Source organism: Pseudomonas quasicaspiana, from assembly GCF_021147825.1.
Lineage (GTDB): Bacteria > Pseudomonadota > Gammaproteobacteria > Pseudomonadales > Pseudomonadaceae > Aquipseudomonas > Aquipseudomonas quasicaspiana.
In genome coordinates this window covers 1-53,206 of the sequence record NZ_JAGTPI010000041.1, presented here as the reverse complement: position 1 = coordinate 53,206, position 53,206 = coordinate 1, and the positions used below count along the sequence as shown (strand labels likewise).

Genomic DNA, 53,206 nt, shown 5'->3' with positions numbered 1-53,206 from the left:
AGACTCCACAGCTACAACAACTACTTGTCGCCAATAGCTATGGAGCAGCAGGCGGCTTGATCACCGTAATCGGTGTCCGGAAAAACTTGACCAGAACAGCTCTGCTCCCACAAGTATGCATTCAGTCACAAAAAGGAGCTCAAGCCTCCCGCAACCGGTAGCCCACACCCGCCTCTGTCACGATAAACCTCGGTGCAGTTGGGTCATCCGCCAGCTTCTGGCGCAGGTGACCGACCACAATTCGCAGGTAATGGCTGTCTTCGGTGTGGGTCGGGCCCCAGATATCCTTGAGCAGTTGCTGCTGGGTGATGACCCGCCCGGGATGCCGCGCCAGTTGGGCCAACACCGCGTACTCCTTGCGGGTCAAGGCCACTTCTACTCCATCCAGCAGCACCCGGCGATACGCCAGATCCACGGTGAGCGGACCGAACACCAATGCCGCGCCCTGCTGTTCGCCCGAGGGAGCCTGACGCAACAAGGCGCGAATACGAGCCAGAAATTCCTGAATACCGAACGGTTTGGTCACGTAGTCATTGGCACCACCATCCAGCGCCTCGACCTTCTGTGCTTCGCTGGCCCGCACCGAAAGCACCAGCACGGGCACGCTGGACCACTCGCGAAAATCGCGTAGCACTTGCTGGCCATCCATGTCCGGCAAGCCCAGGTCCAGCACCAGTAAGTCGGGTTTGTTCAGCGCGGCCTGATTCAAGCCTTCAGCTCCGGTCCCGGCCTCCAGCACCTTGTAACCCTGAGACGCGAGGCTGATGCGCAGAAACTTGCGAATCTGCGGCTCATCATCGATCACCAGAATGGTTGCGGTCTGACTCATGATCACCCTTATTCTTTAACGTAAAGCGGACTTAAGACAGCAGTTCCGCTTCGCTTTCGCCTTGAGGCTGGGCCTGCAACGGTAAATATAAAGTGATGCATGTGCCATGGCCATCAATCCCCTGACCAACACTGATCCGGCCACCATGCGCGCCTACCATGCCCTGACAGATGGCTAACCCCAATCCCGTGCCCTGCCCGCCGCGATCACCTCGTGCTGCGGTATAAAACATGTCGAAAATCTTTGCCCGCTCTTCTTCCGGGATGCCCGGTCCTTCATCACTGACGGCGAAAAACAACTCGCCATCGATGGCCCCGGCTTCCAGTTCAAGCCGCCCATTCACGGGCGAAAAGCGCGCCGCGTTTTCCAGCACGTTGACCAATGCCTGCTCGATCAACGCGGCGTGCACGTAGAGCAGCGGCAGTTCGCCGGGCAGCAAGGTCTGGACTTGCAGCGGCGCCATCACCGCACGCAGCCGGTTCAGCGCACTGCCGACGATATCACCCGGCGAGACCCAGTCCCGCGCCAGTTTCAGCGCGCCGTGACCAAGGCGAGTCATGTCCAGCAGGTTCTGAATGTAGCGATCCAGACGCTCGGCTTCGTCGCGAGTGCCTTCGAGCAGTTCCCGCCGATCTTCAAGGGGAATGGCTTCGCCCAGTGCCAATAGACTGTCGATGCTGCCGCGCATGGCGGTCAGCGGCGTGCGCAGATCATGGGACACAGACGCCAGCAACGCACTGCGCAGCTGTTCAGTTTCACCATGTAAACGCGCCGCTTCCAAGTCATCCGCCAGTTGCGCACGGGCCAGTGCCTGAGCCAGCGGCTGGCTCAGCGCAATCAATAACCGACGTCGCTGCGCAGTGAAATCCTGCCCCGTACGCGCACTGACCCCCAGCAACGCCAACGGCCCTTCTTCGCCGGACAAGGGGTACCACCACCAGCGACTGGACGGCAGCGTGCCAGTGCCGTGACCCGCTGGCTGATCATGTTGCCAGGCCCAGTCGGCCGCAGCGCGTTCAGGCTCGGAGAGCTGAGCGATACCACTCTGCACCTTCCAGCCATTGGGGCCATCACGGTCAAGCAAGCAAATTTCCAGCTCCTGCCAGCCGCTCAAATGCTGCCCGGCAGCACTGATCACTGCTTGCCGATCGGTGGCCGCAGTCAGCTTGCGCGAAAGATCGAGCAACTCGCTGGTTTCTTCCTGTGTTTCGCGCAGGGCCTGCATCTGTCGCCGCTGACGAGCCGCGAGGTTGCCGGTCAACGCAGACATCAGCAGGAAAAAGAGTAAGGTCAGCACGTCTTCTTCGCGCTGGATACTCAGGGAAAAGCTCGGTGTTATGAACAAAAAGTCATAAGCCAGAAACGACAGAATCGAACAGGCCAGCGCCGGTCCCATGCTGGTCCGCACGGCGACCAGCAGCACGGCGGCCAGAAACACCAGCGAAATGTTCGGTAGATCCAGCGCGCTGGACACCACCCAGGCCAGAGCACTGGCCAATACCGTGGCAACCACCGCCAGCAGATAGTCCTGCCAACGGGCAGGATGCGAAGAACGCACCCGGGGTTGATCCGGCAACGGCTCGCTGTCCAGCACACTGATTTCAAGACCGTGGGCTTCGCGCAGCAGTCGTTCCGCCACCCCGCCGCCCAACCAGCGACGGCGCATTCGCGGCTGTGACTGGCCGACCAGCAAGACACTGGCGCGGCGTTCACCCGCGTGCTGGATCAAGGTTCTCGCCACTTCCCCGGCCCGCAACAGCACCACTTCACCGCCCAGCCGCTCGGCCAGTTGCTGCGCACTCTGCAGGCGAGCGCGATTTTGCTCATCGAACGGCCGACCATTGTCGACATGCACCAGGCTCCACGGCAGATGCCGCCGTTGAGCGACACGGCTGGCGTGACGTACCAGACGATCGGCGTGCGCATCGCCATCGACGGCCACCAACAGGCGACCGCGAACGGCCGGTGCAGCCTGCCCCAACTGGCGATATCCCTGAGCCAGATCGTCGTCGACCTGGGCCGCAGCGGTCTGCATCGCCAGCTCACGCAAGGCGGTCAGGTTGGTCTGGGTGAAGAAAGCATCGATAGCCGCGCGCGCCTGCTCCGGCACGTACACCTTGCCGTCGCGCAGACGTTCCAGCAGCTCCCGTGGCGGCAGGTCGATCAGCACCAGTTCATAGGCTTCCTGCAACACCCAGTCCGGCAAGGTTTCCCGGACCTGCACGCCGGTGATGCCCCGCACCTGATCGTTTAGGCTTTCCAGATGCTGGACGTTGACCGTGGTGTACACGTCGATGCCAGCGGCCAACAGTTCCTGAATATCCTGCCAGCGTTTGGCATGGCGACTGCCGGGGGCGTTGCTGTGAGCAAGCTCGTCCACCAGCACCAGTTTCGGCTTGAGCCTGAGCAGACCGTCGAGGTCCATTTCTTCCAGGGTCACACCGCGATATTCCGAGCGAACCAACGGCTGCTGCGGCAAACCACTCAGCAACGCTTCGGTCTCGGCCCGGCCGTGGGTTTCGACGACCCCAGAGATCAGCGCCACCCCCTGGCGCAATTGAGTGTGAGCAGCCTGCAACATGGCGTAGGTCTTGCCCACACCCGGCGCAGCGCCGAGGAACACCTTGAGCCGACCGCGCCCGTCTCCGGGCATCTCGGCTAGTAACGCATCGGCACGGCCGGAATCACTCATATTGCTCACTCAAAGCTGTGCTTGTTGTTGCGCAGACGTTAACTCATTCAGGCTGCGATTCAAGTTCAAAACGTTAACCACTGGCGGGCCAATCAACGGCCGCGAGGTATTGGCCTCGATCAAACCCTGGACTTTCTCCAGAGGCAGCTTGCGCGCAGCAGCAACCCTTGCAGTCTGGTATGCAACGGCCTCGGGTGAAAGGTGCGGATCAAGACCGCTGCCGGAAGTCGTCAGCAGCGCCAGCGGCACCGGGCCCTGACCTGGCACGACTTCTTTCGCAGCGTCTTCGCTGATCCGCGCAGCGAGCGCCGGATTGCTCGGAGAAAGGTTGCTGGCACCACTGGCGACCGTGGCAAAAGCGCCTGCAGAAGGACGCGAGTGGAACCACTCGTCTCCCGTGAAGGGCTGGGCGATCAGCTGCGAGCCGCGAACCTTGCCGTCGGCATCATGAATCAGACTGCCATTGGCCTGATCAGGGAAAGCGACCTGAGCAACGCCGGTCACGACCAGCGGATAAGCGACGCCGGTGATGAGGGTCATCAAGACCAGGAGACTCAGGGCGGGACGGATGATGGTGGACATGGTGAGAATCCTCATGAATCGAATTTGAAATGCAACCTCTTGTGGGAGCAGAGCTTGCTCGCGATCGGGTTCACAAATAATCGCGGGCAAGCCCAGCTCCCACAGGTCAGTTTTCCTTCAGTTAAACCAACCCCAAGCTAACCAGAATCATGTCAATCAACTTGATCCCCACGAACGGCACGATAATCCCGCCCAGCCCGTAGATCAGCAGGTTACGACGCAGCAACTGCGCAGCATTGGCCGCCTGGACACGCACACCGCGCAGGGCCAGCGGGATCAGCACCACGATGATCAAGGCGTTGAAAACGATGGCCGAAAGGATCGCGCTCTGCGGGCTGGCCAGTTGCATGATGTTCAGCACGCCCAGTTGCGGATAAATCGCGGCGAACAGCGCAGGCAATATCGCGAAGTACTTGGCAATGTCGTTGGCGATGGAAAAGGTCGTCAGCGCACCACGGGTCACCAGCAACTCCTTGCCGATCTGCACCACGTCCAGCAACTTGGTAGGGTCACTGTCGAGGTCGACCATGTTGGCCGCTTCCCGGGCAGCTTGCGTGCCGTCATTCATCGCCATGCCGACGTCGGCCTGAGCCAGTGCCGGCGCGTCGTTGGCACCGTCACCACACATCGCCACCAGACGGCCGTCGTTCTGCTCGGCACGAATGCGCTCAAGCTTCTTCTCCGGCGTGGCTTCAGCCAGCACATCATCAACCCCGGCCTCAGCGGCAATCGCCGCAGCAGTCAGCGGGTTGTCGCCGGTCACCATCACAGTACGAATGCCCAGCTTGCGCAACTCGGCAAAGCGTTCGCGAATGCCTGGCTTGACTACGTCCTTGAGGTGAATCGCGCCGATCAACTTCTTGTCTACACACACCAGCAGCGGCGTACCGCCAGTCTTGGCGATGCCGTCGATTTCCCGTGCCAGCGACGCGGGCAAGTCACTGCGTTGCATGTCGACAAAAGCCAACAGCGAATCCACTGCGCCTTTGCGATACACACGGTTCTGATAGTCCACGCCCGACAGACGGGTTTCAGCACTGAACGGCACACCGGTAACGTCGGCAGGTTTTGGCTCAACCATCGGGTGCAGATTGCGCAGGTACTCGACGATGGATTTACCTTCCGCCGTATCATCGGCCAGGGAAGCCAGCAGCGCGGCTTCGCTGAGTTCTTTCGGGGTGACGCCCGGAGCGGCATACAGCGCACTGCAACGACGGTTGCCGAAGGTGATGGTGCCGGTCTTGTCCAGCAGCAACACATGCACGTCCCCCGCCGCCTCAACGGCACGCCCGGATTTGGCGATCACGTTAAGCCGCACCAGACGATCCATCCCGGCAATACCGATGGCCGACAGCAGGCCGCCAATCGTCGTCGGAATCAACGTAACCAGTAGCGCCACCAGAAACACCAAAGGCAAGCTCCCGCCCGCAAAATGGGCGAACGGCTGCAGGGTTACCACCACCAGCAGGAAGATCAGCGTCAAGCCGATCAGCAAGATATCCAGCGCCACTTCGTTGGGGGTTTTCTGCCGTTTGGCGCCTTCCACCAGAGCGATCATCCGGTCCAGCGTCGATTCGCCGGGGTTACTGCTGATGCGCACCAGCAACCAGTCCGAGACCAGCCGGGTATTGCCGGTTACCGCCGAGCGATCACCACCCGACTCACGAATCACTGGCGCGGATTCTCCGGTAATCGCCGCTTCGTTAACCGCGGCAATACCTTCGATGACCTCGCCATCGCCGGGAATCATTTCCCCGGCCTCGACCCGCACCACATCACCTTTACGAAGGGCGTTGGCATTGACTTCGCTGAAACGCCCCGACTCATCACGACGGCGCGCTTTCAGGCCTTCGCTGCCCGCTTTGAGGCTATCGGCTCGCGCCTTGCCGCGACCTTCTGCCAAGGCTTCGGCGAAGTTGGCGAACAGCACGGTGAACCACAACCACAATGCGATTTGTACCGCTACGCCAGTGGAAACAGCCGGATCGGGGATCAGGCACAACACTGTGGTGAGAATCGCGGTCAGTTCCACCACCAGCATGACGGGCGAGCGTGCCAACTGCCGAGGGTTCAGTTTGACGAACGCCTGAATCAGCGCCGGGCGCCACAAGGCGGAGAAACCGGTTTTCACCGTCTCGGGGGCTGGCTGTGCTTGCACAGGCTTTGGTTCGGGCGATGCAGGTTTAGCGATAGGCATATTCATGGTCGGCTCCTCAGAAACCCAGACTCAAATGTTCGGCAATCGGTCCCAGTGCCAGGGTTGGCAGGAACGTGAGGCCACCGACAATCAGGATCGTCATGGTCAGCAGGGTGACAAACAGCGGGCCGTGGGTCGGGAAGCTGTTCAGGCCCAGTGGCGCGCTCTTCTTCATCGCCAGGCTGCCAGCCAGTGCCAGCACCGGCAGGATGTAGCCGAAGCGGCCGATGAACATCGCAAGACTGAGCATCAGGTTATGAAACACGGTGTTGGCGCTGAAGCCACCAAATGCCGAGCCGTTATTCGCCGTCGCCGAGGTATAGGCGTACAGCAACTGGCTGAAACCGTGCGGGCCGGGATTACTGACCGACGCTATCGAGGCAGGCAAACTTGCCGCGATGGCACCCAGCACCAATACGCCGACCGGCATCACCAGCAACGTAGCCACCAGCAACTTGACCTCATTGGCCTGCAGTTTTTTACCGAGGTATTCGGGGGTACGGCCGATCATCAATCCGGCGAGAAACACGGCGATCAGCACGTTGAGCAGCATGCCGTTCAGACCAACACCGACACCACCGAAGATCACTTCGCCGACCATCATGTTGGCCAGCGCCACCATCCCGCTCAGCGGGTTGAGGCTGTCATGCATGCCATTCACAGAACCGTTGGACGCGGCCGTAGTTGCGGTCGCCCACAACACGGTGCCGGTGGTACCGAAACGACTTTCCTTGCCTTCCAGCGGAGCGGTCTGTTCCACATTGGCGACATTCAGTGTCGGATTAGGCTGATATTCGGCCCACATCGACACCGCACCGCCAATGATCAGCAAGGTCAGCATGCAGGCCATGATTGCCCGGCTCTGACGCATGTCTTTAACGTAATGGCCGAAGGTGAATACAAGAGCCGCCGGAATCAACAGAATCGACGCCAGCTGAAACAGGTTGCTCCACGCGGTCGGGTTCTCGAACGGGTGCGCCGAGTTGACACCGAAGAAGCCGCCACCGTTGGTGCCCAGTTGCTTGATCGCGATCTGGCTGGCAGCCGGACCCATGGGCAGGCTTTGATCAGCGCCTTGCAGGGTCAGCGCATCAATGTAGTGAGCGAAGCTTTGCGGCACGCCCTGCCAGACCAGCAACAACGCCAGCACGATGCACAATGGCAGCAAGCCATAAAGCGTGACGCGGGTCATGTCGGTCCAGAAGTTACCGAGGTTCTGTGTCGAGCGACGGCTGATGCCACGGCAGAGCACCAACAGCACGGCGATACCAGTCGCGGCGCTGACGAAGTTCTGCACGGTCAGGCCGACCATCTGGCTCAGGTAACTGAGCGACGCTTCACCGCTGTAGGCCTGCCAGTTGGTGTTGGTGACGAAGCTCATGGCGGTGTTGAACGCGAGTGACCATTCCATGCCCGGTAATTGTTGCGGGTTAAGCGGCAGAGCGCCCTGCCCCAGAAGCATCGCGAACAGCAGGACGAAACCGGCGAGGTTGAATGCCAGCAAGGCCCAGAGGTAGGTTTTCCAGTTCTGCTCGACAGCCGGGTCAACGCCCGACAGGCGATAGCAGAGGTTTTCCACCGGTCGCAGAACCGGCGTCAGCCAGGTGCGTTCACCTTCCACCACTCGGTAGTAGAAACGCCCTAACAATGGCGCGGGCAGCAGCACCAGTACGAGGAAGGCCAGAATCAATAGATAGTCATAGCTGTGCATGGCGACTCCGCTCCTAGTTCTGGCCAGCGCGTAACAGCGCAACCAGCAAGTAGATGAACAACCCTGCGGCCAATAACAGTGATACCCCGTCTACAGCGCTCATCGAATTACTCCGTCTCTACGGCGATTGCCGTGTGTGGAGTAATTGTCGTGAGAGTGGGTGTAAAGGAACGAGAGCGAGGGGTGGGGAGCGGCGTAAAGATGGCGTAAAGAAGAAGGATTGGAACCGCCGGGAGCGGACTTGCACATATCCATTACCGCGGTCTTGCTGATATTGGTTGCGCTTTTACAGCGCCTCACTTTTGAAAGGAGCCCAAAAGTAAGCAAAAGGCTCATGCCCCACCACTCGTTCCCTCGCCTAGGCTCGGGATGCCCGTCCGCAGATCTGAAACCGTGGGCCGCCGCAAAGGGCCATCCATGGCCCAATGCGGCTAACCCGGCGTCCTGCCGGGTTACCCACGGCTTCAGATCTGCGTTCGGCCAGCGTGGTTTAACGGGGCGCCTAAGATCAAAATCAAAAGCGCGGCGGCCTGACAGCCGTCCTGATTTGTGAACTTTCCGGGCTTCTGTAGGAGCTGCCGAAGGCTGCGATGCGGTGTGTCAGACGACGAATGTGTTGGTTGTGGTGACGTCTCGCGAACAAGTTCGCTCCTACCGGTCGGGGCGATCCCGCCGTTTTCGTTCTGCTTTTGATCTGCTTTTGATTTTGATCTCAGGCGCCCCGTTAAACCACGCCGGCCGGAATTCGATATTGCTGCGTGGGGCAAACCGGCAGGGATGCCGGTTTAGCCGCATCAGGCCATGGATGGCCGGTGGCGGCGGCCCCACGCAGCAATGTCGAATTACGGGTATGCCGAGCCTAGGCGAGGCACCCAGTGGTGGGGCAAGAGCGCCTTGGTTACTTTCGCGCTCTTCGAAAGTGACGCGCTGTAAAAGCGCAACCAATATCAGCCGCTACCTCGAAAATGGATATGTACACAAAATACTTTTACCGCGAAAAACTACATCCCCCAACCATCCGCAACCACTCAAAAAAAACACATCCAGATACATCTTTTAAATATGTAATGAGAATTAACACTGGGAGTATTTGATTCTCATCCGTCCTAGTAATATGCAGCAGTCCCGATGGCAACAGCCATAACTGCTTTTTATCGACACCCCTAGCCCGAAAGATAATCGGGCTGCTCCACACCGTGAAGCGAGACCGTTACTCCATGTCCAAGAAGTCCCGTTCAAAAATCTGGTTTCTAGTCCACAGCTGGCTGGCCCTGCCCATCTGGTTCTTCGTCCTGATCGTCTGCTTCACCGGGACGCTGGCAGTGGTGAGCAAGGAAATCATGTGGCTGGTCAACCCGGAAATGCGCGCAAACCCGCCGTCCGCCGATGCCCCGCGCCTGAGCTTCGAAGCAGTCAAAGCGACCATAGAGCGTAACGACCCGCAGATAAAAGTCGGCAGGATCTCGGAACCCGATGGTGACTACTTCGCCTTGAACGTTCGCGCCACTTATCCAGGTGGGCGCGCCGTTGTCGCATATGCGAACCCTTACACCGGGGTGCTTCAGGGGGTTGCGCCGTCGTTCGACTTCCCGGCGTTTACCCGTGCCCTGCATGGCTGGTGGCTGGTGCCCTTCACCAACGGCTTCTCCTGGGGCTGGTACATGGTGTCGCTGTTGAGTATTCCGCTGTTGGCCTCATTAGTGACCGGCCTGGTGGTCTACAAGAAATTCTGGAAGGGCTTTTTCAAACCCACCCTGCGCATCAGCCAGGGCGCGCGGATTTTCTGGGGTGACTTCCACCGTCTCAGCGGAATCTGGTCGATCTGGTTCATTGCTGTCATTTCCATCACGGGTATGTGGTTCCTGATTCAGGCCATCCTGTTCGATAACCAGATCAGTATTTCCAGCCAGTCGCCCATCGCCTCGGTCATTCCCCATGCCAGCGTGCCGCTGACCGCAGACGGCAGCCCGGCGCCGATGATCAGTCTCGATAAGGCCGTCGAGATTACCCGCGAGAAGATTCCCGGCCTTGAACCCAGTTCCATCAGCATGCCGCTCAACGCCTACAGCAACATCAGCGTGGCGGGCCGCAGTTGGTATCCGCTGATGTTCCAGACCGCGGAAATCAACCCCTATAGCGGTGAAATCGCTACCTCGCACCTGTTGTCGGATCGCTCGGCTCTGGAGTTCGTCACCGAATCCATGCGTCCTCTGCACACCGGAGATTTCGGCGGTATCTGGATCAAGCTGATCTGGACCTTCTTCGCGCTGATCCTGAGCATGATGGTCCTCAGCGGCCTGCTGATCTGGACCAAACGTACTGCTCAGGCCACCGTCAACGCCCTCAAACGAAGTGAAAAACTCGAACGTGCCAGCCCCCGGCAACAAACGCTCGGACCCGTGGCCACCAGGATTCCGGAGAACACCCTGTGAGCAAGGCTACCGTGGCAACACAACCGTCGACCCTGGGCCGTTTCTGGCACAAATGGCGTTTTCACATAAACATCTTGCTGGTGCTGATCCCGTTGGGATTCATGCCCAAGTACTTCACCGAAATGGCCCTGTTCCGCGGTGACAGCGGCCTTGGCCAGCGCGAGATCGGCGAGGTTCAGGTCGGTCCGTGGAGCATCCGCATGGCGGAGTTCTTCGATGAAGCGCCGCGCCTGGAAGGTGCCTCCGGTTACACCAAAACGTTTAACGCCGCGCTCTGCGCCGAATGTGCGAACAAGGTCAAGGCGACCTATCTGCGCATCGGCAAGCCACGCAGCCTGCGTGCCGCCGGGGTGATTTTCTTTGGTTCGCCCTATCGCATGAGCGCCTTTATGCAGATTCCTGAACGCACCGACCCCGACGCTGACCTGTGGATCACCATGGAGGGCTGGGACGGTTCGATGCATCAGGCGTCCATTCCGTTATCACAGGCGTCCCCCGCGACCGTCGCCTGGCTGAAAAAACAAGGAGTCAAACCATGATCGGCAGACCTTATCTGCGCTGGCTGGGTGTCAACGCACTGCCCTTGATGACAATGGGGCTGATCGGCCTGGGTCTGAGCAGCAATGCGCTGGCCCATAACCCGATGTGCGAGTGCAAACAGATCGATAACGAACAGATTCGCTGCACCGGCGGCTTTTCGGATGGCAGCGGCGCGCCGGGCGTGACCCTTGACGTGATCGGCTACGACGAAACCATTCTGGTGCCCGGCAAGCTGGGTGAAGACTCGACAGTCACCTTCAAAAAACCCGCTTCCGAGTTTTATGTCCTGTTCGACGCGGGCCCTGGTCACGTGGTGGAAATCGACCAAGCGGATATCGAAGCCCCATGAGTACGCCGACCCATCAAGTCGTCCGTCCGGCAGGGGCCGGTCACGAAACGCTTTATGTATTGGCGTTGTGCCTGATCATTCTGCTGGTTGCCGGGACGGTCATAGGCTGGCACGGGGAACGCCAGGACGTGCAAAGCGTGGCAGCCCATGAGCTGGATGCCCGGCGAGACCTGACGGCGTCCGAACAAGGTATCTATGCCGACCTGCGCGTCACGCTGGACGAAATTCGCCTGTTGGCCCCCGAGCAAGTCACGCCGGTGACGCCGCAGCAACTCAGCGAGGAAGGTCTCGCCCCGTTTGTCGAGGACGCGAGTTCGGTCAGCCGTGGCGGTCATGCCTGGCGAATGATCGACAAGTCTTACCTCGGAGTGAGCCAGAACCCCACCGTTGCAGGATCTTTTCTGTTGCGTATCGGAGCGACTGACGATGCTCAAGCTGACATCTGGATCAATCGCAGTCCTTCGCTGAGTCAGGACATTACCGATGTCGGCGACAAGGCCCTGATCGGTTCGGGCTGGAAGCAAGTCGTCGCCCATTTCGATGCAGGCGTGACTCGCCAGCACAAACACTGATCCCTTCGCACTCATTTGAAAGAAGACTGCTTGCCCATGCCTATTTCTCTGAAACGCCGCCCACTGCTGCGCGTGGTACTGGTCGGCCTGCTGGCCACCCTCCTCTCGCCACTGGCCCATGCCGACGCGAAGCGCTTGCGGATTGGTATCACCCTTCATCCTTATTACAGCTATGTCGCCAATATCGTGGGTGACAAGGCCGAGGTCGTGCCATTGATTCCGGCAGGCTTCAACCCACACGCTTACGAACCACGTGCCGACGACATCAAGCGCATCGGTTCGCTCGACGTGGTGGTGCTCAACGGCGTAGGTCACGATGATTTCGCCGACCGCATGATCGCTGCCAGCGAAAAACCGGATATCCCGGTGATCGAAGCCAACGCCGACGTGCCGTTGCTGGCCGCAACCGGCGTGGCTGCTCGGGGCGCCGGCAAAGTGGTCAACCCGCACACCTTCCTGTCCATCAGTGCGTCCATCGCGCAGGTCAACAATATTGCCCGGGAGCTGGGCAAGCTTGACCCCGACAACGCCAAGACCTACACCACCAACGCCCGCGCCTACGGCAAACGCCTGCGCCAGATGCGCGCTGATGCGCTGGCCAAACTGACCAAAGCACCCAACGCCGATTTGCGGGTGGCTACCGTGCATGCCGCTTACGACTACCTGCTGCGTGAGTTCGGTCTGGAAGTGACTGCGGTGGTCGAGCCCGCTCACGGCATCGAGCCGAGCCCGAGCCAGTTGAAGAAAACCATCGATCAATTGCGGGAGCTGGACGTGAAGGTGATTTTCTCGGAGATGGACTTTCCGTCCACCTACGTCGAAACCATCCAGCGCGAATCCGGTGTAAAGCTCTATCCGCTTTCGCACATTTCCTACGGTGAATACACCGCCGACAAGTATGAGAAGGAAATGGCAGGCAATCTGAATACCGTTGTGCGCGCCATTCAGGAGTCCGGAGCATGACCGCGGCTGAAAAGATCACGCTCACAGGCAACGGACCGGGCGTGGAATTCGCCGATGTCAGCCTGACCCTGGGCCGCACCGCGATTCTCGATCGCGTCAGTTTCAAAGTCAGCCCTGGCAGCATTCATGCTCTGGTTGGCCCGAACGGCGGAGGCAAAAGCTCGCTGATCAAGACCATGCTCGGCCAGATGCCTCATCAGGGCCAGTTGAGCCTGCAATGGCCGGGTTCGCCGGGACTCATCGGCTATGTGCCTCAGGCGCTGGAGTTCGACCGTGGCCTGCCGATCACCGTTGATGATTTCATGGCCGCCATGTGTCAGCGTCGTCCGGCGTTTCTCGGTCTGTCGAAACATTACGCTGCGGCCATCGGTGAGGCGCTGGAGCGAGTCGGCATGCAGGATAAACGCAAGCGGCGCATGGGCGCGTTGTCCGGTGGTGAACGCCAGCGCGTGCTGCTGGCTCAGGGCTTGATCCCGGCGCCACAACTTCTGGTGCTCGATGAACCCATGTCAGCTCTGGATGAAGCAGGCATTCAAGTGTTCGAACGTCTGCTGGGTGACTGGCGCAAGGCAGGTATCACTGTGCTCTGGATCGAGCACGATCTGGAAGCGGTGAAAAGGCTGGCGGATAAAGTCACCGGCCTGAATCGCCGGGTGCTGTTCGACGAACCGGCAAACACCGCACTGACCCCGGATCGCCTGCTGACCTTGTTCTCTGCCCATCCTCGCGCTGTTGATACCGACAAAGGGAGCGCTGCCTGATGGACTACGAGCAGTTTCGCCTTTTCATTCAAGGGTTGGCGTCGTCCGGTTATCTGCCGGAAGCATTGGCCTACGGCTTCGTGGTCAACGCATTGCTGGCCGGGTTGCTGATCGGCCCGGTCCTCGGTGGTCTGGGTACTCTGGTGGTGGTCAAGCGCTTCGCGTTTTTCTCCGAAGCCGTGGGCCATGCTGCGCTGACCGGTGTCGCCGTCGGCATCCTGCTGGGTGAACCCTACACCAGTCCGTACGGCGCGCTATTTGGCTATTGCCTGTTGTTCGGCATCGTCCTCAATTACTTGCGTAATCGCACGGGTCTGGCACCGGATACACTGATCGGCGTGTTCCTCTCGGTATCGCTGGCCTTCGGCGCCAGCCTGCTGTTGATTCTGGCAGGCAAGATCAACATCCATATTCTGGAGAACGTGCTGTTCGGCTCGGTACTGACCGTCAACGGCGGCGATCTTCTGGTGCTGGCGGTGGTGGGTTCAATGGTCATGGGCCTGAGCCTGCCGCTGTACAACCGGATCATGCTGGCCAGCTTCAACCCGCAGCTCGCGGCTGTGCGCGGCGTTGCGGTCAAAACGCTGGACTACCTGTTCGTGATTCTGGTGACGCTGATTACCGTCGCCTCAGTGAAGGTAATCGGCGCAATTCTGGTGGGCGCACTGCTGGTGATCCCGGCCGCTGCCGCCCGCCTGCTCAGTCAGTCGCTGAAAGGGTTCTTCTGGATATCGGTGGCCATTGCTACCGTCAGCACATTGTGCGGCATTCTGTTGCCGATCGTTTTCGACCTGCCTGTACCGTCCGGCGCGGCGATCATTCTGGTTGCAGGTATGGCGTTCGCCCTGGCCGCCATCGCTCGCGGCACCGTACCGAGCCTCAAAGGGAATATTGGATAAATGTTGCGTAAATTGACCCTTGCACTTGCTATTACCGGCCTGTTTGCCGCCAACGCTCACGCCGCAGCCACTGCGCCTGAGAATCAGAAACCTGTGCGCGTGCTGGCCAGCCTGCCGATCACCTTTGGCCTTGGGCAAATCCTGCTCAAGGACAGCGGCGTGGTGCTGGAGCGCGCCGCAGCAGCCAACCTGCCCGGTTCACGCCAGACCGCGTACTTCACCGGTCGCGGTGTCGACGCATTGCGTAAATTGTCGGTGGATGCCGATGCAGTCATCGGTCTGCGCTCCATCTGGGCCGATGATCCGCTGTATCCCAATGCACGACGCAGCAATATCCGCATCGTCGAAATCGACGCCGCACGTCCAGTGGACGGCAGCTTGCCAGGTATTGCCGTGCAGCCGGGCCAGGGCGTGGATGGCCTGAACAGCCAACCGTGGCTTTCCAGCAACAATATGGGGCGCATGGCGGATGTCATGGCTGCCGATCTGGTGCGCCTCGCCCCCGCCGCCAAACCGCGCATCGAAGCCAATCTGTCGACCCTGAAACAGCAACTGCTGAAACTGACTGCCGACAGCGAAACGGGCCTGGCCAGCGCCGACAACCTCAGCGTGGTCAGCCTCTCCGACCATTTGAGCTACTTGATCAGCGGCCTGAACCTGGAACTGGTGGGCACGCAAGTACTGTCCGACGATCAATGGACGCCCGAAGCCCTGAAAAAGCTGACCGACACCCTCAAGGAAAACGATGTGGCATTGGTCCTGGATCATCGCCAGCCGCCGGAGCCGGTGAAAGCTGCAATTACAGCGGCAGGCAGCAAGTTGTTGGTCCTGGCACTGGATAGTGAAGACCCACTGGCCGAGTTGCAGGGCAATATCGGGCAGGTGACACAGGCGTTGGCCGGGAAAAAATAACGGTTCGAGCCTTTGTGGGAGCAGAGCTTGCTCGCGATAAGGTTGGACGCGATCTGAAGTGAACCGCGCCCGGCCTTATCGCGAGCAAGCTCTGCTCCCACAGAAATTCTTTGGCGTCACCTGCAGGATCGCGATCCTGCAGAACTCATTCATGCTACTCAAACGTTTCCAGCCGCCCCAAAGCCGGGCATCCCGCACCAGTCGATGCCACCTTCGGTGACAGGCACGCCGCAGCCCACCAATACAAATCCTCTACAGTCCAACAAAACCGGGAACATATTTGCTTGGCCCGGCTTTTGCCTTATCTTGTATATACAGGATGATATAACTCACGTACTCGACCTCGTGGATAATCCCCGGGCCGGTTCGGCAAAAACTACAACTCAAGCAGGAAAGCGCACCATGCCAGCAGCACTTCTACTCAAGCCAGGTCAGTTCAATCTCGATCAGTTGCGCGCCATTTATCAGCAGCAAAGCCCTTTCGAGCTTGATCCATCTGCCCGTGAAGTGGTCGACGCCAGCACCCGCACTGTGAACGAAATCATTGCCAACCAACGCACCGTGTATGGCATTAACACGGGCTTTGGCCTGCTGGCACGCACGTCGATCCCCACCGAATCATTGGCCAGACTGCAACGTAATCTGCTGCTTTCACACTGCACCGGCACCGGCCCGCTGCTCGATGACGCCAGCGTTGCGCTGATCATGGCGCTGAAAGTCGGCTCCCTCGCCCGAGGCTTCTCCGGGATTCGCTGGGAAGTCATCCAGGCGTTGAGCGCGCTTTACGCTGCCAGGGTTTATCCATGCATCCCGTCGCAAGGCTCAGTGGGTGCCTCAGGGGATCTGGCACCGCTGGCGCACATGTCAGCCGTGCTGATCGGGGTGGGTCGGGTACGCCATCAGGGTCGCGAAATGGACGCGGTCGAAGGTCTCGCGCTGGCCGGCCTTGAGCCCATGGTACTGGGCCCGAAAGAAGGTCTGGCGTTGATCAATGGCACCCAGGTCTCCACCGCTCTGGCCCTGCGTGGTCTGTTTGTCACGGAAAAGCTTTTCACCGCAGCCGTGGTCGCCGGTAGCCTGAGTGTCGAAGCCTTAAAAGGCTCCGACGTACCGTTCGACCCACGTATTCAGGCGGTACGCGGTCAACCCGGCCAAATCGACGTGGCAGTCTTGTATCGTGAACTGTTGGCTACCAGCGAGATACGCAAGTCGCACGTGGATTGCGGCCGCGTACAAGACCCGTATTCCCTGCGCTGCCAGCCACAAGTCATGGGCGCATGCCTTGATCACATGCGTTTCGCTGCGGGAGTTTTCCTGCGCGAAGCCAATGCGGTGTCCGATAACCCGCTGGTATTCAGCGCTGATGGCGACGTGTTGTCAGGCGGTAACTTCCATGCGGAACCGGTCGCCATGGCCTCCGATGTGCTGGCCCTGGCGATTTCGGAAATAGGAGCACTTTCGGAGCGCCGCATCGCACAGCTGGTAGACCCGGCGTTGTCCGGCTTGCCTGCGTTTCTGGTCAAGGAAGGCGGTCTGAATTCGGGCTTCATGATTGCGCAGGTTACGGCAGCAGCTTTGGCATCCGAGAACAAGACCCTGGCCCACCCTGCGTCGGTCGATAGCTTGCCCACATCAGCCAATCAGGAAGACCACGTATCCATGGCAACGTTTGCTGCGCGGCGCTTGCTGGATATGGCGGGTAACAGCAGCGCGGTGGTAGCGATTGAACTGCTGGGAGCGGCGCAAGGCGTAGACCTGCACGCACCGCTGCGCACCTCGGAAAAACTCAGCGAAGTGCTGGAGATGATCCGTAGTGAAGTCGCCCACTACGATGAAGATCGCTATTTCGCCCCGGACATCGCGGCGGCACGTGCCTGGGTGGAAGAAGGTGCATTTGCACGCTGGTTGCCGTTCGAGCGTCTCTACGGCTGACTCCGATTGAGTTGTTAACTGAGCGCCATCCGCAAGAATGGTGCTCATTCATAACGAATCAGTTGCCGGTCGTCATATTGATCGAACGACCCCGTAACGACGTCCTCAGATTTTTGTAAGCCATCGCAGCTGAACAATAATCAGAGGTGAACAATGAGCGATCAAAATCAGGATCCAGTCGACCGCAACGACCCGGCAATCAAACCGGACAATGCCCCCGATACACCGACCCAGGAGCAACAGACTCAAGGGTACGACTCTCAATCCCAAGGCAGGCCGCAGGGTCAGCCTGACACCCAGTTCGAGCAGAATCAGGACTCAGGTGGCAACACGTACACGCCTGATTACGAGCCTGAAGAAAAACCTGAAAAAGTCCCCAACAACCTGCATCCAACGCAAGGCAAGGACGCAGATATTGATACTGACGGAGGCTAGATCAGCGATGCCTGTGTCGAGGACGGCATCCACCCTGACATATTGACGTGGAACCGGCTTTAACCGGGAAGGCGGCTTTTTTTACCGATACAGATGCGTCATCTGTATCGGCCTGTTTCAGGCTAAAGCCGGCCCCACGTCGAACTTCATATGTCACGTCCTGCAAACCCGCATACCGTTGCAATCGCTACCCTCTCCCACCGAAACATCTGCACACACTCCATCAAAAATCTGATGTTGTACGACGTCTGACGTTATGTTCGACTTGCATCCGTCTCACTAAAAATAACAAATGGGGATACTCCTATGACGAGCACCAGCTCAGTCGATAAAAAAGCTACTGCTGCGCGTGAATCGGTCTTTGCCAAAGTCACCAAGCTTCTTGGCCCCGGCATTATCGCGGTGCTGTCATGGCTGGGGGCCGGTGATCTGATCACCTCTTCAGTGGCAGGCGCCAACTACGGCTACGCCATGATGTGGGTGCTGGCGGTTTCGCTGCTCCTCAGATTCCTCATCGTCAACATTATTGCCCGCTTCCAGCTCTGCAATAACAAGGGCATGAGCATCCTCGAAGGCTACGCCCAGCTCCATCCCGTCTTTGCCTGGTTCATGCTCGGCTACGCCTTGCTCATGGGGCATTTGATCAATGCTTATATGATCAAAGGCGCAGGCGAAGCACTGGCCATGTTGCTGCATATCAACCAACCGTTGCTGTGCTCTTTCGCGGTCGTGATAGCGGTCTGGTTGTTGGTGGGACGCAACATCTACACCATGATTGAAGGCGTCATGAAGGGCTTGCTGGCGCTGATGACCCTGGCGTTTCTGGCACTGGCAATCATGTCCAAGCCGGATATGGTCGGCATTCTCAAAGGCACCATAGGTTTCAGCATTCCACCGGATGAAGGTGTACACGGCGCACTGCTGGTGGCGGTTTCGGTGATTGGGGCAGTTGCCGGCTCCATCGCCAACTTCGTACACCCGTATGTAATGCGCGAAAAAGGCTGGATCGGCCCTGAACACAAGCGCATGCAGCGTAATGATCTGCTGTTTGCGGTATTCGTCGGCATTATCATCAACCTGGCTATCTGGGTTGTGGGTGCAGAAATTCTGCGTCCGAACGGCATTCAGGTGACTAACTTGCAGGACTTGGGCAAAGCCCTGGAAATGTTCTTCGGCTCGGCGGGCTGGTACATCTTCTTTGTTGGCGTGTTCGCAACGCTATTCGCCAGCATCGCGGGCAAGACAACGGCCTTCCCGATGCTGATCACCGATGCGTTCCAGCACATCCTCCCGAAACGTCGCGAGAAATTCGGGAAGGAGTTCCACAAAGACCCGATGCACAAATGGTTCATGCTGTTCATTCTAGTCACTCCACTGGTGTGGTCGCTGCCGGGCATGCCGGACTTCGTGACCCTGACCATCGGCGTGAATGCACTGAACATCATTGGTCTGCCAATCATTTCTCTGGGCCTGCTGATCATGTCCAACCAGAAAAAGCTGCTCGACAAGCAATACCGCAACAACCTGTTCGAGAACATTGCTCTGGTATTCGCGACAGGTCTGGCGTTGTGGGTAGCATTCCAGTTGGGGACTGATTTGCTGAGCTGAGGGACGAAATGGCTCTTCTGATCTGAACCCATTCCTCCAGGAGTGGCCGGGGCGGCGATCGCGGTTTACCTGACAAACTGCATCGCAGCCTTCGGCAGCTCCTACAGCTCATGTGCCTTTAGCGTTGAAAACATTTTGCAACAAACCGTTGCGCAGCAGCCGTGTAAAACAGCAGGATCACTCTAGCGTCTGCATAGCGCAGGCATCCCTGCTCGAATATACGGAGCCCTGCTGGTAATGGATCAAGCCTCTTCACCCACCCGGCTGACATCTCGTGAGTTTCGCGGGATGGTCGCCATTCTCCTGTCTATTGCCCTCGCCACGCTGGATACGGCCATCGCCAATACAGCATTGCCCAGCATCGCAGCTGACTTGAATGCATCGCCTGCCGCTTCGGTATGGGTTATCAACGCCTACCAGCTCGCCGCTGTGGCGACTTTGCTGCCATTTGCCGCGCTAGGCGGCGTCATCGGCCATCGCAAGGTTTATCTGGGCGGACTGATTCTTTTCGTGTTGTCTTCGGCGCTGTGTACCTTTGCCTGGTCGCTGCCGTCCCTGACCATCGCCCGAGTCATGCAGGGGCTGGGAGCGAGCGCCATCATGGCGGTCAATGCGGCGCTGATCAGTTCGATCTTTTCTCACGAACGCCTGGGCCGAGGGCTCGGCATGAACGCGCTGGTGGTGGGCACTTCATTTGCAGCCGGTCCCACCATCGCCTCTTTAGTATTGTCGGTCACCAACTGGCCCTGGCTGTTTGCAATCAACCTGCCGCTCGGGATCTTCGCCCTGGTATTCGCCTGGAACTCTTTACCCGCCAGTAAGCCGGGCACCCTGACTTTCGATCGTCTGACCGCTGTGCTCAACGTGATTACTTTCGGCGCACTGATATACGCTCTGGGTGAAGCGGCCCAATTGGGCTCAAAAACCAGTGTGTTGATCGCTCTGGCAGCCTTTCTGATCGCGGGCGCATTGATGTTGCGCCGCGAAGCCGGTCACCCGGCGCCGATGTTCCCGCTGGATTTGCTCAAGCGGCCGATGTTCGCCCTCTCCGCCCTCACCGCTTTCTGTTCATTTGCCACCCAGGGGCTGGCCTTTGTCTCGCTGCCGTTCTTTTTCGAAACCGTTCTGGGCCGCGACCCGATCCAGACCGGATTTCTGATGACTCCATGGTCGGTGGTCGTGGCTATGATCGCGCCCATTGCCGGACGCCTGTCAGACCGCTATGCGCCAGGGATGCTGGGCGGTATCGGGTTGGCGATTTTATGCGCGGGGATGATTTCGCTGACGATGATTCCCGCCGACGCCAGTGCGTGGGAAATCGGTATTCGCATGATCATCTGCGGGCTCGGTTTCGGGTTCTTCCAGGCGCCAAACCAAAAGGCTCTGATGACCAGCGCTCCAAAAGAGCGAGCCAGCGGTGCCAGTGGCACGATCGCCACCGCACGCCTGATCGGGCAAGCGACAGGCGCAGCACTGGTCGCATTGAGCTTCGGTATCAGCGGCGAACATGGACCGGTTCTGGCGCTTGCCATTGGTGCCGGTTTTGCGGCTGTTGGCAGCATTTCCAGCGCATTGCGGCTGGTTACAGGCAAATCCCCCGCTGCCGCAAGCTGAACGAACCTCACATAAAGTGAAAATAGTGCCGTTCGTAGGAAACCTTCTGCAGAGTAAGCCGTCCCAGCTATGATGGCACAAGGCCTCTCAATACCGAGACCACTCTGCGGCTGTCCGGAACGTCTATGCAATTATCATTACAAGCCGAAAAACAACGTCTCGCGGCGATCCGCGCCATCCAGTGGCTGGAAACCGCCGCTGACGAGAACTTTGATCGCATCTGCCGACTGGCTTCAGCCTATTTCAACGTACCCACCGTGTTGGTGTCGCTGGTAGAGAAGGATCGTCAGTGGTTCGCGGGCAGAGTCGGCTTTCCGAAGCCGCAAACCCCTATTCATCAGTCTTTCTGCGCGCACACGATAAAGCAGGAAGGCGTCATGCAGGTCGTTGATGCCTGCGCTGATCCACGCTTCATGGATAATGAGCTGGTGACGGTTGATGGCGGCATCCGTTTCTACGCCGGAGCCCCCCTGATCACGCGTGACGGGCATGCAATAGGCAGCCTGTGCCTCATCGACAAATTTCCTCATCAACTCAGCCATGCCGAAACACTGGTCCTTCAGGATCTGGCCGAGATGGTGATTTCGCAGATCGAACAGCGACAACAGACCAGCATGTGCAATGCCACAAGCGGTCTGCCCAATCTGCGCCAGTTTCTGACCGACAACGCAGGTCCATGGCTGGATGCTGAGGCTTCAACACGGGTACTGATGGTTGTCGAGATTCTTGAAAGCCAGTGGGCTCATGGCTTTGCGCTTGAACAAGACTCCGGACTCATTGATGCAAAGGCGAAGGACATCACCGCTCGCCTTAGCCAGGCGCTGGGTGAAGAGCTGACGGCTTACCATATCAGCGAGCGCCACTTGTGCCTGTTGATTCCTGCCAGACCTCAGGATCAAAGCGAGTTGATCCTTACCCTCAGCACAATGGTTTGCGAACCCTGCGCCGAAGATTCGATATCCACCTTGCCCGGTCTTCGCATAGGCATTGCTGTATGCGGAGATGGAAAACAATCAATCGGTGATCTGCTGCGCAAGGCCCGCTCCGCAGCGGACTTAGCCGCCCGGGATGGAATTGACTGGGCTGTCTGGGATGAAAACCCGAATTGCGCGTCTCGTCGCTCCGACGCCCTGATTCACGATGTCGCTGGCGCGCTTTCCAGAGGCGATATTTCGCTGGTATTCCAGCCACGCTTCAGACTTGAGGATGGCCGTCAGGTCAGCGCCGAAGCATTGCTTCGATGGAATCACCCAGTTTTCGGACCGGTATCCCCCGCTGAGTTCATCCCGCTGATTGAACGTTCCGGGCAAATCAGCATTGTGACTCGCTGGGTTATCGACAATGCCCTGGCTGCCGCTGCTGGCTGGACCGACAGCGAGGCCAAGGTCTCGCTCAATCTTTCAGCCCTGGACTTTCAGCACATCGATATCGCAAAGGCGTTGAAAGCGGACTGCGAAAAACACAACATCGGCCCGCATCGGGTCGAGGTTGAGATAACCGAAGGTGAATGGATAAGGGCCAGCAACAATGTGCTGGCCCAATTGGCGGAGATTCGCGCGCTTGGCGTGGATGTCGCCATCGACGACTTTGGTACAGGCTACAGCAACTTCGCTTACCTGCATGAAATCCCGGCAAACGTGATCAAGCTGGACAAGTCGATCATTACCGATCTGGAAAACAAACCACGCAACCGCATCATTGCTCAATCTGTTTTTCAGCTGGCGCATCAGTTGGGCTATCGAACCGTTGCAGAGGGAATCGAAACCTTCAAGTGCATGGATCTGGTCAGGGGCTACGGTTGCCATGAGGCACAGGGCTTCTTTCTAAGCCGACCGCTTTCAGCCGAACAGATCATGCTGACAATGATGGGCAGCCCTTTCCTTTTGAGCGCCTGACCTTCGCTAACTCGTGTGTGCGAGAGTTACTCGCCGCTCTTATAGGGCGGGTACTTGTCGTCGCCATTCACGCGTTTGTCCTCGTCAAGGTCATGCCCATCTTCAGGAGACTCTGCTGGCCCCACCGGATCGACCTGCGGGTCTGCCAGGTCAGGAGAGTCCGGGTCAAAACCCAGATTCTGCTCGGGGTCACGCTGATTGGTCGCCATACTCACCTCCTGGTAAATGCCCAACGGCGTTGGGCTACTCACTTAAGAAGCAGGGCAGCTCGCAAAGTGCAGCGTAACTGACGAGCGGGCCCTCATCCCTGCTGTGGCATGGCCGAAGAGTGATGATTCAGGATCAGCCATTCACCATTAATCTTCTGATAGAGGTAGGTATAGCGTGCCTGCACCTGACGTTTGCTGCCGTCAGCCTCGGTAAGCGTGAAGGTATACACGCCGGTGTCCAGCGCCTTGTTTTCATTCAGGCGACGAATCTCACGGAAGTTGACGACCCCGACTGGTTTCAGCACCAGGAAGTGGTCGAAGTAATCCTTGATCTCCGCAGGTGTAGTGCGCACTTTATTGGATACAGTGGGCTGCAGGATTGCGTTCTTCGCGTAAAGAGCGGTTACCTTGACGGAGTCACCCGTCTGCAGCGTACGATTCCAGCGCTCGAACAGCGCGGCGATTTCACGATCTTTGACATCAGTCGGTTGCGGGGCGATCTCCGTGTAGGAATGCGGTTTGACCGGCGCAGTGTCGACAGCATGGACCAGGGGCGTTGCCAGAATAGCGATCAGCGCCACAGCAGAAATTTTTATGTTCAGCTTCATTTACGGTATTCCTATCGGCTTTTGGTGGAGCTACTGTGCCGCGTCTCGAACGTGCGGCAATCAGCCGATTGGTGCGATCTGTCTATGCCATTTGGCAGATAGCGGCACCACACCGGAAAAGGTCTAATGGCGCCACTTTTTGCCGAATGGATCCGGCCCCTGTGTTGGAGCAGTACATGCACAAGCCTTCCGATGATCCGGCCAGCGCGCTCAATCTGCGCAGTCAGTACCGTCAATGGGAAAGTCGTGCCGCGCGATTGAGATTGCTCGTCGACACCGGCCACGAACTGACCCGCCTTTCGCCCTCCTCAATGCGCCAACGCGCAGTACAGAGAGCCTGTGCATTTCTGGCGCTGGATCAGGGCATTCTGCTTGAATGGACCGGCGAGACGCCCTCGAGGTTGAGCGCCAGCCATGGCAATCCACAACGCTTTCAGACACTGACGACACTCCTCGACAGGACCATCCTGACGCCGGAATGGCGAGTTCAGCCTTGTGCAGAAATCCCCTGCGTATTGCATCTACCCCTACTGGGTGCCGACGGCGAGCCCTTCGCGGCCCTGCTGCTGGCCAACAGCGCGAACATTGCAGCGCCTGATACCGAAGACCTGCAGTCTCTTCAACTGCTGGCCACCCTGCTCGCGGCACATCTGGAAAACAGTCGTTTGCTCGATGCGCTGTCGGCACGCGAGCGGGCCATGTCCGAGCTGGTTCATCGTTTATTCAGTGCTCAGGAAGATGAGCGCAAACGGGTCGCCTACGACCTGCATGACGGGCTGGCACAAACCCTGGCAGGTCTTCACCAACGCCTGCAAGGTTTTGCCAGCCAATGCCCTGACCTCTCTGGGCCGTTGAGTCAGGAGCTGTCAACGATTCTGCAACTGGCGCAACGCTGTGTCGGCGAGGGTCGACAACTCATCGGCGGCCTGCGTCCGGTTGTGCTGGATGACTTCGGTCTTCTTCAGGCCATAGACAAGGAGGCGGATCGCTTGCGCGAAGCGGGTCACGCCGTGCAATGGACGGCCAAATATGCCGAGCGATTGCCCGATGTCATTGAAATCACCTTATTCCGCATTGCACAGGAAGCCATCAACAACGTCCTCAAGCATGCCGGTCCCTGCAGTGTCAGGCTTGCCCTGCAAATGCGCGGCGCAGAAGTTGCCGTGCTGATTGAAGATCAGGGTCGAGGGTTTGCAGCCCGGCAAGCATCGAGAAATGGCTCGACGGAAGGGTTGGGACTGACGGCCATGCAGGAGCGCACTCACCTTGTCGGTGGCCGGTTTGAATGTGCCAGTCAGCCGGGCAAAGGTACACGTTTGAGTGCCATTGTCCCGCTGGGCAACAACGAGGTCCCGGCATGAACAGAACAATAAGACTGGTCATGGCAGACGACCATGAAGTGACCCGCGCAGGGTTCATCTCGCTGTTGGCTGGACATCCGGAGTTTGAAGTCGTGGGGCAAGCCAATGATGGTCAGGAAGCCCTGGAGCTTTGCGAACGCCTGCGCCCGGATATCGCCATCCTTGATGTGCGCATGCCGATCCTCAACGGCCTCGGTGCCGCACGCCTGCTGCAACAACGCATGCCGGAACTGAAAGTGGTGATGTTCACCATGGACGACAGTCCGGATCATCTGGAAGCGGCTATTGCAGCCGGGGCTGCTGGCTATCTGCTCAAGGACGCCAGTCGCGAGGAGGTCATCAATGCTCTGCGTCGGGTCGCAGCCGGAGAGGACGCGCTGAACAGCGCGATGAGTGCACGTCTGCTGAGACGTATCGCCACCCGCCGGGCCGCCGGTTCAGCGCCTCGGGAAAACCTCACCGAACGAGAGCGTCAGGTTTTGGGACTGGTTGCCGGAGGATTCAGTAATCGTGAGATTGGCGAAAAACTGGGTATCGCCACCGGCACCGTCAAGGCCCATGTCGAACGCGTCATCAGCAAGCTTGATGCCTCTGACCGAACCCAGGCTGCGGTGCGCGGCATAGCCCTGGGGCTGGTTGCCCAGCCTGACGGAAACTGGACATGAGTCGCTGGTCGGATTTGCCACTCAGGGGCAAGGCGCTGATCGCAATCGCCCTGCCGCTGGTGATCCTGTTGTCCTCACTGGTGCTGATTTACCTCGCCGAACGGCAGACCGCTCGTGCCGAAGAAGATGTCCGCCGGGTGCTGCTGGTGCAAGGAGATATTCAAACGGTTCACACCCTTCTCGCCGAGGCAGCCGCCAGCGAACGTGGGTATCTGCTCACCCATCGCGAAGACTTTCTGCCAGCCTACAACAGCGCGCGGCCATTGATTGATGCGGCCTTGCAGCGTCTGGATGCCAACGTTCGTGACCCTGAAATTCGTGATCGCCTGCAACTCATCACTCCGCTGATCAACATCAAGCTGGGGGCCCTGGCAAAACTGCGTGAGGGCAACGGTAAAGACCCGGCGCTTGTCACCGATATTCTCGTGAGCAACAAACAGGTGCTCGACACCTTGCGAGAACAGATCAGCGCCATGCGCAACCGTGAAGCCACATTATTGGAAGAACGTACCGCAGCCGCTGCTGAAACCCGTGAGCGGCTGGTGTTCGCCACGTTTCTGGCCGCCTGCTGCGGGGTATTCGCCGCTGTCGCGGCAATGCTTTTGCTGTCCAGAGGCATCGTCAGCCGGGTCGAGCATGTGAAGCGCAACGCGCAATTGCTGGCTGCGGGTCATCCACTGATGCCGCAACCTGCGGAAAAGGACGAAATAGGCCAATTGGGCACCCGTCTGGTGGAGGCCGCGCACCTGCTGGCCCAGCGTGAAGGCGCGTTACGGGATAACGAAGAACGCTTGCGACTGATCATCGACGCGGTCAAGGATTACGGTATTTTCGCCCTGGATGCCAGCGGCCGTGTCACGACATGGAATGTCGGAGCAGAGCGAATAAAGGGCTACAGCGAACAGGAAATCATCGGTCAGCCGTTCTCCGTTTTCTATTTGCCGGAGCAGTGCCCTCAGCGTCCGGAAATGGCTTTGCGAGAAGCCCGAAACAAAGGCTATTTCATGGAAGAGGCCTGGCGACGCCGCAAGGATGGCAGCCGCTTCTGGGCCAGTGTGGTTATCAGCGCCCAGTACGATGCCAGCGGCACCTTGCGCGGTTTTTCCAAGGTCACCCGGGATATCAGCGACCGTCATGCCGCCGAAATCGCTTTGAGCGCAGCCCGGGAAGAAGCCGAGCGCGCCAGCCGCGCCAAAAGTGAGTTCCTGTCACGCATGAGCCATGAGCTGCGCACCCCCTTGAATGCGATTCTCGGCTTTGCGCAACTGCTGGAAATTGATCCACTGCCGACACAGCGTCAGCAGATCGGACATATCCTCAAGGCGGGCCAGCACCTGCTGACCCTGATCAATGAGGTCCTCGACATTGCCCGTATCGAGTCAGGGCACCTGCCGGTCAATCTGGAGCGCATTGCGCTAGGCTCCGTCCTGCACGAAGCGCTGGCGCTGGTTGCACCTATGGCCAGTGAAGCGCGGATCCGTATTGCTCCCCTGCCAGTCATACGCCCCGACGAAGGTGTAATCGCCGACCGCCAGCGATTGATGCAGGTGCTGCTGAACCTGCTCTCCAATGCCATCAAATACAACCGCACAGAGGGTGAAGTCACCCTCCAGGTAACCCGCAGTGGCCAGATGCTCTCGGTGACGGTATCGGACACGGGCCCCGGCATTGCCAAGGATCAATTGCACAAATTGTTCCGGCCCTTTGAACGTCTGAACGCCGACCATCAGGTTGAGGGCACCGGTCTTGGCCTGGCACTGAGCAAGAATCTTCTGGAAATGATGGACGGCAGCCTTCAGGTACTCAGCGCTACAGATGAGGGGTGCAGTTTCATTTTAAGTTTGCCCCACGCCGTCATTAAGCCGGAGACGGCTGTGGTCGCGTCGCAAATCAGCACAGTGATTGATAACCCGGAGCCAACTTCTGCGCCCTATCGGGCCAGTGTGCTGTGTATCGAAGACAACCTGGCCAGCCTGACACTCATAGAAACCTTGCTGCAGCGGCGCTCGGGCATTCAACTGTTCTCAAGCATGCAGGGACAGATGGGCCTGGATCTGGCTACGCGACATGCGCCGGACCTGATTCTTCTGGATATCAATCTTCCTGATATCTCCGGCATCAAAATACTGCGCCGCCTGCGTCGCGCTGTACAAACTGCAAATATCCCGATCCTGATGATGACCGCCGACGCCACGCCGATGACTCACAAGGTGCTACGCGAAGCGGGCGCCACAGCCATTCTGGTCAAGCCGATCAACGTCCGGATGTTCTACGACCAGATTGATCAGTTCCTCACGGAGCCTGTATGACTCAAGACCTTCGTATCCTGCTGATTGACGATCAGCGCGCCAATCTCGAACTGATGGAGCAGTTACTCGCCCGTGAAGGACTGCTTAACGTCCTGAGCACTACCCAGCCTACGCACACACTGGAGCTGTTCAATAGCTTCGAGCCGGATCTGGTAATCCTGGACCTGCACATGCCTGAATTTGATGGCTTTGCCGTGCTCGAACAACTGGGGCGGCGTATCCCGCCCCATGAGTATTTACCCATTCTGGTACTCACCGCCGATGCGACTCGTGATACACGGATACGCGCTCTGGCTTTAGGTGCAAGGGACTTCATCAGCAAACCACTGGACGCACTGGAAACCATGCTTAGGGTCTGGAACCTGCTGGAAACCCGCGTGCTCTACAAGAGCCTTCGGCAGTTGCTGCCGGCGGAGCAGATTGAATTACTGCAACAGCGGCGTGGGGGGAGCACGCCACGAGAGTTACGTTAGCTGTCCATGGCACTGCGCTGTCGCAAACCTCGAATCTGTAGGCGCTGCCGAAGGCTGCGATCGCGGTGTGTCAGGAGAAATGCTTCGCAGCCTTCGGCAGCTCCTACAGACAAGTATTTCAGCAACCACCTTGCCGCGCACTTATCTCGTTACGCAGCAGCCGGGCCAGCGCTTCAACCGAATACGGCTTTTGCAGAAACGTAAAGCCCTGGGAGTTTCCCTGAGCCAGAGCGGGACTGTAACCACTGGTCAAAACAATCGGCAGCTGCGGATACAATCTCTGGACTTCAAGAGCAAGTTCCACACCGTTCATGCCTGGCATTACTACGTCGGAAAATACTGCCTGAAAGGTATCAGCCCGCTCTGCCAGTACCGCCAAGGCCTCGACCCCATTCCTGACCCAGTGAATGTCGTAGCCGAGTTCTCGCAACGTCTGGCTGGAAAAATCGCCAATTTCGGGGTTGTCCTCAACCACCAGCAACCGGGCGCCTTCGCCGCTAGTCTGCAGTTCCATATCCAGTGCCGCATATTCCGCACTCGGCGTGGCGATGGACCGAGGCAGATAGAGGGTAAATTTACTGCCCTCGCAAAACTCGCTCTCGACGATTACTTCGCCCCCGGACTGTTTGGCAAAGCCGAAGACCTGTGACAGACCAAGTCCTGTGCCTTTACCGACATCCTTGGTGGTGAAGAACGGATCGAAAATGCGATCCAGCAAGTCCGGTGCGATTCCCGAACCGGTGTCGATCAATGAAACCGCCACATAATCGGCAACCACGGCAGCATGGGTCCGTCGAGCGGGTATATGGCCTACCGGCTCGACACAAATCCTCAACGTGCCCTCGCCGTTCATGGCATCCCGGGCGTTGACCGCCATGTTGATCAGCGCAGTGTCGAACTGCCCGGCATCGGCATTGATGTAGCAAGGCTGCGCTGGAAGCTCGACCACCACTTCGATCCGTGCACCGGTCAGTGAACTGATCATCTCGCCGATGGCCCGGACGCTCTTGCCTGCGTCAAAGACTTCAGGACGCAGGGTTTGCTGACGGGAAAACGCCAGCAGTTGCCCGGTCAGTTTGCTCGCCCGATCAACCGCATTGGAGATCGCGTCGATGTAGCGCCGACGTCGTTCCTCGTCCAGATTACGCTTGAGCAGATCGGTTGAAGCTTTGACCACTGTCAGCAGGTTATTGAAGTCGTGGGCCACACCACCGGTCAACTGACCAACCGCTTCCATCTTCTGCGACTGGCGTAATGCGGCTTCGGTGCGGCGCAATGCTTCTGCTGCCTCGCGTTCGGCCTGAACATCGCGGCCGACGGCATGGATATAGGACTGATCAGGTACAGCCGTCCAGGATATCCAGCGGTACGAACCATCCTTATGCAAATAGCGGTTTTCAAAGCTGGAGAAGCTGATGCCTTGAGAAAGCTTCCCCGCAGCGGCCGCTGTGCTCAGCTCGTCATCCGGGTGCAAAAACTCCAGAAACGATCTGCCAACCAGCTCCTCGGGAGCCCAGCCCAGCAGATGACTCCAGGCCGGATTAACTGCCGTTATGGCACCGTCAAATTCGGCGATCAGCATCAGGTCAGTGGACAGCCGCCAGATACGGTCGCGATCCTGAGTTCGGGCTTCAACCCGCTCTTCGAGCGTGGCATTAAGCTTGCGCAAATCTTCTTCCGCAGCACGAGTGGCGGTGATATCACGAGAAATGCAGAGGATCTTCTCCACCGCGCCTGCGGCATCGAACATCGGCGTCACCTGCACATCCCACCACTTCGGCGCGCCGAGATAGGTGTTGGCAAAGCCCTGAAAGCGTCCAGACAAACCGGCCTTTGCACGTTCGATGGCTGCCTTGGCGTCGATATGTCCCTGATCCTGCCAGAAGTCGGGCCAAGGGCACCCGCGTACGGCGTTGAAATCGCTGACTTCCATGACACGCATACCGCCTTCGCTCATGAACGCCAGGTTGCCATCCAGATCAATAACCTTGATGCAGTCGTTACTGCTGGCCAATACGCGGCTGTTGAATTCTTCGGTATCCCGCAACGAGGATTCGATACGCAGGGCTTCAGTCACGTCCTTGAACAGCATCGCAATGCGGTTCTGGGCATAGTCATCGATCTTGTAGGCGTAAATTTCATACCAGCGCCCGTTGAGGGCAACAGCGGGAGCATTAAAGCCCATCGATTTGCCGCTCAATACAACTCGTGCATAGACCTCAAACCAGGGCACCGGACGCCCTTCGGCGATGTCCCGCAGACTTTGGCCGATCTGCTGTTTAAGCTCGGTCATGCTCTCGAAGGCAGCGTTTATCTCAACGAGATGGCAGCCCGCCAATGCATCTTCTGCATACGACACTTCCAGCACACAGAAGCCGATATCAATGTTGCTGAACAGTGCACGGTAACGTTCGTCGCTGGACTTGAGTTGCTGGTCAACGCGCACCGAATGAGTGGTTTCGACGGTATGGCACAAAACGCCGAGCACCGACTCTTCGAGCTCGTCGTAGATCGGCGAAAATGAAAATGTCCACCAGGTCTGCTCTTCAACGCCGTAGCGCGCCATGCTGATCGGCTGATTTTCGTAACGACTGGATTCGCCAGCAAAAGCACGCTCCACTACCGGACGCACCTGCTCCCACGCGTCAGCCCAGAGTGTGGTGACGCTCTGCCCCAAGGCCCCTTCAAGACGCGGGCCTAGAATGGGCCGGTAGGCATCGTTAAAAAAGAAATTGAGATCCTGCCCCCAGAGCAGATACAGGCTTTCGGGTGAGTTAAGCATGATGCTCAACGCCGACCGTATCGGCGCAGGCCAATTCTGCATAGGACCGAGGGGGGTAGCAGCCCAATCAATAGCTCTGATGGCTGCGCCGGTCTCGCCGCCGGGAAGCGTGCGTGAAGTCGGGCTGATGAGGGGGGTCATGGGCATTTACTGACTGCTAAGGCGTCACAGGACGAAGATCATCGGCCGAATCAGCGCAAGAGAACCGCTGAGTCTGGAGTGCTGGCAAACAAACGCAATCATCGCAGTTTCTGCAGGTACTGGCTAATTGCAAACAGATTGACCCTTGGGACGCAAAAACGTTCTGCGTTCGCTGAAGAAGCCTATGCAAGCCTTGTTACACACGGCTGCCGTATACTGACGGGCCGCACCCGCACTTAAGGAATGAATGCCAATGCGCGCCCCGTCCTCTGCCATCGTTGTCGAACGTTTTACCGAGGCCCACGCCGAAAGCGTAACCGCTTTGTACAACGTCCCTGCAGTTGCCCGGCAAGTCCTGCAAATGCCTTTTCAATCCGCTGACATCTGGCGTAAACGGCTGGACAGCAGTAACGAACGACTGATCAGCCTCGTGGCACTGCATGAAGGGACCGTGGTTGGGCAAGGCTCGCTGGAGCAGTTTTCCCGCATCCGCCGCAGTCATTGTGGCTCGATCGGCATGGCCGTCGCGCAGGACTGGCAAGGCCAGGGCATCGGCAAACAGCTTTTGACTGCGTTGCTGGAAGTGGCTGATAACTGGATGAAACTGCGCAGGGTCGAGCTGATGGTTTATTCAGACAATCAGGCGGCAGTGATTCTCTATGAAAAGCTAGGCTTCGAAACCGAAGGGCTGCTGCGTGATTATGCCGTTCGTGATGGTCAGTTCACCGATGCCCTGACCATGGCGCGCATTCGGGCCTGACGCAGGACTGCGCAGGACCTGTGGGCCGGGATTGCCAGCGATAATCTGTAAACCCAATCGCGGGCAAGCCCGGCTCCCACAGAACCTACGAAAATCTGCAGGAACTGTTTCAGCCTGAAGGACGTCGGGGTATTCGCTCAATTTTCTTCGGCGGACAAACCGCCCTTCGCCCAATACCGGTCCCACGTCTGCTCTCAAGCTGCTCATTGCTTGCGCCAAAACCCGGCAACATTACACGCGCGCAATCCCGCACGCTGAAACGATTAACCTTTAATTCAATATGTTTCCGGTTTTTACGGAACTAGCCCGACTGACCACCCCCTAAGCCTTCAAGCCAGCGGTCTGGCAAGGCTATTTTCCGTCAATCTGCACCAGCATCGGAACGTCCCCTGCCCAGCCGCGTCATCGTTCAATCAAAGGATCTGCAGTTCATGTCCTCAAACACGACAACCGCCTCCTTGGGCGGCGATAAAGGCGGGCAGCATATTTCGGCCCGCAGGTTGGTATTCATTTCCGTACTCGTTGCAACCATGGGTGCCCTGGCGTTCGGCTATGACACCGGCATCATCGCCGGTGCGCTGCCTTTCATGACGCTGCCTGTTGAACAGGGCGGACTAGGGCTGAATGCTTTTACCGAGGGGCTAATCACGTCCTCGCTGATTGTCGGCGCAGCGTTCGGATCGCTGGGCAGTGGTTATCTGTCCGACCGTTACGGGCGCCGCGTTACCCTGCGCCTGCTGTCACTGCTATTCATCGCGGGAGCCTTGGGTACCGCCATCGCACCGTCGATTCCGTTCATGGTTGCCGCTCGCTTTGTGCTGGGCATCGCGGTCGGTGGCGGCTCAGCCACGGTACCGGTGTTCATTGCGGAAATTGCCGGCCCGAAAAAACGTGGCAGACTGGTCAGCCGCAACGAACTGATGATCGTCAGCGGTCAATTGCTGGCCTACGTCCTCAGTGCTCTGATGGCGGCCTTGCTGAGCTCGTCGCACATCTGGCGCTACATGTTGGCTATCGCCATGCTGCCCGGTATTTTGCTGCTGGTCGGCACATTCTTCGTCCCGCCTTCTCCGCACTGGCTCGCCGCCAAAGGGCGCTTTAACGATGCCCAGGATGTGCTGGAAAAGCTGCGCGACACGCCTGAAGAGGCCAAGCGCGAAGTCGAAGAAATGAGGTCGCAGAAGGAAAACGCCCGCAAGCGTCCGCCTGTTTCCGAGCTGCTGCGTCAGGGATGGATAATCAAGCTGTTGCTTATCGGCATTGGCTTGGGTTTCACCGCTCAGTTCACGGGCGTGAACGCCTTCATGTATTACACCCCTATCATTCTCAAGACCACTGGCATGGGCACTAATGCCGCTCTGACAGCCACCATCGGCAACGGCGTCGTCTCGGTCATCGCAACCCTGCTGGGCATCTGGGCCATTGGGCGTTATGGCCGTCGCCATTTGCTGATGACCGGATTGGTGACAGTGATTCTGGCCCAGATCGCACTGGGTTGCGTATTGCAATTCATGCCGCAGAACCTGACCCAGAGTTACGCCGCCCTCGCCTGCATCCTGTTGTTCCTGCTGTTCATGCAGATGTGCATTTCGCCGGTTTACTGGCTGCTTATGTCTGAATTGTTTCCTTCGCAGATCCGCGGCCTGCTGACCGGTACGGCGGTGTCCATGCAGTGGCTGTTCAACGCAGCGGTAGCATTTCTGTTCCCAATGGCGCTGGACACACTGGGTAACCCCACGTTCTTTGTCTTTGCGGTAATCAACGTCGGCTCTCTACTGTTTGTGTTCTTCTGCCTGCCGGAAACCAAGGGCAAATCACTGGAAGAGATCGAGAAACACATGAAAAAAGAGCTGTAAACACCTCGGGCCTGCTGCTCTAATCGCAGGAGCTTGCAAGCCTGATACGCTCAATGGCTCAGTAATACACCCGGCGGACGCTCGAACGCTCAAGCGTCCGCCAATTTTTTTTGCGAGGATTCATGAGTACCTCTGCCGACACCCAACAGACCAGCTGGATCAGTGTAGGCGCACTGGCAGTAGCAGCTTTCATCTTCATCACCACCGAGTTCGCCCCGGTGGGTCTGCTGTATGCCATTGGCAGCAGCTTCGACATGACCGCTGCGCAGGTGGGACCGATGCTGACGGTCTATGCCTGGACGGTGTCACTGATGTCCCTGCCCATGATGCTGCTGACTCGCAACGTCGAGCGACGGCTGTTGCTCAAAGTGGCGATTGGCACGCTGATCGTCAGCCACATCGTCCTTAGTCTTTCACCAAATTTCACCATGGTGGTGATCAGCCGGATCGGCATTGCCTTGGCGCATGCGGTGTTCTGGTCCGTCACCGCTTCGCTGGCGGTACGCCTGGCCCCGGGCGGTAATCGTTCGCGGGCATTGAGCCTGCTGGCGATGGGCGCTTCGCTGGCCATGGTATTGGGGATTCCCATCGGCCGCGTGCTGGGCGAAAGCATGGGTTGGCGCGCGACGTTTATCACCATCGCAGCCGTCGCAGCGCTGATCTGGTTTCTGCTGGCTAAAAAGCTTCCCCTGCTCCCGAGTCAAAACAGCGGCAGCCTGAAAAGCCTGCCTATCCTGTTCAAACGCCCGGCGCTGGTTTCTCTGTATGGCATCACGGCGCTGGTGGTCACCGCCAACTTTACCGCGTACACCTACATCGAGACGTTTGTGCAGTCGGTTGCGGGCTTCAGCGAAGAAACCACCACCTGGATGCTGCTGCTCTTTGGCCTGGCCGGACTGATGGGGTCGATTTTCTTCAACACCCTGTACACCCGCTTCGCCAACCACCTGACCACGATGGCAATCGGTTCTTTGTGCATCTGCCTGACATTGATGCTTTGGGCTTCATGGAGCATTTACACGTTGGTCGTGGTCTTTGCGCTCTGGGGGCTGGCGATGTTGTGCTTCGGCATTCTGATGCAGTCGCAGGTCATCCAGCTGGCACCCGATGCCACCGATGTCGCGTCCGCCATGCACTCGGCCATCTACAACGTCGGCATCGGTGCCGGTGCACTACTGGGCAGTATCGTGGTGCATCACCTGGGTTCGGCATGGGTCGGCTTCGTCGGCGGGTTCCTGGCCTTGTGTGCCCTGATCATCAGTCGGATAACGAGCCAGCGCTATGGCAGTGCTGAACCGGGACCTGGCACCGTTGACATCATGCACTGACGGACCTGCTCAGAAGCCTTCAGTTGAGCCGCCCGGTGCGTGATACCGGGTGGCAATGCAGACGAACGTCACTGACGCTTCCAGCACTCTGCATAGCGTTTGCAAACGCCATACTGTTCATCCATTTTCGCCATGCGCCTCATCTTTCAGTGCCGGATCGCCCTGCTCCACGCCTGATCCTTGCTGTGCTGCCAATCCCGATCGGCCTGGCTGTCGATACCCACATGACGCTGAAAGTCGCTGGTGGTAGTGGCCTGACATTGGCGGAAGCCGTCATCCCAGCCCGTGGCGTACTTGCGATCCTCCAGGTAGACGGGCACGTTCTTGCGAAACTCACCGAGGGCGCCAGCCGCTTGCCGACCACTGCCACAGCCGTCGTCAAAGCCACTGGCATACGGCGCAGGATATCCTTGAGCCAGCAGTCGTTCCCGGGTGCTTTCACAGCCTGCCAACACAGCCACAGACAGAAACAACGACAACACCGCAATGGCACGTCCACCCGAGATTTGCATGTGCATGATGTCAGCCCTTCCCGCCTGCCGCTTCTATGGAGCCAGAGTTGAACGACGTCTGTGCTTGCGGACGATAGAGAATCCAGCGGTAGCAGAGCACACAAATCACCCAGTCAAAAAGTAAAGTCCAGACGTTGTGGGAAAGGAAATGCGCCCCCTGCATCATCCGGCCCACCGACAAAATCACGCCCAACCCGAGCGCAATTCCCAAGGCGATTCGTGCCCCTTTCAGATGACGGTCCCGCAAGGCAAAGAACAAGGCCAGCAACGAGAAGCCGGTAGACGCATGCCCGCCCGGCCAGCAGCGGCCAGGTTTGAGGGTGTCCGGGCGCTGGCTGAGCAGTGACGTGTAAGTCTCGCTGCCTCCAAAATCGCTCAGGCTCCACGGGCATTGCACGGCAGTCACCACTTTCAGCGGCGTAACAATGGCAGTGGTCAATGCAATCGCCAGAACGGTGTAACCCAGCGGCCTGCGCCATTCAGCAAGGCGGGAAGAAAACCAGCTGCTCAGATAAGCAATCGTCAGTGCAACGAATAGCAGAATTACTGCCTGCTTGACTCGGTCGTGGAGGATGTCTTCCAGCCAGTAACTTTTACGTCCGATAAAGCCCTCTCCCGGCACATAAAACATCTGGGCGATGGAAAAATCCAAAGCCGTCGGATCGAGCAGCAACATCAACCCCATCAAGACGATGGGGATACCTAATGCGAGTCGAAAATCAAAAGGTCGCGATGCGCGAAGCGGTAGTGCAATAGCCATGGACAGGTTCCGTTATTGGATTACAGATGCAGTGCTTGTTAAGTGTTGGGGCTCTGGTGTGAACGGTACTGGATCAACCCTGAGCTCTGCGCCTGGCCGGATAGGTTGCTGCAACGCCGAGCGGCCGTAGAAAAACAGCGCCACCAGGAACGTGCTCAACCAGACAAAAATGCCTGCCCAGAACGTATGCGACAGGTAATGCCAGCCCTGCAAAACCCGCGTTGTGCCATAAACCAGGCCCAACAAAATTACGCCTGCCAGCAACAACCTGGAGTGCTGCCAACGGTAGCGTCGTGCGACGAAATACACTGCGAACAGGCTGAATGCACTGGAGGCATGTCCCCCTGGCCAGCAGCGACCAGCGCCCGCTTCACGCCACAACGTGAAGTTCTCGAACCATTCCTTATGCAACTGTTTCCCGCCATACAGCGTTGTCTCAACCGGACAATAAATACTGGTGTGGCTCTTGAGGTAATGGATCAGTCCGGTACTCAGGGCAAAGGCAACGATGACGAAAAAGAAATCGAGCCGGTGCCGCTGCAGAAATTTCAGCGGACTTGCTACCCGCGAGCGGGCGATGAATCGGCCGGGGCGTGTTTGACGATAGCGCTCCACACACGGCCAGACGAACGACAGCAATGCACCGATAATGGCCAGCTCACCCGTCCAGTCCGGAATGATCCGGGCCCACTTGTGAGTTACCTGTTCAAAAAGACGACTTTGACCAATGGGGAAAACGCCAGCGGCAGGGTCATAAAAAAGGTTGCTGAACAGCCGGTCGAGATCGGTCAGATCAAAGGCCAGGAACGTTATCAACGCCAACAACAATGGCACGCCCAGATAGCGGGAATAGAAGCGGGATCGGGCACTCAAGGCTTTCATTAATTCACCTGCCCAATCGTCATGTTTTTCCACTGCGCTGCGTCCATTGAACCGATGATGCTCGGCGCATGCTTACCGTCGACCCTTACGAACACTGCCTGGGTGTATTCGCTGGAGCGGTCGCCCGCGTGCACGCCCATTTTGCGTTCGAACTGGTCGATGCAACCGCTGTGAGTAATCAGCACCAGATTTTGTGCGAGCTGCTTGTGCGCCAGAACAGCGTCCTTGAAACCGCTGTTGCATTCACTGGCCCAGCTCTGGGTCGGCACAGCTCGACCCAGAATAAGGTCAGCCGTCTGGCGAGTACGGGTCAGCGGACTGGCAATGATCCGGGAGTTTTCAAGACCCATTTGCTGCAAGCCGACACCCACTGCCTGTGCTGACTGGCTGCCTTTTACAGTGATGCCATCAGCACTTCCCAGGCATGGGTTACCAGAGCGATCGCAACGTTCTGCGTGTCGGACCATGACCACCACATCTCCCCGGACCCAGCGGTCATACAATTTAGAATTGTTAAAGTTGTTATTAATACTTAGATCGACAACCGGAGTCGCTTTGTAAAACCAGGCAATTAATACCACAGCAAAAATAGCCGCCGCCACGGACATTACTGAACGGCCGCTGAACATAGCCGTGAAAGAGGTTTTACCGGGAATAACTGATTCATTGATCAGGGTAGTGCTCACGCCTTCGCTCCTGCAAAAAGACCATGGCAACCGTCAGGCGTCGCCCCCTGAAGTTGTCGTACTGTGAGCAAAGCCTAAAGTTAACAACGTGGGAGAGCAGTGAAAACGATGTGAAAAATAAGTCGCAAACAGCCCGCCAAAATGCAGTTATTCAGCCGCCGTTCAGTTGCTAACAATTAGCATTAACTTCTACAAGTACACCCACCTTTTATTGGCATGTTTTTCACAAAAATTTGATCATTCCCTGCCTAGAGTCTGCGCCATTGGAGACACCATGCTCAATCACCCGAGCGACCTCCCTAATTCAGTGAAGCGGAATCACATGTTTAAAATCAAACACCTTCGCCCCGAGGTTGCGACGGCGCTTGCCAGCGCCTTCCTGTTACTCGGATTCAACAGCACCCTTTGGCAACACCTCGTGAGTATTACCGACCACAACGCGATGCTTCGTCTGGCGTTCGGGATCATGCTGTTTGGCGTTTTCAACATCACTCTGACGTTGCTGGCGTTTCGCAAAATATTTAAACCGGTCCTGATCACATTATTCATAATCAGCGCAGGCGTTGCTTACTTCATGAGCCGCTATGGCGTCCTGATTGACGCCGGTATGTTACGTAACTTTGCCGAGACCAACGCAACCGAAGTATGGGATCTACTGTCGCCTAAACTTTTCGTTTATATCTTACTGCTCGGCATCGTTCCGTCTTTACTGTTATGGAAAACCCCAATCAGTTATCGCCCACTGCACCGCGAACTCATCAGCAAGACTCTCGTCACTCTCGGCTGCGCCGCCATGATTGGCAGCGTGGCACTGGTCAACTATCAAGGGCTATCGTCTCTATTCCGCAACCACCACGAGTTACGTTTAATGGTGGTGCCCAGCAACTACATGGGTGCCTCACTTGGCTACCTGCGTGAACAAGTAGTTACGGCGCAAAAACCTTTTCTGAAAGTCGGCGAAGATGCCACCCGAGACAGTGCCTGGGTACAGCGCCCCCGTAAATCTCTCACCGTACTGGTCGTAGGCGAAAGTGCCCGCGCCGAGAACTTCGGCATCCTCGGCTATAGCCGGGATACCACCCCGCAACTGCGAGCGGAACCTGGCGTGATTGCCTTTACCGACGTCCACTCCTGCGGGACTGAAACGGCAGTGTCGGTACCGTGTATGTTTTCCAATATGGGACGCAAGAACTACGACGCGCCCACCGCCAAAACCGAGGAAGGTCTGCTGGACGTGCTCAAGCGTGCCGGAATAGACGTGATCTGGCGTGACAACCAGTCCGGCTGCAAAGGCACCTGCGACCGGGTTACGCTGCAGGATGTCAGCAAGCTGAAAGACCCTGAGCTGTGCGCCAACAGTGAATGCCGGGATGAAATCCTGCTGCAAGGGCTGCAGAACTTCATTGAGCACCTGGACAAAGACACGGTGCTGGTACTGCATCAAATGGGTAGCCACGGCCCGGAATACTTCAAACGTTATCCGAAGGAGTTTGAGAAATTCACCCCGGTCTGTGAAAGCAATGCGCTGGATAAATGCAGCCGGGACAGTATCGTGAACGGTTATGACAACACGTTGCTCTACACCGACCACGTACTCGCGAGCCTGATTGATATCCTGCGCCGCAACCAGACCAACGTAGACACCGCGATGATTTACCTTTCCGATCATGGTGAGTCGCTGGGTGAATACAACCTGTTCCTCCACGGCACGCCCTACATGCTCGCCCCGGACCAGCAAAAACATGTGCCGATGATGGTCTGGTTTTCGGATAACTATCAGCAGTCTTTTGCCCTTGATACGGCATGCCTGCAACAAACCCGTAATGCGTCTCTGAGCCAGGACAACCTGTTCCATTCGATGCTGGGTTTATTGAAGGTGCATACTCACGTTTACGACCCGTCGCTGGATATGTTTGCCGGTTGCAGAAACGGTACTGCTGACGGCGTATTGGCCAACAAATAACAAACGTCATGTCCGGGACAGCCCCCCTGTCCCGGTAGACCAGAAAATAATGTGAGCCCGATGCGCATACTTGTTATCGAAGACCATAAAGATATTCTCGCCAACGTTTCGGAGTACTTCACGCTGAAAGGTTGTGAAGTCGTCGGTGCGCTGGACGGGCTGACGGGACTGCATCTGGCGACGACCGGCAATTTCGACGCGATCATCCTCGACCTGATGCTGCCCGGCATGGACGGCAATCTGCTCTGTCGAAAGCTGCGCGAAGACGCCCGCCAGCAGGTTCCGGTCCTGATGCTGACTGCACGTGATCAACTGGAAGATCGTTTGACCGGGTTCAACGTCGGCGCCGACGACTACATCGTCAAACCGTTCGCGCTCTCGGAGTTGTATGCGCGGGTTGAGGCGGTCACGTGGCGCTCAACCGGCATGAAGAAGAACGTGCTCAAGATCCACGACCTGACCTACGATCTGGACTCGCTGGAAGTCAGGCGAGGCGGAACATTACTCAAGCTCAACCCTACCAATATGGTGCTGCTCGAGTTATTGATGCGAAAAAGCCCAATGGTGGTTAAACGAAAGGAGTTCGAACAAGCCGTCTGGGGCAACAATACGCCTGACTCGGACAGTCTGCGCACCAGCCTGTATACGTTGCGCAAGACTATCGACAAACCGTTCGATATCCCGTTGCTGCATACCGTTCATGGCATGGGTTACAAACTGCAAGGGCCTCGGTAGTTCGGCACTTGAGGCAGGGTCGCCAGAGCTTACTCGCGGCCCGCGGGTCTGATCTGAATATAGCGTTGCACCAGCCCCAGACCTGCCAACGGCACACCAACACCCACGATACAAAAGCTCCAGGCAATGCCTTCGATGCCAAAGGCAAGCAGCGCGCCGCCGATGAATGTGGCAGGCAACACCGGGAATACCAATGTGCATATCAACAGTGCATGTGCCCCTAGAAATTTCCTGAGTCGACCTTTGGCGTTGAAAATGCAGACCATCCATAGAACGGCCCAAAATCCGATACTCATCAGGTAAAGAGCCAGATGAAGCAGATCTCCTATCATTCCATAGCCATGCATGTCCTTGGCTCCATGTAAAATAATGCTCGCACCGAGCTTATTGGTTCATGGATAGTCAGTTTGCCTATCCATCCGTTCAAACGTGGGCATGATAGGGATACACGCTGATACCGGATATGTACGCGCCAACAAAGAGAGCTTTCCTACAGCATGAAGCTACAAATCTGACGCGTCCCGCGTGTTGGAAAACTGGCGACCCTCATTGATTAACCCTTTCGCTCATGGAGCAGGTCATTTGTCCTCCCCCGCCTCGCCCGGCACACACCGATTAAAACTGATCGAAACCTGCGGCCTCAGTCGCCAGGATCAGAATGGCGCCTCCCAGCTACTCCACCCCGTGGACTTCATCCTGAGCGGCGGCGACAGAGTGGCGATAACCGGCTCGTCAGGGTCTGGCAAAAGTGTTTTTTTGCGCACCCTGGCGCTATTGGATGCGCCCGATTCAGGTGAAGTACTCTGGCACGGCCAGCCCGTGAATGCCGGGCAGATCCCCTCGTATCGCAGTCAGATTTGCTACCTCGCACAACGCCCGTCGATGATGGATGGCACCGTTGAAGACAACCTGCGTTTTCCCTACAGCCTGAATATCTTCAAGCAGAGGAAGTTCGATGCCGAGAAGGTCAAAGCGCTTTTACGTCAGGCAGGAAAACCAGAACGCTTCCTGCTGAAGGCCGCGAACGATCTTTCCGGAGGTGAGGCTCAGGTTGTTGCACTGATTCGCGCCATTCAGCTGGAGCCGGAAGTGATCCTGCTGGACGAACCTACTGCCGCGCTCGACCCTCAGTCTTCCCGCGATGTAGAAACACTGGTCAATACCTGGTTTACCGGTGGCCTGACGTCCTCACGCGCTTATATCTGGGTATCGCACGATCTCGATCAGGCGCAGCGAATGAGCAACGTCAGATTTGAAATGCACGCCGGTGTGCTGAGCGCGATGGGTAACTCATGATCTATCAAAGCCTGTCGGCTGCAGACATCGCCATCGCCGCGTGCCTGATTCTGATCAACGGGGCGTTATCCCTGGGTTTGAAACTGGGGCTGGAGCGTCAACTGATCTGGGCCTCGGTACGCACGGTCGTTCAGCTACTTGCTATCGGCTACATCCTTGGCTGGGTATTCGAGTTTGCCTACTGGTATGTCGTGCTACCGCTGATGTGCCTGATGACGTTGATTGCCGGTGTGTCGGCAGCGGGACGAGGCAAACGCACTTACGCCGGGCAGCGTCTGGACAGCGTTGTGTCGGTGTGGGGCAGCTCGTGGCTAGTGGCTGCCATAGGCCTGTTGCTGGTTATTCAGATTCGCCCCTGGTACGAACCGCAGTACGCGATTCCGATTCTGGGGATGATTCTGGGCAATACCCTGACCGGTGTGTCGCTGGGAATCGAACGCATGATGCAGGAATTGTCGTCGGGACGAAGTACAGTGGAAACAATCCTCGCACTGGGCGGTTCACGCTGGGAAGCGGCGCAAATGGCGGCCCGGCAAGCAGTAAGAGCAGGCATGACGCCTACTCTGAATCAGATGAGCGTGGTGGGCATCGTCAGCCTGCCCGGGATGATGACCGGCCAGGTGCTGGCGGGGCAATCGCCCGTAGAAGCTGTCCGTTATCAGATCGTAATCATGTTCCTGATCGCCGCGTCCTCAGCACTCGGCACCGTCTGCGCAGTACTGTTGACGTACCGTCGATTATTCTCGGCTGATCATCGTTTCATGATGCATAAGCTGACCAATAGAGTCTGATGGAGACGCACCAGGCTTACAGACCGCCATCGCAGCCTTCGGCAGCTCCTACAGATCACGCGTTTCGGCACGGCGCGAAGCACACGCGGAATTCATGGCACCACGCGATTTCCTGTAGGAGCCATCGGAGGTTACGACGGTCGCGAAGCGGTGCATCGGGCGAAACACGATAACAGCCTCGCCAACAAGTTGATTCACTCAGCGCCCCAATGCCTGAATGAAACTGATAAAAGCCCGCAACGGCGCAGGCACATTTCGTCGCCCCGGGTAATAAAGCATTAACCCTGGTTCATCCTGGCACCAATCATTCAGCAACAATTGCAGTTTTCCGTCAGCCAGACTTTGCGCGACAGCTTGTTCCAGGACAAACGCCACTCCAAGGCCACCTTCGGCAGCCTCTATCATCAGGGCCATGCGGTTGACGGTCAGCGAGCCCGGCACATCCAGCTCGACTCTTTCACCCTGCCGTTCAAACTCCCAGGCATAGCGCTCGCCTCTGGGCATTCTGATCCGGATACACCTATGCGCCTTCAACTCCGCCGGGTGAACGGGAAGACCGTATTGCTGAAGGTAGCCTGGAGAAGCCACGGGAACGAAACGTGCCTTGCCGCCAAACGGCACGCCGATCATGTCGATCGGCACACTGCTGCCCAGCCGGATGCCTGCGTCACAGCCATCGGCGACGATATCCACCGGCCGCTCCTCGTGGCGTAGCTCAAGCTCAATGTCCGGATGAAGCTTCATGAACGCTGGCACCACCTCCTTCAACAGATAGCGGGCCGCAGCAAACGGGGTGTTGATGCGCAGCTCACCGCTGATGCTGCCGTCCTGCTGCTGGTTGATTTCGTCGACGGCAACGCGCAGCTCACCGAGTACCGGACGAATTCGGGACAGGAAAGCTTCACCTTCCACCGTCAGCGCGACGCTACGGGTGGTGCGATGGAACAGGCGCAGCTTGAGTGTTACCTCAAGTTCAGTAATTGCGTGACTGAGACTCGAAGGCGCCATTTCAAGCAATCGAGCGGCGCTGCGGAAGCTGCCAGTGTCCGCGACGGCCAACGCCATGCGCAGGCTTTTCAAGCTAAGGTCATGGATTGGTGTCAATTTTCGATCAGCCTGTTCGTGATTGATGGTCTATCCAGAACAGCATGCCAGTCCCATCCTTGATTTGAAATCCACAAACAAGTGAGGACATCAACATGCCTGCTTCATGGTTTATCACCGGTGCCAACTCTGGCTTCGGCCGCCTTATGACTGAAACGCTGCTTGAACGCGGTGACCGGGTCGCTGCCACCTACCGCAGCGATGGTGCACTGGATGATCTGACGCAACGCTTTCCCGAATCGCTCGTTCCCATTCAACTGGACCTGACCGATAGCGAGCGCATCGCTCCGGCCGTCGCTGAGGCATTTCAGGCATTGGGGCGTATCGACATCGTCGTCAGCAATGCTGGTTACGGGACCTTCGGGGCTGCGGAAGAGCTTTCCCAGATGCAGATCAGACGTCAGATCGAGACCAATCTGCTCGGCTCGATCTTTTTCATCCAGGCGCTGTTACCTCACCTGCGCCAACAAGGGAGCGGTCGTGTTCTCCAGGTCAGTTCCGAAGGCGGAAGGATCAGCTATCCAGGCTTCAGCCTGTACCACGCCAGCAAATGGGGTCAGGAAGGATTTGTTGAAGCGGTCGCTCAGGAAGTCGCCCACTTTGGCATCGAGATGTGTCTGCTGGAACCCGGCCCTACGGCGACGAATTTTCTTGCCGGTATCGACAGTGCATCGCCGTCAGGCGCTTATGAAAACAGCCCGGTAAACGCCCTGCGCAACCGCCTTGAAAGTGGCGAGTTCAGCCCGCACATGGGCGACCCGGTCAAGATTGCCCAGCAGATGATCGCCATCGCAGAAGCCGACGCATTACCGCTTCGAGTGCCATTGGGCAGTATTGCCTGGGACAATATCGATGCGAAATTACACGAGCGCCAAACGTTGTTAAGCACTCAAAAAGACCTGGCTTATGGCTGTGATGTCGACACGCAATAAATACCGCGTCTGACTTTATAGAAGGCTGAAGAGCTCAGCCCCGGAGCATCCAGCAAACACATCTGTATCCGGGGTATGAATTTCATCAATTCCGATAATCAACGGAAGCATTTGAAATTATTAGTAAAAAGGCGTCCCCTTGCGAACCGCAACTATTAAGTTGCCTCGCAAGTCTGGAGCTTTGGTTTTGCCCCTCATGTTCAAAGATTTAAAAAATGCGTCAGTCATGTTCCTGTTCAAACTTGTATTGACGGGCATCGTTTTCGGGATGATCTGGCTGGACATCGCCGTATTTGATACTCAACTGCTGGAGACTTCATTCACTGAAGTCTCTCAGGAAATCATGCTGTTCGCTTGCGCTCTGCTCTTCTGGTTTTCACCTGCTAACGATGGTCAGAAAGGTTTCAAGTCTTTGGTTGCGGGTTTCTTTGCCTGCCTTCTGATGAGGGAGCTCGACGGTCTTTTTGACCCTATCAGCCATAGCGCCTGGTGTTGGCCGTTTTTGCTGATCGCCATCACGTCGCTGACCATCGCTTTCAATTCGACGAATCGTCAGAACACCCTGCAAGCCTTGGCTGCCTTCACCAAAACCCCGGCCTTCGGTACGTTGTCGACCGGATTATGTGTGCTGGTGTTTTCCCGGGTATTCGGCATGGGCTCGCTTTGGCATCTGATTCTGGATGACGGTTATGCACGCCTGGCCAAGACGGCTGTGGAGGAAGGGATCGAATTGATGACCTATGCCATGTGGCTGTCAGCCAGTGTCGGCTACTGGCTGCAACAGCGGTCTGTGGCTGCAGATGTTCCAGGCAGAGTGAGTAACTCAAAACTGCAGACGAGCGCTGTCTGAGTGCCAGGTTAAATCACAACCCGGATCCCTGTGGCTCACCGAGGTTACGAGGCCAGCGACGGCGGAGTGTCAGACAAACCGTGATCGCTGGCCTCGTTACCTCGGTGAGCTCCTACAGGATCGGGGTGCAACCAGAAAAACTATTGCAGCCAGAATCAAACGCTGTCTTAAACGCCCAACAATTGCTTCGTTGTCGTCATCGACGTCTGCAAAGGCTGACCATCGCGCTGCAGTTTGTTCAACAGGCTGGCGCCCAGCCACATCTGATAAAGCGTTTCTGCCAGCTGTCGCGCATCGCTGCCAGGCAGGCACCCTTCGGTTTGCCCTTGCCTGATACATGCCGTCAGCCGCGCCACAATTTGCTCGGCACCGTCACGCAAGGTGATGCGCATCGACTCGGACAAGTCCGACACTTCAGCGCTCAGTTTGACCACCAGACACTCGTTGCCGCTGAACGGCTCGACACAACGCTGCTGCCAGCCAAGCCAGTAATCCATAAGTCGCTCGCGAGGTGTGAGCCCCGGCAAGGCCAGGCGTCTGTCCATGTCGGCGAGATAGCCAGCAAAGTAATCTTCCAGCAAGGCCTGCCCGTACTGCTCCTTGGATTTGAAGTAGTGGTAGAACGAGCCTTTGGGCACGCCAGCGACTTGCAGGAGCTCACTGAGCCCCACACTGGTAAAGCCCTTCCCCGCCATCATGCGGTGGCCGGTATCGAGCAAATGCTGGCGAGTGTCGTCATAGGTCGGTTTCATAAGGCGCAAAATACCAAACATTAGACCAGTCGTCTATTTTTTGAACGATCATGCGGGTTGAATGACCAACCTTGTGAACGCGCTTTGAAAAAAACTCTAGACGACTGGTCTATTCCGAGTCTAAGCTTTGTCCATCGGTGACCTGAGGCGCTGGTTTTCCAGCTCCCGCTTCGATCGCCTCATTGCCAGTCCTTCACCTTCAAGGAGTACCTTATGAAAATTCTGATGGTTCTGACTTCGCACGATCAACTGGGTAATACCGGCAAGAAAACCGGCTTTTGGCTCGAAGAATTTGCTGCCCCCTATTTTGCGTTCAAGGATGCGGGTGCCGACATCACCGTCGTCTCGCCAGCCGGTGGTCAGCCACCACTTGATCCGAAAAGCGACGAGCCTGATGCGCAAACCGCTGAGACCGATCGCTTCCGCAAAGACGCTGAGGCTCAACGCGTACTCGCCAACACTGGCCTGCTGTCAGATGTCCGCGCTGAAGACTTCGACGCAGTCTTTTACCCAGGTGGCCATGGCCCGCTGTGGGATCTGGCTGTAGACAAGAACTCGATTGCGCTGATCGAAGCCTTCGACCGCAGCAACAAGCCTCATGGCTTTGTCTGCCACGCACCTGGCGTGCTGATTAACGTCAAAGGCGCAAACGGCAAGCCGCTGATCGAAGGTCGTAAAGTGACTGGCTTCACCAATTCGGAAGAAGAAGCCGTTGGCCTGACAGAGGTGGTGCCGTTCCTGATCGAAGACGAATTCCAGCGTTTAGGCGGGCACTACTCCAAGCTGGGTGATTGGCAGGTTTACGTTGTAGAAGACGGTCAACTGGTCACTGGCCAGAACCCTGCAAGCTCGGCAGCAGTCGCTGAAGCATTGCTGAAAAAACTGGGCTGATTCTCAGGCTTCAGACTTCCTGTAACACGATTCACCGTGGACGCTGCGCCTGACGGCAAAGCGTCCATTATTTTTAGCCAGAAACTAGTCGACTGGTCTAATAAGTACTAAGACCTTCCATGTCGAACAAGGCAGATCAATGAACAACTCAGTCAAAAACAGCAATTTCTTCACCCCGACTCAATTGGGAAATCACTCTCTCAAAAACCGTATTGTCCTGCCGCCCCTCACCCGGCAACGCAGCAGCCAGCCTGGCAACGTCGCCAATGAACTCATGGCGCAGTACTACAGCCAGCGTGCAGGTGCGGGATTTCTGGTGACTGAAGGTACGCAAATCGAACCTCGCGGTCAGGGCTACGCCTGGACGCCCGGCATCTACACGCCCGAGCAAATCGCTGGCTGGCGCAAGGTGACGGAGGCGGTGCATGCCGAAGGCGGGGTTATCTTCGCCCAGCTGTGGCATGTCGGCCGGGTGTCTCACACCGCGCTGCAACCGAATGGCGACGCCCCCGTATCGGCCTCGGCCATTGCAGCGGACAAGGTGAGCGTGTTTATCGAAACCGCGCCGGGCGCAGGTGAACTGGTCAAACCTTCGATGCCGAGAGCGCTGACCACCGATGAAGTCCAGGAGCTTGTTCAGCTCTACATTCAAGCCGCCCGCAATGCAATGGAGGCTGGTTTCGATGGCATCGAACTGCATTGCGCCAATGGCTATCTGGTTAACCAGTTCATTTCGGCCCACAGCAACCATCGCGAAGACCAGTACGGCGGATCGCTTGATAACCGCCTGCGCTTCTTGCGGGAAATCGTTGCGGGTGTTGCAGAGTGCATTGGTAAAGAGAAAGTCGGCGTACGTTTTGCGCCCCTGTTCACGACGACGGATGAAGACCGCACTTATCTGGGGTTGGTAGAGGAAGATCCGCACACCACTTACATCGAAGCCATCAAGGTTCTGGAGAACGTCGGCATCGCTTATCTGTCCATTGCCGAAGCCGATTGGGATGACGCGCCAGCCATGCCTGAAGCATTCCGCCGTGACGTGAGAAGCACCTTCAGCGGAGCCATCATGTATGCCGGAAAATACACGGCACAAAGCGGTTCAGCCCTGCTGGATTCAGGCTTGGCGGACCTCGTCGCATTTGGCCGGCCGTTCATTGCCAATCCTGATTTGCCAGCCCGCATTGCCAATGACTGGCCGTTGAATCCGATCAATCCGGCCACGGTGTATGGCGGTACTGCCGAGGGTTATGTGGATTATACGTTTTACGCTGAATGACGGCTAAAGCCTGATTTGCCGGGGGCGATCCTGTTTGCAAGCAATTGACCTGTAGGAGCTCACCGAGGTTACGAGGCCAGCGATGGCGGCGTGTCAGACAAACCGCCATCGCTGGCCTCGTAACCTCGGTGAGCTCCTACAGGGTCAGGTTTAATCAGACAGGGCCAGGTTAATCAGATTTTGTTTATAGGTGTTGATTTAAGCTTCGACGTCCCTCAAGCGAGCCAACAAAACCTGCAACGGATGAAGCACCGTTGTGCCCTCCTGACGCTTGACCTGACTGCGGCAGGAATAACCGTCAGCAACGACACGCCCCGATTTGTTGAACTTCTGGATCAGCAGTTTCCAGGATTGCCTGTAGATAACGTCCGACGTGGCTGCGTTTCGTGTTTCGTGCCCGTAAGTGCCCGACATTCCGCAACAGCCACTGGCCTGGACCTGCAACTTCAGCCCTGCCCGTTCGAAAATTTTCTGCCACAAGCCGATGCTGCCGGGCTCGTTGGTTTTTTCCGTACAGTGCGGGAGGAAGTGATAAGGCTCGGCCTCCTCCAACATCTCGCTTTGCGGCAGCGCATTGATCAGCCATTCCTGCGCAAGTAGCACCGACGGCGTCTTGTCAGCCTCCAGTGTCTTGGCGTACTCCTGCCGATAGACCAGAGTCATCGCGGGATCCAGCCCCACCAGCGGCACGTCGTACTGCTGAAGATTGAACAGCGATTGACCATTGAAACTGGCCGCCTTTTCAAACGCCCTGAGAAAGCCCTGCACTTGCAGCGGTTTGCCATTGGGCGCGTATGGCGCCAGGTAAACCTTGTAGCCAAGCCTTGATATCAATTCCACCCAGTCGGCCAGCAACGGGGTCTCGAAGAATCGGGTGAATGCGTCCTGAACGAGGATCACACTCCGCGCCCGTTGCGCGTCCGACAGCATGGCGAGGCGCTGCGGGGTGGCGACTTCGACGTTCCAGCGTCGGCAGACGGCAGTAAAGTCCACCAGACTTAGCAAAGGACTGTCGACCATCCCCGCGATGCGCTCAAGACCCCAACGCACCGGGCGAGCACTCATGGCGAAATTGTAGAGTCGCGGCATTCGAGCGATGTAAGGAACCGTGTATTCCAGAGAGCCGATCAGGTAGTCCTTGAGCGGCCGAAGGTAGCGAGTGTGATAAAGCTCAAGAAAGCGCGAGCGAAACTCGGGAACATTCACTTTCACAGGGCACTGCCCGGCGCAGGATTTACACGCCAGGCAGCCTGCCATTGCGTCGTAAACCTCATGGGAAAAATCGTCCTGCCCGAGCTTTTGCCTGACGGTATTAACGACTCGCCGGGCAATGTTCTGCGTCGCGCCCGAGGCAGTCGTCAATACATCAACACCCTGCGCGCCCTGCAACCGCAGCCATTCGCGAAGCAGCGAAGCCCGGCCTTTGGGCGAGTGAATGCGATTTCGCGTGGCCTTCCAGGAAGGACACATGGCGTCATCAGGATCGAAGTTGTAGCACGCGCCGTTGCCGTTGCAGTGAAGCGCCGCGTCGTAGCTCTGCCAGACACGCTCGTCAATCGTGCGGTCCAGTTCGCCACGCAGCCGGACTTCGTCGACCAACGTCAGTTTCGCAGTCGGCACAGTCCCAGGCGTAGCGATTTTGCCCGGATTGAGCTGGTTATGCGGATCGAATGCCGCCTTGAGTGATTGCAGCGCGGGGTAAAGCTCACCGAAGTAGTCGGGCACATATTGCGAGCGTAAGCCCTTGCCATGCTCGCCCCACAGCAGGCCGCCATGCTTTTGCGTCAGCGCCGCAACCGCATCGGAAATCGGCCGGATCAGTGCGGCTTGAAGCGGATCCTTCATGTCCAGAATCGGTCGGACGTGCAGCACACCCGCATCCACGTGACCGAACATTCCGTATTGCAGATTGTGGCTGTCCAGCAGCGCCCGGAACTCCTGAATGAAATCAGCGAGGTTTTCCGGTGGAACCGCGGTGTCCTCAACAAAGGGCTGCGGCCGTGCTTCACCCTTGACGTTGCCGAGCAAGCCCACCGCTCGCTTGCGCATGGCATAGATACGTTTGAGCGCATCAGCGCCTACCGCTAGGGTGTGGCCAAGGCGCACCACCGAAAGGTCGCGCTGCAGGTGCAAGACGAAGTCGTGGACTTTCTGCTGGACAACCTCTTCATCATCACCGCTGAACTCGATGATATTGATACCCAGCGTCGGCATGTCAGGATTTTCCGGGAAGTACTCGGCAACGCCATGCCAGACGATGTCTTTCATCGCCAGCATCAACACTTTCGAATCCACGGTCTCGATGGAAAGCGGCTTCAATTCCATCAAGGCTTTTGCATCGCGCAACGCATCCATGAAACCGGCGTAGCGCACGTTCACCAGAATCGAATACTTGGGGATCGGCAGAACGTTGAGTTTGGCTTCAACGATAAATCCGAGGGATCCTTCGGAGCCGCAAAGCACGCTGTTCAGATTGAAGCGCCCGTCCGCCTCGCGCAGGTGCGCCAGGTCGTATCCGGTCAGGCAGCGGTTGAGCTTCGGGAACGTGCTTTCGATCAGTTCGGCGTTGGTGTCGACGATGTTCAGCGCACAGCGATACACCTCGCCGACGCGGTCAGTCCGATTGACCAGTACTTGCAGCTGTTCGGTATCAATCGGCTGGCTGTCGAGGCGATGGCCACCCAGCATGACCGTAGAAAGTTCAAGCACATGATCGCGGGTCTTGCCGTAGGTGCAACTGCCCTGCCCGCTAGCATCGGTGTTGATCATGCCGCCAATGGTTGCCCGATTTGACGTCGACAGCTCCGGCGCAAAAAACAGCCCGTGAGGCTTGAGCGCGGCGTTGAGCTGATCCTTGACCACACCACTCTGCACTTTGACCCATCGTTCCTCGACGTTGATCTCAAGGATGTTGTTCAAGTGCCGTGAAAGATCGATGACCACGCCATCCGTCAGCGATTGTCCGTTAGTGCCTGTACCGCCGCCACGAGGCGTGAGCACTACCGAGCTGTGTCGAGGCTCCGCAACCAGCCGGGAAACAATCGCAACGTCCTGCTCATCCAGCGGAAACACTGCGGCCTGGGGCAGCCGCTGATAAATGGAGTTGTCGGTTGCCAACACGGTCCGGCCGCCATAGTCACGCGCAATCTCCCCGCGAAAGCCCGCTGCATCAAGGGCATCAAGAAAGGCTTCATACGTCGTGCTTTGGGCAACTGCCGGGGACAAACGAGCGATCATGTGGAATTCCTGCAGGCTAAGAAGCTAATCTATGCATTCACGTTAGGCATGCTCGGCATATTGCACACAGAGCATCAGACTCTATTTTTGCTTATTTTTGCGACTCTCAGGCTTTGTCACAAGCGTAATTCCTGCCGGGTTTGCATGAGCGTTATGAATGAACCCTAGAAGACTGACTCCATCAATGTCGTTGCTGATTGCGTTTGAAGCTGCCGCTCGACATGGCAGCTTCACGAAAGCAGCAGAAGAACTGACGCTGACCCAGAGCGCAGTCAGTCGACAAGTGCAAACGCTTGAAGCCCAACTTGAAGTCGAGCTGTTCAGACGTGACGGGCGAAAGATCGAACTGACCGCCGCCGGCGCCCTCTATCAGCATGAGTTGGCCGCCGCTCTGGGCCGCATTCGCAGCGCGACGCTGCAAACCATTTCGTACAAGAATGACGGCGGCCCTCTTAATCTGGCGGTGCTGCCAACGCTGGGTTCAAAGTGGCTGCTGCCGCGCATGCATGAGTTCTATGCAAAACACCCTGGAATACTGGTGCATATCCACTCAAGAATTGTTCAGGCAGAAACCCAGTCCACGACCCACGACATGGACGCAATTATCTGCGTCGGTTCAGGGGAATGGCCTGGCTACATCTCGCATAAGCTGCTGAGCGAAAAACTGGTGGTCGTGGCCAGCCCGGCAGCTCTACCCGAATACCCTAAAATGACGCCCGCCAACGTTGCCGAGCATGCACTGCTCAACGTTGTGTCGAGACCGAACGCCTGGTCTGACTGGTTTGACAGCCATGATGTGAATCACCGAAACATGAGATCCGGCCCGAGCTTCGAACTCACCGCGCATCTGATTCAGGCGGTATCGGCTGGTATCGGGATCGGACTGGTGCCGGAAATTCTCGTGCAGGATGAGCTGAAGAGCGGCGAACTGGTTGCACTGTTTGACGCAATGGACAGCGGCCGCAGTTACTACCTTGTCTATGCGACCCGTTACCAGCATCTGCCGTCGTTGAACACGTTCAGCGCCTGGCTGCTGTCGTTACCGTTTCCTGACCGGTAAAGATGCAATCTTTGAGTTGAATGAATTCCTTGTAGGAGCTGCCGAAGGCTGCGAGGCATTTTCC

Annotated in this window: 46 protein-coding genes; 29 read left to right on the top strand and 17 right to left on the bottom strand. The window is 57.5% G+C overall.

Features of this window, described 5'->3' with window-relative positions:
- Positions 1 to 139: 139 nt before the first annotated feature.
- The 6 genes from KDX30_RS20770 to kdpF form a co-directional block, all read right to left on the bottom strand.
- On the bottom strand, positions 140 to 829 hold the full coding sequence (locus KDX30_RS20770; protein ID WP_231677381.1) for a response regulator: 690 nt from the start codon (positions 827 to 829) through the stop codon (positions 140 to 142).
- Between the two features lie 31 nt (positions 830 to 860).
- Positions 861 to 3,521, bottom strand: coding sequence for a sensor histidine kinase (locus KDX30_RS20765; RefSeq protein WP_231677380.1), 2,661 nt, complete (start codon positions 3,519 to 3,521; stop codon positions 861 to 863).
- A 9-nt stretch (positions 3,522 to 3,530) separates the two neighbouring features.
- A complete protein-coding gene (gene kdpC / locus KDX30_RS20760) occupies positions 3,531 to 4,103 on the bottom strand; it encodes a potassium-transporting ATPase subunit KdpC (protein ID WP_231677379.1) in 573 nt (190 codons plus the stop codon).
- Positions 4,104 to 4,224: 121 nt separating this feature from the next.
- Complete coding sequence (gene kdpB / locus KDX30_RS20755) at positions 4,225 to 6,306, bottom strand: potassium-transporting ATPase subunit KdpB (RefSeq protein ID WP_406643959.1); 2,082 nt, start codon at positions 6,304 to 6,306, stop codon at positions 4,225 to 4,227.
- Positions 6,307 to 6,316: 10 nt separating this feature from the next.
- On the bottom strand, positions 6,317 to 8,011 hold the full coding sequence (gene kdpA / locus KDX30_RS20750; RefSeq protein WP_099268632.1) for a potassium-transporting ATPase subunit KdpA: 1,695 nt from the start codon (positions 8,009 to 8,011) through the stop codon (positions 6,317 to 6,319).
- A gap of 13 nt (positions 8,012 to 8,024) precedes the next feature.
- Positions 8,025 to 8,114: a K(+)-transporting ATPase subunit F gene (gene kdpF / locus KDX30_RS20745; protein WP_080237935.1), complete on the bottom strand. Its 90-nt coding sequence runs from the start codon at positions 8,112 to 8,114 to the stop codon at positions 8,025 to 8,027.
- 1,114 nt (positions 8,115 to 9,228) lie between these two features.
- Here kdpF and KDX30_RS20740 point away from each other — a divergent pair.
- From KDX30_RS20740 to KDX30_RS20680, 13 genes are all read left to right on the top strand, one after another.
- Complete coding sequence (locus KDX30_RS20740) at positions 9,229 to 10,443, top strand: PepSY-associated TM helix domain-containing protein (RefSeq protein ID WP_027902426.1); 1,215 nt, start codon at positions 9,229 to 9,231, stop codon at positions 10,441 to 10,443.
- Positions 10,440 to 10,982 (top strand): hypothetical protein, encoded by a 543-nt coding sequence (locus tag KDX30_RS20735; protein ID WP_027902425.1) that lies wholly within the window; start codon positions 10,440 to 10,442, stop codon positions 10,980 to 10,982. Before KDX30_RS20740 ends, KDX30_RS20735 begins: the two co-directional genes overlap by 4 nt.
- 47 nt (positions 10,983 to 11,029) lie before the next feature.
- Entirely contained in the window at positions 11,030 to 11,332 is a 303-nt protein-coding gene (locus KDX30_RS20730; protein ID WP_099268941.1) for a hypothetical protein, read from the top strand.
- Complete coding sequence (locus tag KDX30_RS20725; RefSeq protein WP_231677378.1) at positions 11,329 to 11,904, top strand: DUF6162 family protein; 576 nt, start codon at positions 11,329 to 11,331, stop codon at positions 11,902 to 11,904. Before KDX30_RS20730 ends, KDX30_RS20725 begins: the two co-directional genes overlap by 4 nt.
- Before the next feature lie 36 nt (positions 11,905 to 11,940).
- Positions 11,941 to 12,867, top strand: a complete 927-nt coding sequence (locus tag KDX30_RS20720) for a metal ABC transporter substrate-binding protein (RefSeq protein WP_122396131.1) — start codon at positions 11,941 to 11,943, stop codon at positions 12,865 to 12,867.
- Positions 12,864 to 13,628, top strand: a complete 765-nt coding sequence (locus KDX30_RS20715) for a metal ABC transporter ATP-binding protein (protein ID WP_231677377.1) — start codon at positions 12,864 to 12,866, stop codon at positions 13,626 to 13,628. The genes KDX30_RS20720 and KDX30_RS20715 overlap by 4 nt, the downstream gene beginning before the upstream one ends.
- Positions 13,628 to 14,527 carry a metal ABC transporter permease gene (locus KDX30_RS20710; protein WP_231677376.1) on the top strand — a complete coding sequence of 300 codons (900 nt, stop codon included), beginning with the start codon at positions 13,628 to 13,630 and terminating at the stop codon, positions 14,525 to 14,527. Before KDX30_RS20715 ends, KDX30_RS20710 begins: the two co-directional genes overlap by 1 nt.
- Positions 14,528 to 15,439 (top strand): metal ABC transporter substrate-binding protein, encoded by a 912-nt coding sequence (locus tag KDX30_RS20705; protein ID WP_231677375.1) that lies wholly within the window; start codon positions 14,528 to 14,530, stop codon positions 15,437 to 15,439. It begins immediately after the preceding gene.
- A 402-nt stretch (positions 15,440 to 15,841) separates the two neighbouring features.
- Positions 15,842 to 17,371 (top strand): histidine ammonia-lyase, encoded by a 1,530-nt coding sequence (gene hutH, locus KDX30_RS20700; protein WP_231677374.1) that lies wholly within the window; start codon positions 15,842 to 15,844, stop codon positions 17,369 to 17,371.
- Positions 17,372 to 17,524: 153 nt separating this feature from the next.
- A complete protein-coding gene (locus tag KDX30_RS20695; protein WP_049827168.1) occupies positions 17,525 to 17,806 on the top strand; it encodes a hypothetical protein in 282 nt (93 codons plus the stop codon).
- A gap of 306 nt (positions 17,807 to 18,112) precedes the next feature.
- Positions 18,113 to 19,414, top strand: a complete 1,302-nt coding sequence (locus KDX30_RS20690; RefSeq protein ID WP_231677373.1) for an Nramp family divalent metal transporter — start codon at positions 18,113 to 18,115, stop codon at positions 19,412 to 19,414.
- 288 nt (positions 19,415 to 19,702) lie between these two features.
- A complete protein-coding gene (locus tag KDX30_RS20685; RefSeq protein WP_231677384.1) occupies positions 19,703 to 21,028 on the top strand; it encodes an MFS transporter in 1,326 nt (441 codons plus the stop codon).
- A 125-nt stretch (positions 21,029 to 21,153) separates the two neighbouring features.
- Positions 21,154 to 22,923, top strand: a complete 1,770-nt coding sequence (locus KDX30_RS20680) for a sensor domain-containing diguanylate cyclase (RefSeq protein WP_231677372.1) — start codon at positions 21,154 to 21,156, stop codon at positions 22,921 to 22,923.
- Between the two features lie 26 nt (positions 22,924 to 22,949).
- On the opposite strand, the gene KDX30_RS20675 is transcribed toward KDX30_RS20680, so the two are convergent.
- Together KDX30_RS20675 and KDX30_RS20670 are read right to left on the bottom strand one after the other, a co-directional pair.
- Positions 22,950 to 23,132, bottom strand: a complete 183-nt coding sequence (locus KDX30_RS20675) for a DUF6021 family protein (RefSeq protein WP_231677371.1) — start codon at positions 23,130 to 23,132, stop codon at positions 22,950 to 22,952.
- A gap of 92 nt (positions 23,133 to 23,224) precedes the next feature.
- Positions 23,225 to 23,734 (bottom strand): SgcJ/EcaC family oxidoreductase, encoded by a 510-nt coding sequence (locus KDX30_RS20670; protein ID WP_231677383.1) that lies wholly within the window; start codon positions 23,732 to 23,734, stop codon positions 23,225 to 23,227.
- Between the two features lie 182 nt (positions 23,735 to 23,916).
- On the opposite strand from KDX30_RS20670, the gene KDX30_RS20665 reads away from it, so the two are divergent.
- The 4 genes from KDX30_RS20665 to KDX30_RS20650 are packed head-to-tail and all read left to right on the top strand — an operon-like array spanning position 23,917 to position 28,548.
- On the top strand, positions 23,917 to 25,101 hold the full coding sequence (locus tag KDX30_RS20665) for a sensor histidine kinase (RefSeq protein WP_231677370.1): 1,185 nt from the start codon (positions 23,917 to 23,919) through the stop codon (positions 25,099 to 25,101).
- Entirely contained in the window at positions 25,098 to 25,766 is a 669-nt protein-coding gene (locus KDX30_RS20660; RefSeq protein ID WP_027902411.1) for a response regulator, read from the top strand. Before KDX30_RS20665 ends, KDX30_RS20660 begins: the two co-directional genes overlap by 4 nt.
- Positions 25,763 to 28,075 (top strand): ATP-binding protein, encoded by a 2,313-nt coding sequence (locus KDX30_RS20655; RefSeq protein ID WP_231677369.1) that lies wholly within the window; start codon positions 25,763 to 25,765, stop codon positions 28,073 to 28,075. The genes KDX30_RS20660 and KDX30_RS20655 overlap by 4 nt, the downstream gene beginning before the upstream one ends.
- Positions 28,072 to 28,548, top strand: coding sequence for a response regulator (locus tag KDX30_RS20650; protein WP_099268620.1), 477 nt, complete (start codon positions 28,072 to 28,074; stop codon positions 28,546 to 28,548). The genes KDX30_RS20655 and KDX30_RS20650 overlap by 4 nt, the downstream gene beginning before the upstream one ends.
- A gap of 118 nt (positions 28,549 to 28,666) precedes the next feature.
- Here KDX30_RS20650 and KDX30_RS20645 read toward each other — a convergent pair whose 3' ends face one another.
- Positions 28,667 to 31,471 (bottom strand): PAS domain-containing sensor histidine kinase, encoded by a 2,805-nt coding sequence (locus KDX30_RS20645; RefSeq protein ID WP_231677368.1) that lies wholly within the window; start codon positions 31,469 to 31,471, stop codon positions 28,667 to 28,669.
- Between the two features lie 247 nt (positions 31,472 to 31,718).
- On the opposite strand from KDX30_RS20645, the gene KDX30_RS20640 reads away from it, so the two are divergent.
- The 3 genes from KDX30_RS20640 (at position 31,719) to KDX30_RS20630 (ending at position 35,415) form a co-directional block, all read left to right on the top strand.
- On the top strand, positions 31,719 to 32,231 hold the full coding sequence (locus tag KDX30_RS20640; RefSeq protein ID WP_080238327.1) for a GNAT family N-acetyltransferase: 513 nt from the start codon (positions 31,719 to 31,721) through the stop codon (positions 32,229 to 32,231).
- Positions 32,232 to 32,662: 431 nt separating this feature from the next.
- Positions 32,663 to 34,087, top strand: coding sequence for a sugar porter family MFS transporter (locus KDX30_RS20635; RefSeq protein ID WP_231677367.1), 1,425 nt, complete (start codon positions 32,663 to 32,665; stop codon positions 34,085 to 34,087).
- 122 nt (positions 34,088 to 34,209) lie between these two features.
- The gene (locus tag KDX30_RS20630; RefSeq protein WP_122704867.1) at positions 34,210 to 35,415 is read left to right on the top strand and encodes a sugar transporter; all 1,206 of its coding nucleotides are present in this window, start codon (positions 34,210 to 34,212) and stop codon (positions 35,413 to 35,415) included.
- Between the two features lie 146 nt (positions 35,416 to 35,561).
- Here the strand turns inward: KDX30_RS20630 and KDX30_RS20625 are convergent, their stop codons facing one another.
- Genes KDX30_RS20625 through pmrG form a run of 4 tightly spaced genes read right to left on the bottom strand, consistent with a single transcriptional unit; the run spans position 35,562 to position 38,255 of the window.
- Positions 35,562 to 35,927: a hypothetical protein gene (locus KDX30_RS20625; protein WP_049826681.1), complete on the bottom strand. Its 366-nt coding sequence runs from the start codon at positions 35,925 to 35,927 to the stop codon at positions 35,562 to 35,564.
- A gap of 10 nt (positions 35,928 to 35,937) precedes the next feature.
- Entirely contained in the window at positions 35,938 to 36,687 is a 750-nt protein-coding gene (locus KDX30_RS20620; protein ID WP_231677366.1) for a phosphatase PAP2 family protein, read from the bottom strand.
- A gap of 12 nt (positions 36,688 to 36,699) precedes the next feature.
- Positions 36,700 to 37,569, bottom strand: a complete 870-nt coding sequence (locus KDX30_RS20615; RefSeq protein WP_231677365.1) for a phosphatase PAP2 family protein — start codon at positions 37,567 to 37,569, stop codon at positions 36,700 to 36,702.
- On the bottom strand, positions 37,569 to 38,255 hold the full coding sequence (pmrG, locus tag KDX30_RS20610) for a lipopolysaccharide core heptose(II)-phosphate phosphatase PmrG (RefSeq protein WP_319946095.1): 687 nt from the start codon (positions 38,253 to 38,255) through the stop codon (positions 37,569 to 37,571). The genes KDX30_RS20615 and pmrG overlap by 1 nt, the downstream gene beginning before the upstream one ends.
- 322 nt (positions 38,256 to 38,577) lie before the next feature.
- Between pmrG and KDX30_RS20605 the strand changes: the two genes are divergently transcribed.
- Positions 38,578 to 40,218, top strand: a complete 1,641-nt coding sequence (locus KDX30_RS20605; RefSeq protein ID WP_231677364.1) for a phosphoethanolamine transferase — start codon at positions 38,578 to 38,580, stop codon at positions 40,216 to 40,218.
- A gap of 60 nt (positions 40,219 to 40,278) precedes the next feature.
- Positions 40,279 to 40,953: a response regulator transcription factor gene (locus KDX30_RS20600; RefSeq protein WP_231677363.1), complete on the top strand. Its 675-nt coding sequence runs from the start codon at positions 40,279 to 40,281 to the stop codon at positions 40,951 to 40,953.
- Between the two features lie 29 nt (positions 40,954 to 40,982).
- On the opposite strand, the gene KDX30_RS20595 is transcribed toward KDX30_RS20600, so the two are convergent.
- Complete coding sequence (locus KDX30_RS20595; RefSeq protein WP_141562204.1) at positions 40,983 to 41,249, bottom strand: hypothetical protein; 267 nt, start codon at positions 41,247 to 41,249, stop codon at positions 40,983 to 40,985.
- A gap of 286 nt (positions 41,250 to 41,535) precedes the next feature.
- Between KDX30_RS20595 and KDX30_RS20590 the strand changes: the two genes are divergently transcribed.
- Positions 41,536 to 42,249 (top strand): ABC transporter ATP-binding protein, encoded by a 714-nt coding sequence (locus KDX30_RS20590; protein ID WP_231677362.1) that lies wholly within the window; start codon positions 41,536 to 41,538, stop codon positions 42,247 to 42,249.
- A complete protein-coding gene (locus tag KDX30_RS20585; protein ID WP_231677361.1) occupies positions 42,246 to 43,040 on the top strand; it encodes an ABC transporter permease in 795 nt (264 codons plus the stop codon). Before KDX30_RS20590 ends, KDX30_RS20585 begins: the two co-directional genes overlap by 4 nt.
- A gap of 198 nt (positions 43,041 to 43,238) precedes the next feature.
- On the opposite strand, the gene KDX30_RS20580 is transcribed toward KDX30_RS20585, so the two are convergent.
- Positions 43,239 to 44,120 carry a LysR family transcriptional regulator gene (locus tag KDX30_RS20580; protein ID WP_231677360.1) on the bottom strand — a complete coding sequence of 294 codons (882 nt, stop codon included), beginning with the start codon at positions 44,118 to 44,120 and terminating at the stop codon, positions 43,239 to 43,241.
- Between the two features lie 119 nt (positions 44,121 to 44,239).
- On the opposite strand from KDX30_RS20580, the gene KDX30_RS20575 reads away from it, so the two are divergent.
- Complete coding sequence (locus KDX30_RS20575) at positions 44,240 to 45,076, top strand: SDR family oxidoreductase (RefSeq protein ID WP_231677359.1); 837 nt, start codon at positions 44,240 to 44,242, stop codon at positions 45,074 to 45,076.
- Positions 45,077 to 45,302: 226 nt separating this feature from the next.
- On the top strand, positions 45,303 to 45,926 hold the full coding sequence (locus KDX30_RS20570; RefSeq protein WP_164706069.1) for a hypothetical protein: 624 nt from the start codon (positions 45,303 to 45,305) through the stop codon (positions 45,924 to 45,926).
- A 167-nt stretch (positions 45,927 to 46,093) separates the two neighbouring features.
- Here KDX30_RS20570 and KDX30_RS20565 read toward each other — a convergent pair whose 3' ends face one another.
- Positions 46,094 to 46,678, bottom strand: coding sequence for a TetR/AcrR family transcriptional regulator (locus tag KDX30_RS20565; RefSeq protein WP_099268934.1), 585 nt, complete (start codon positions 46,676 to 46,678; stop codon positions 46,094 to 46,096).
- Positions 46,679 to 46,891: 213 nt separating this feature from the next.
- Between KDX30_RS20565 and KDX30_RS20560 the strand changes: the two genes are divergently transcribed.
- Positions 46,892 to 47,569: a type 1 glutamine amidotransferase domain-containing protein gene (locus tag KDX30_RS20560; protein ID WP_099268611.1), complete on the top strand. Its 678-nt coding sequence runs from the start codon at positions 46,892 to 46,894 to the stop codon at positions 47,567 to 47,569.
- Between the two features lie 139 nt (positions 47,570 to 47,708).
- Entirely contained in the window at positions 47,709 to 48,845 is a 1,137-nt protein-coding gene (locus KDX30_RS20555; protein ID WP_231677358.1) for an alkene reductase, read from the top strand.
- Between the two features lie 198 nt (positions 48,846 to 49,043).
- Here the strand turns inward: KDX30_RS20555 and ydiJ are convergent, their stop codons facing one another.
- Entirely contained in the window at positions 49,044 to 52,082 is a 3,039-nt protein-coding gene (ydiJ, locus tag KDX30_RS20550) for a D-2-hydroxyglutarate dehydrogenase YdiJ (protein WP_231677357.1), read from the bottom strand.
- Positions 52,083 to 52,239: 157 nt separating this feature from the next.
- Here ydiJ and KDX30_RS20545 point away from each other — a divergent pair, with 157 nt between their 5' ends.
- Positions 52,240 to 53,142 (top strand): LysR substrate-binding domain-containing protein, encoded by a 903-nt coding sequence (locus KDX30_RS20545; RefSeq protein ID WP_231677356.1) that lies wholly within the window; start codon positions 52,240 to 52,242, stop codon positions 53,140 to 53,142.
- Positions 53,143 to 53,206: the final 64 nt, after the last annotated feature.

Bases quoted from the DNA above. Each gene is read 5' to 3' on its own strand.
- KDX30_RS20770 (WP_231677381.1), bottom strand. From the start codon at position 829: ATGAGTCAGACCGCAACCATTCTGGTGATCGATGATGAGCCGCAGATT.
- KDX30_RS20765 (WP_231677380.1), bottom strand. From the start codon at position 3,521: ATGAGTGATTCCGGCCGTGCCGATGCGTTACTAGCCGAGATGCCCGGA.
- kdpC (WP_231677379.1), bottom strand. From the start codon at position 4,103: ATGTCCACCATCATCCGTCCCGCCCTGAGTCTCCTGGTCTTGATGACC.
- kdpB (WP_406643959.1), bottom strand. From the start codon at position 6,306: ATGAATATGCCTATCGCTAAACCTGCATCGCCCGAACCAAAGCCTGTG.
- kdpA (WP_099268632.1), bottom strand. From the start codon at position 8,011: ATGCACAGCTATGACTATCTATTGATTCTGGCCTTCCTCGTACTGGTG.
- kdpF (WP_080237935.1), bottom strand. From the start codon at position 8,114: ATGAGCGCTGTAGACGGGGTATCACTGTTATTGGCCGCAGGGTTGTTC.
- KDX30_RS20740 (WP_027902426.1), top strand. From the start codon at position 9,229: ATGTCCAAGAAGTCCCGTTCAAAAATCTGGTTTCTAGTCCACAGCTGG.
- KDX30_RS20730 (WP_099268941.1), top strand. From the start codon at position 11,030: ATGACAATGGGGCTGATCGGCCTGGGTCTGAGCAGCAATGCGCTGGCC.
- KDX30_RS20725 (WP_231677378.1), top strand. From the start codon at position 11,329: ATGAGTACGCCGACCCATCAAGTCGTCCGTCCGGCAGGGGCCGGTCAC.
- KDX30_RS20720 (WP_122396131.1), top strand. From the start codon at position 11,941: ATGCCTATTTCTCTGAAACGCCGCCCACTGCTGCGCGTGGTACTGGTC.
- KDX30_RS20715 (WP_231677377.1), top strand. From the start codon at position 12,864: ATGACCGCGGCTGAAAAGATCACGCTCACAGGCAACGGACCGGGCGTG.
- KDX30_RS20710 (WP_231677376.1), top strand. From the start codon at position 13,628: ATGGACTACGAGCAGTTTCGCCTTTTCATTCAAGGGTTGGCGTCGTCC.
- KDX30_RS20705 (WP_231677375.1), top strand. From the start codon at position 14,528: ATGTTGCGTAAATTGACCCTTGCACTTGCTATTACCGGCCTGTTTGCC.
- hutH (WP_231677374.1), top strand. From the start codon at position 15,842: ATGCCAGCAGCACTTCTACTCAAGCCAGGTCAGTTCAATCTCGATCAG.
- KDX30_RS20695 (WP_049827168.1), top strand. From the start codon at position 17,525: ATGAGCGATCAAAATCAGGATCCAGTCGACCGCAACGACCCGGCAATC.
- KDX30_RS20690 (WP_231677373.1), top strand. From the start codon at position 18,113: ATGACGAGCACCAGCTCAGTCGATAAAAAAGCTACTGCTGCGCGTGAA.
- KDX30_RS20685 (WP_231677384.1), top strand. From the start codon at position 19,703: ATGGTCGCCATTCTCCTGTCTATTGCCCTCGCCACGCTGGATACGGCC.
- KDX30_RS20680 (WP_231677372.1), top strand. From the start codon at position 21,154: ATGCAATTATCATTACAAGCCGAAAAACAACGTCTCGCGGCGATCCGC.
- KDX30_RS20675 (WP_231677371.1), bottom strand. From the start codon at position 23,132: ATGGCGACCAATCAGCGTGACCCCGAGCAGAATCTGGGTTTTGACCCG.
- KDX30_RS20665 (WP_231677370.1), top strand. From the start codon at position 23,917: ATGCACAAGCCTTCCGATGATCCGGCCAGCGCGCTCAATCTGCGCAGT.
- KDX30_RS20660 (WP_027902411.1), top strand. From the start codon at position 25,098: ATGAACAGAACAATAAGACTGGTCATGGCAGACGACCATGAAGTGACC.
- KDX30_RS20655 (WP_231677369.1), top strand. From the start codon at position 25,763: ATGAGTCGCTGGTCGGATTTGCCACTCAGGGGCAAGGCGCTGATCGCA.
- KDX30_RS20650 (WP_099268620.1), top strand. From the start codon at position 28,072: ATGACTCAAGACCTTCGTATCCTGCTGATTGACGATCAGCGCGCCAAT.
- KDX30_RS20645 (WP_231677368.1), bottom strand. From the start codon at position 31,471: ATGACCCCCCTCATCAGCCCGACTTCACGCACGCTTCCCGGCGGCGAG.
- KDX30_RS20640 (WP_080238327.1), top strand. From the start codon at position 31,719: ATGCCAATGCGCGCCCCGTCCTCTGCCATCGTTGTCGAACGTTTTACC.
- KDX30_RS20635 (WP_231677367.1), top strand. From the start codon at position 32,663: ATGTCCTCAAACACGACAACCGCCTCCTTGGGCGGCGATAAAGGCGGG.
- KDX30_RS20630 (WP_122704867.1), top strand. From the start codon at position 34,210: ATGAGTACCTCTGCCGACACCCAACAGACCAGCTGGATCAGTGTAGGC.
- KDX30_RS20625 (WP_049826681.1), bottom strand. From the start codon at position 35,927: ATGCAAATCTCGGGTGGACGTGCCATTGCGGTGTTGTCGTTGTTTCTG.
- KDX30_RS20620 (WP_231677366.1), bottom strand. From the start codon at position 36,687: ATGGCTATTGCACTACCGCTTCGCGCATCGCGACCTTTTGATTTTCGA.
- KDX30_RS20615 (WP_231677365.1), bottom strand. From the start codon at position 37,569: ATGAAAGCCTTGAGTGCCCGATCCCGCTTCTATTCCCGCTATCTGGGC.
- KDX30_RS20605 (WP_231677364.1), top strand. From the start codon at position 38,578: ATGTTTAAAATCAAACACCTTCGCCCCGAGGTTGCGACGGCGCTTGCC.
- KDX30_RS20600 (WP_231677363.1), top strand. From the start codon at position 40,279: ATGCGCATACTTGTTATCGAAGACCATAAAGATATTCTCGCCAACGTT.
- KDX30_RS20595 (WP_141562204.1), bottom strand. From the start codon at position 41,249: ATGAGTATCGGATTTTGGGCCGTTCTATGGATGGTCTGCATTTTCAAC.
- KDX30_RS20585 (WP_231677361.1), top strand. From the start codon at position 42,246: ATGATCTATCAAAGCCTGTCGGCTGCAGACATCGCCATCGCCGCGTGC.
- KDX30_RS20575 (WP_231677359.1), top strand. From the start codon at position 44,240: ATGCCTGCTTCATGGTTTATCACCGGTGCCAACTCTGGCTTCGGCCGC.
- KDX30_RS20570 (WP_164706069.1), top strand. From the start codon at position 45,303: ATGTTCCTGTTCAAACTTGTATTGACGGGCATCGTTTTCGGGATGATC.
- KDX30_RS20565 (WP_099268934.1), bottom strand. From the start codon at position 46,678: ATGAAACCGACCTATGACGACACTCGCCAGCATTTGCTCGATACCGGC.
- KDX30_RS20560 (WP_099268611.1), top strand. From the start codon at position 46,892: ATGAAAATTCTGATGGTTCTGACTTCGCACGATCAACTGGGTAATACC.
- KDX30_RS20555 (WP_231677358.1), top strand. From the start codon at position 47,709: ATGAACAACTCAGTCAAAAACAGCAATTTCTTCACCCCGACTCAATTG.
- ydiJ (WP_231677357.1), bottom strand. From the start codon at position 52,082: ATGATCGCTCGTTTGTCCCCGGCAGTTGCCCAAAGCACGACGTATGAA.
- KDX30_RS20545 (WP_231677356.1), top strand. From the start codon at position 52,240: ATGAACCCTAGAAGACTGACTCCATCAATGTCGTTGCTGATTGCGTTT.